This is a genomic window from Methyloversatilis thermotolerans, from assembly GCF_000372885.1.
Taxonomy (GTDB): Bacteria; Pseudomonadota; Gammaproteobacteria; order Burkholderiales; family Rhodocyclaceae; genus Methyloversatilis; species Methyloversatilis thermotolerans.
The window spans coordinates 3,793,424-3,849,783 of the sequence record NZ_KB889967.1 but is presented as its reverse complement, the minus strand read 5'-3'; the positions used below and the strand labels follow the sequence as shown (position 1 = coordinate 3,849,783).

Below are 56,360 nucleotides of genomic sequence, written 5' to 3'. Positions count from 1 at the left end.
TGGAGAACATGGCCGTCGGGCTGGAACAGGTCGCCGCCCTGCCTGATCCGGTTGGCGAAATGACCGATTTCAAGCGTCGCCCCACCGGCATCACCGTGGGCAAGATGCGGGTACCTCTGGGTGTGATCGGCATCATCTACGAGGCGCGTCCCAACGTGACCGCGGACGCCGCCGCGCTGTGCCTGAAGAGCGGAAATGCCGCCATCCTGCGCGGCGGCTCGGAAGCCGCACGCTGCAACCAGGCGGTCGCCGCCTGCGTGCGGGAGGGCCTGATCGCGGCCGGCCTGCCGGAAACCGCCGTGCAGGTGGTCGAGAGCACCGACCGCGCCGCAGTGGGCGCCCTGATCACCATGCCCCAGTTTGTGGACGTGATCGTGCCACGCGGCGGCAAGGGCCTGATCGAGCGTATTTCGCGTGAAGCGAAAGTGCCGGTGATCAAGCACCTCGACGGCAACTGCCATGTCTATATCGACGAATCCGCCGACGACGACAAGGCGGTGCGCATTGCCGACAACGCCAAGACTCATCGCTATGGCACCTGCAACACGATGGAAACCCTGCTGGTGCACATTGCCGCCGCACCGCGCGTGCTGGGCCGGCTGGCCGACATCTACCTCGGCAAGGGGGTGGAACTGCGCGGTTGCGAACGCGCACGCGCGCTGGTGCCGGCCATGAAGCCGGCGACCGACGAGGACTGGGCGACCGAATACCTCGCGCCCATCCTGGCGGTGCGCATCGTCGATTCACTGGATGCGGCGATCGACCACATCAACACCTGGAGTTCGCAGCACACCGACGCCATCGTGACCGAGAACCATACGCGGGCGATGCGCTTCATCCGCGAAGTCGATTCGGCCTCGGTCATGATCAATGCGTCAACCCGCTTCGCCGACGGCTTCGAATACGGACTGGGGGCGGAGATCGGCATCTCCACGGACAAGATTCACGCACGCGGACCGGTTGGCCTTGAAGGTCTGACCAGCCAGAAATGGGTGGTGCTGGGCGACGGTCAGGTGCGCAACTGAACCCGGCGACGGGATGGCACGCCGTCCCGTCGGCCTCCTACCCCTGGCCCCCAAGAAAGTGTCCGACAGCTTCCTGTCCGCCAGCCTGCTGCTGCTCCTGCTGTTCGACCCCTTCGGCAACGCGCCGGTCATGACCGTGCTGCTCAAGGACGTACCCGGGGAGCGGCGCCCGCGGGTCATCGCGCGCGAATGCCTCGTGGCGTGGCTGGCGCTGCTGTCCTTCATGTGGGTGGGCGACGAGGTGATGCGCGTGCTTCAACTGTCACAGACATCGCTGGGCATCGCGGGCGGCGTACTGCTGTTCCTGATTTCGCTGCGCATGATCTTTCCTCAGCCGGCCGGCGTATTCGGCGAGTGGTCCGGCGGGGAACCCTTCATCGTGCCGCTGGCCATTCCACTGATCGCCGGGCCCTCGGCGGTGGCCATGGTGATGCTGCTGGTTTCGCGCGAACCGGAGCGCTTCTGGACCTGGGCCGGCGCGATGAGCGCAGCCATGCTGGTCACGACCGCTGTGCTGATGGCGGCGGGCCCGCTGCTGCGCCGGCTAGGCGAGCGCGGCACCGCCGCCGTGGAGCGTCTGACCGGTCTGCTGCTGTGCGCGGTCGCGATACAGATGCTGCTCGACGGCATCCGCAGCTTCGCCGCATCGTTGTAGACCGTCCGCCCGTCGGCGGCACGCGCCGCTCAGTTCGATACGGCAGGGGTCAGGCTGGTCTGCGAAAACACCGCGGCGCCGCTGATCGTGCCCTTGGCGGTATCGCTGTCGAAGCGATAGACCATGCCGGCGCGTTCCGCCGAACTGCCCGCGAAGATGCCGCCGAAGGAGCCTGACGCGGAACTGCCGCAGTTGCTGCTGCAGGTCAGCGAGCCGCTGAACGAGGACTGCGAAATGCTGCCGGTCCCTGATACGCCGAAGGTCGTGTCGCTCACTCCAACGTTCAGTGACACATTCATCGACATGACAGAGAAGTCGGCAACCAGCGTGCCACTGACCGAGCCGCCGCTGAAACCCTGCGACGATGTGGGCGTGGTACTGCCACTGAGCGTGTAAGTGCCCACCACATTGCCGAGGGCGCCGATATCGGCGGTCGGCCGACCCACGATGTAATGCACGTCGGTGACCTGCGAACCGGAACAGGACACGTCGCCGGAACAGGTGGCCGAAGTCCAGCGTCCCCAGCCTATGAAACCATCCTGCCTGGACTCGACCACGGTGGCGGCCGTGACCGACGCCCCGTCGTTGCCGATGCGCACCAGTGCGCCGTTCTCTATCGTCGCGGGCGCGTTCTGCACGCTGACGATGCCGCCGTAACCGCCATAGCCGCCGTAACCGTCGTCGTAGACGCCGTACATGTAATAGCCGTCACCGGATACGAGTTCCGCGCCGGTGTAGCCATCCAGCACGGCGAGCCCGCCGCCTTCGCTGCGGTCTTCGGATGTCGAATAGCTGTCGTTACCCTGCGGAGGGTTGAGGCCGACGTTGTTCGACGGCGGAGGTGCCGGCAGATCGGTCTTGATTTCGGTGATGACCGGTGGCGTATTCTGGCCGGCGACATAGGCGCTCTGTCCGTCGCTCACGGTCAGACAGCCCGCTCCGTTGCAGACGTCGATCGCGCCATCGCCGGTCGTGACATTGATGCTGTTGCCATAGACGACAGAGTACTCGGTGCCGCGTATGCCTATCGTGGCGACCGAAGTCGTGAGCTTGTAGTTGCTGCGATTGCCCTTGCCGACCAGGCCGGTGATGGTGCGCAGCCCACCCTTGAGCAGGCTGAAGAAACCCTTGTCCTCGCTCGGCTTGCCGGCGAAGGCGTAGTCATCGACCCGGAACTGGGTCTGCGGCTGCAGGGACACCAGTGCACCATCCGTGAAACGCATCTGCGCCCGACCGGAACCGGTATCCACAAGGTCGCCGCTGTTGATCGGCGCACCCTTGGCCAGCGGCCGCGTCGTACCATCAGCCCCCACGGCACGCACCTCGCCGGCGGTGAATTCCACGCGGGCGGCCGGTGCCGCAAACAGAGGCAGCGGAAAGGCGGCGGCAATCGCCAGCGCGAGTGGCAGGGGACGGAAAGCTTGGGCCATGACTCGCTCCTAGAATGTGCGCCGCACCGCGAACTGCGCAATGCCGCGACGGTACTCGTTCAGACTGATGCTTGAATCGTTGCGCGAGAACGACAGCGATGGCGTCGCCAGCCAGTTCTTCGCGAATTCATAACTTGCGCCCAGCGACAGCGATGTCAGCGTGTCGTCCCTGACGACGCCGAACACCGGGTCGGTGGCGTGATAATCACGCGCCTCGTGCGACAGCGCACCGAACAACTGCCAGCGCTCATCCAGGCTGTGCTGTGCGCCGAAGCGGAAGCCGATCACATCATTGGCCGCGATATTGATGCCCGACGACAGATCGTTGCGGCCTGTTTCCGCGCCCAGATAGACGCTCCCGAACAGCAGCGTCTGTCCGTCGGGCAGCAGCATTGCATGCCCGACGCCATAGATGTTGCGGTTTACGTCACGCACATCATTGCTGCCTTCGTAGCGCAGCCGCGTCTGCTGCGCATAGACCGTCGTCTGGTTGCGCGCATCGTGAGTGTATTGCCACTGCAGCAGACCGCCTGTGTAATCGCGCAACTTTTCCTGATCAACCTCGAACATGCCGGCCTGCAGCAGGGCGGTTACCCGATGCTGCCCCCGCGACCAGACAACGCCGCCATTCCCGTCCAGCGCGGTCGTGTCGAAACGCGATTCGCCGCCATTGAATCTGCCGGCACCGGACGCGCCGGCGATCAACGCCCATTCGGGATTGACAGGCACGCGCACGTTGACGCCGCCGGACAGCGCACTGAACCAGGCGCTGCGACTGCGGCTGGATGTATCGAGCACGAATGCGCCCAGACTGGGCACGGTGACCGAGGTCAGCGAAGTCGCGCTGTTTACATTGGTATCGCGCCCCACGGCCGCCTCTACGTAACCGCTGAATGCGGTCCTCCCCTGCAGGGCCGCACGATCGATGGCGGCGAGCAGACGATCGATGGCGCGTACCACCTCGGGCGGGACGTCCTGGCCCCGCACCGCCTGCAATTCACGTTTTGCACCTTCCGACTCGCCCAGCGCCATATAGGCGCGGCCGATCTCGGCGCGCGCGCGCGCGTTGTCGGGCTGCACCGCGAGCACGCGCTCGAGCGCGAATACCGCGAGCGTATGCCGACCGGTTTCGAGCGCCGCGATGCCTAGCAAGAGATCGAACTGAGGATCTCCGGCTCTTTCCGACTCTTCGGCTGACAACATGCGGTAGGCATCGGCGTAACGCCCTGCTTCGATGTGAGCCGCGGCATCCTGTACCAGCGACTGGGCTTGACAGGGGACAGACAGGCCCAGAAAAAGGCTGAACATCAAGGAAATGTTTCTGCGCGCGCGCATGCGCCCTCCTGAAGGTCGGTCAAACCGATTGATTGCGACGCGTAATGATTACACCATATCCCCAGAAAAACAATCGCTTGCGATTAATTCATGAAGACGTTTCAAGCTAAAGTGGTCGATGTATACATGCGGAAACACGGGACACGGTGCATCGCGAGGATAATGTCGCCTCCACACGCCACCCATGGAGCATGAATATGAACTGGCGCGCCCTGCTGATCTGCCTGTCCCTGCTGCAACCGCTCTCCAGTCATGCGCTCGAGATCGAAGGCACCCGTTTCGACGCATCGGTGAAGGCCGGAGACGCGACTCTGCAGCTCAATGGTGCCGGCGTGCGCAGCAAGTTCATCATCAAGGTCTATACGATAGGCCTCTACCTGTCGACGCCATCGGACAGCGACACAGCGGCGCTGACCGCCGCCGGCCCGAAGCGGATAGACATCGTGCCGCTGATGGACTTTTCGGCCGATCAGTTCACCGAACCCCTGGTCAAGGGCATGAAGAAGAACCTGCCCGCGGCAGAATTCGAGTCCATGCGACCCCGCATCGATGCTTTCGTAGCCGATCTGCAGGCACTGAAAGAGGTGCGCAAGGGCGCCCGCATCGTACTGGAATGGCGGCCCGGACGCGGCACGCTGGCGCTGGTCGACGGCAAGGAGGTTTCAAAGCCGGTGGACGGAGAGGATTTTTTCCGTGGGCTCATGGCGATCTGGATAGGTCAGAAGCCGACGCAGGACGATCTGAAGCAGCGGCTTCTGTCCGGCCGCGCCCACGGCACCTGACGATGCGGGCCGAAGACGACTGCGCGGCCGTGGTGGCTGCGCCAGGCTTCGCCCTCGGCCTGGTGATCGCCGGCAACATGCTCGGCCGCATCGATTTCCTGCCCGCAGGCGCCGCCCGCCGCGGCGAGCACCCGGTTGCGCAGAGGGCTTTCGATCAACTGCAAGCGTATCTGGCCGACGCGACATGCGGCTTCGAACTGCCGCTGGCGCTCGCGGGCAGCCCCCATCAGCTCGCCGTGTGGCAGGCGATGCGCGACATTCCGTGCGGCGAAACGACGAGCTACGGCGAAATCGCCCGCCGCGTCGGTTCATCGGCGCGCGCTGTCGGCGCAGCATGCGGAGCGAACCCGCTGCCGGTGCTGATTCCCTGTCACCGCGTCATCGCCGCCGGCGGACGGCTCGGCGGCTTCGCTCACGCGCGCGACGGATTCCTGATCGACATCAAACGCTGGCTGCTGGCGCATGAAGCACGCGCCAAAGGCTTCATGGGCGACGCCCGCGCTCTATCGTGACGCCGACCTGCCGCACGTCCTTCATGATGCCGGTCTTGGCAATCGATATCTTGACCCATGATGCGTGAAAATCATCCAGCATCATGTTGATCACGAACTCGCCCAGCGTTTCCAGCAGATTGAAGTGGCGCTGCGCGAGCTCGGCGCGAATGCGATTCACCACCTCGGCGTAATCTATCGTGTCGTTGATGTCGTCGTTCTGGGCCGCCGCGTCGGGCACACCGAAGGTCATGCTGATTTCGAGCTGCTGCGTGTGCGCGCGCTCGCGCGCGTAGATGCCGACCGACGCGGTCACCTTCATGCCTTCGATGAAAATACAGTCCATATCTGCCCTGCTGCGTGTGACGAACTAGAATTGCCGGATTCTACGTCCGTACAGTCCTTCATCGTGAATCCAGCTTCCAGCATCGCCCTCGCCATCGTTCTTGGATACGCGCTCGGCTGCATCCCGTTTGCCGTGCTCAGCAGTCGTCTGTTCGGTCTGGCCGATCCCCGCACCTACGGTTCCGGCAACCCGGGAGCGACCAACGTGCTGCGTTCGGGCAGCCGGAAAGCAGCGTTGCTGACGCTGATCGGCGACGCCCTGAAGGGCTGCGTCGCCGTATGGCTGGTGAAGGCGCTCGGCATGGGCAGCACCGCAGCGCTGATCGCGGGCGTCGCCGCCTTCGTCGGTCATGTATTTCCCGCCACGCTGGGATTCCGCGGCGGCAAGGGTGTCGCGACCGCCGCCGGCGTCATGCTCGCCGCTGTCCCCATGGCGGGCGTGATCGCACTGGGCCTGTGGATCGCGGTGGCCCTGCTGACACGCTATTCGTCGCTTGCTGCGCTGGTCGCAGCAAGCAGCGCGCCGATCAGCGGGCTGCTTCTCACCGGATCGGCGGCGGTATGCGGCGCGCTTGCGGCGATGGCCGGGCTGCTCATCTGGCGGCATGCCGACAATATCCGCCGCTTGATGAATGGCACGGAAAGCCGTATCGGCTCGAAGAAGACGACCGCGGGCTGAAGGCCGTCCGTCGCGCTCACAACGTGTCGAGCGGCCAGCGCGGACGCACTGCGATTTCGTGACCGGCGCGCGCAGCGACGCGCCCTGCAGCCAGGCGCTGGGCGCCGGCGAAGGCAATCATGGCGCCGTTGTCGGTACACAAGGCCAGCTCGGGGTAGAACACGCGGCCCTTGCGCTGGGCCAGTTCCACATCGAGCCGCTCGCGCAGACGGCGGTTTGCGCCGACCCCACCCGCCACCACGAGCCGCTGCAGCCGGGTCTGCCGCAGTGCGGTCAGCGACTTGGCGGTCAGCACATCGACCACCGCCTCCTGGAATTCGGCGGCCAGATCGGCCCTGCCAGTATCGTCCAGGCCCTTGTTGACCGCATGGAGCACCGCCGTCTTGAGACCCGAAAAACTGAAATCGAGGTCACCGCTGTTCAGCATGGGCCGCGGCAGGCGCAAGCGCCCCGCGCGGCCCTGCCCGGCCAGCGCCGCGAGCGCGGGTCCGCCCGGATAGGGCAAACCGAGCAGCTTGGCCGTCTTGTCGAAGGCTTCGCCAGCCGCATCGTCCAGCGTCTCGCCGAGAATCTCGTACTCGCCGACCGCAGACACCCGCATGAGTTGCGTATGCCCGCCGGACACCAGCAGCGCGACGAAGGGGTAGTCGGGCGGATCGGCGGACAGCAGGGGTGACAGCAGATGTCCTTCGAGGTGATGGACGGGAATGGCCGGTCTGCCGAGCGAAAACGCGAGGGATTCCGCGAATGCGGCGCCCACCAGCAGGGCCCCGGCCAGCCCCGGTCCGGCGGTATAGGCCACCGCGTCGATGTCGCCTGCGACTATGCCCGCCTCGATCAGTACCTGCCGGTACAAGGGCACGATGCGCCGCACATGGTCACGCGAGGCCAGTTCGGGCACCACGCCGCCATAGGCCTGATGCAGATCGATCTGCGAGTGCACGGCGTGCGCGACCAGCCCGCGCCGGTCGTGATACAACGCCAGCCCGGTCTCGTCACACGACGATTCGATGCCAAGTATCCACATGCCAGCCATTGTACCGGCCCGGCCCGGATTTCGCGCTTGGCATCCGGAAGCGACACGGATATACTCGCGGGCTTTCCGTTACGCGTCCGCCTGAACAAGCGGCGGGCGCTCATTGAGGGCTGTTGTATGCCGGGTATTCGCGTCAAGGAAAACGAGCCGTTTGAAGTTGCGATCCGCCGCTTCAAGCGCACCATCGAAAAGGCTGGCACGCTGACCGAACTGCGTTCGCGTGAGTTCTACGAGAAGCCGACGGCCGAGCGCAAGCGCAAGCTTGCTGCCGCCGTGAAGCGTCATCACAAGCGGCTGCGCAGCCAGACCCTGCCGCCCAAGCTGTACTGATCGCCCGGCCCCGCACTGTAGCGGGGTTGAGCACGAAAAGCCGGATGCGCCCGCTGCGCTGCCGGCTTTTTGTGTTTGTCGCTCCAGCGATTTCCCTCTTTCTTTTTTCCCGGGTGTCAGCATGAGTCTCAAGGAACGCGTCAGCGAGGACATGAAGGCCGCCATGCGCGCGAAGGACAGCGCGCGGCTGGGCACAATCCGGCTGCTGATGGCTGCGATCAAGCAGAAGGAGGTCGACGACCGGATCACGCTGGACGACGATCAGGTGATCGCCGTCATCGACAAGATGATCAAGCAACGTCGCGATTCGATCGGCCAGTACGAAAGCGCCGGTCGCCAGGATCTCGCCGATGCCGAGAAGTTCGAACTCGAAATACTGACCGCCTACATGCCGCAGCAGATGAGCGCTGATGAAGTGCGCGCAGCCATCGCCGCCGTGATCGCGGAAACCGGGGCCAGCGGCCCGGCCGACATGGGCAGGGTGATGGGTCCGCTGAAGGCCCGCCTGGCCGGACGCACCGACATGGCCCAGGCTTCGGCGCTGGTGAAGGCCGCGTTGAGCGGCAAGGCCTGAGCGAGGACGCGGGATGATCCCGCAGTCCTTCATCCAGGAACTGCTTGCCCGCGTCGACATCGTCGACGTGGTCGAGCGCTACGTCCCGCTGAAGAAGGCCGGCGCCAACTACCAGGCGTGCTGCCCCTTTCACAGCGAGAAAACCCCTTCATTCACGGTCAGTCCGAGCAAGCAGTTCTATCACTGCTTCGGCTGCGGCGCGCACGGCAGCGCGATCGGCTTCCTGATGGAATACTCCGGCCTGAGCTACCCGGACGCCATCGAGGAGCTCGCGCGCCACGCCGGCATGGCGGTACCGCGCGAGGAGTTCTCGCCTGAAATGGCGCAGCAGCGCAAACTGGCCGCCTCGCTCACCGAGGTGATGGCGCGCGCGGCGCAGTTCTACAAGCAGTCGCTGAAGAAAACGCCGCGCGCCATCGACTACCTCAAGGGACGCGGTCTCACCGGCGAGATCGCCGCGCGCTTCGGCATCGGCTATGCACCGGACGACTGGCAGAGCCTGCGCGAAACCTTCGACGACTACGAGGCACCGGCGCTGTCCGAATGCGGACTGGTGATCGATGCCGAACCTTCGGAAGGTCAGCAGAAAGGACGCCGCTACGACCGTTTCCGCGACCGCATCATGTTTCCCATCCTCGACGGACGAAATCATGTGATCGGCTTCGGCGGCCGCGTGCTCGACCGAGGCGAACCCAAGTACCTCAATTCCCCGGAAACGCCGCTCTTCTCGAAAGGCCGCGAGCTGTACGGCCTGACCCAGGCGCGCAACGCGATCCGCGATGACGGCTTCGTGCTGGTGGTGGAGGGCTATATGGACGTGGTGGCGCTGGCGCAGTTCGGCGTCGGCAACGCAGTCGCCACGCTGGGCACGGCCACCACACCCGAACACATCCACAAGCTGTTCCGGCAGACCGACCGCATCGTGTTCTGCTTCGACGGCGACCGCGCCGGACGCAAGGCCGCCTGGCGCGCACTCGAATCCGCACTGCCCGAACTGAACGACGGCCGCGTCGCATCCTTCCTCTTCCTGCCGACCGAGCATGACCCGGACAGCTTCGTACGCGAACAGGGCGCCGACCGCTTCCGGCAGCTCGCGCTGTCCGCCCAGCCGCTGAGCGAATACCTGCTGCACGAACTGCAGTCGCGCTGTGACACGCGCAGCGCCGAAGGGCGCGCCCGGTTCGTGTCGGAAGCGCGTCCGCTGGTGACGAAAATGCCGGCCGGCGCGCTGCGCACCCAGCTCATGCACCTGCTCGCGCCGGCCGTCGGCCTGTCAGCACAGGAACTGGCGGAGGCGCTCGGTCTGCGCCTGCCGCGCCGCAGCGGGCGGTTCAATGCACCGCCGCCGCCAGCGGCACCACGCGTCCCCCCGAGCACCCCGGCGCGCAAGCTGCTGTGCATGCTGATGCAGCGCCCCGCCCTCGGGGGCCGTATCGGTCACCTTGAGAACATCGAGGACGATCCATGGTTGCAGGCGGTCCAGGCTGTCGCGGACAGCATCGAACACGGCGACATCGACACGCGGCATTCCGCCGGCTTCGCCGAGCACTTTCGCGATGGCCCTCATGGGCCGCTGATCGACGAGGCCATCGCGGCGGCGATCGAAGATCCAGCCGACGAAGGTGCGCTGCCGCACATGTTCGAAGACACATTGCAACACTTGCGAAGGACCGAAATTTCCCGGGCAATCAACCATCTGACCGCGCTCAGCCGCCAGTCCCCGCTGTCCGCGGAACAACAGGCCGAACTGGGGCGTCTGTTGCGGGAGAAGGCCCGGACTTGAAAGAGTGCGAGGTACGCCCTAAAACAGGTATAATGTCCGGTTCCCTGATCGCGTCCTTTCCGGATGAGGGCGCGACCTCCACTTTCCGTTCCCGCAACGGGACGCGGCGCCAGGACAGCATGCAGTGCGGCCGCTGATGCGGCAATCCGGAAACCGCCCGCCGTGCGCCGACACGGCTGGTTTTACGCAGATCTGAGGATATACATGGTCGCCAAGGACAAGTCGAAGGATACCCGCAAGCTGGCTGAAATCGCCGACAACGCAGACAAGCCTGCCACCACAGCAAAACCCGCCACCGCCCGCGGTGCGAAAGCCGCGAAGGACGCCCGGACCAAGGATTCCAAAGCTGCCAAGACCGGCTCGGCCGAGGGCAATGCCCTGCCGATGGATGCCGATCAGCGCCGCCTGCGCCTGAAAACCCTGATTGCGCTCGGCAAGGAACGGGGCTACCTGACCTACGCGGAAATCAACGATCACCTGCCGGACGACATCGTCGACGCCGAGCAGATCGAATCCATCATTTCGACCTTCAACGACATGGGCATCCGTGTCTTCGACGAGGCTCCGGCTTCGGAAGACCTGCTCATGGGCGAAAACGCGCCGGCCGTCGTCGATGCCTCGGAAGTCGAGGAAGAAGCCGAACAGGCGCTGTCGACGGTGGAATCCGAATTCGGCCGCACGACTGACCCGGTGCGCATGTACATGCGCGAAATGGGTACGGTGGAGCTGCTCACGCGCGAGGGCGAGATCGAGATCGCCAAGCGCATCGAGGACGGCCTGCGCCACATGATCCAGGCCATTTCCGCGTGCCCGACCACCATTGCCGAAATTCTCGACATGGCGGACAAGGTGGCACGCGATGAAATGCGCATCGACGAACTGGTCGACGGTCTGATCGACCCGAACGCCGTCGAGGAAGAGGAGGAAGTCAGCGCAAGCGCCGACGCCGAAGACGACGAGGACGGCGAGGACGAGGACGAGGACGAGGACGGCGAGGGCGGCGCGATGAGCGCATCGCTCATCCAGCTCAAGGCGGATGCGCTGGAACGCTTCGAGAGCATCCGGGCGCTCTACACCAAGATGCAGTCGACGCTGGACAAGAAGGGCTCGCAGGACAAGACCTATCTCAAGCTGCAGAAGCAGTTGTCCGACGAACTGATGAACTTCCGCTTCACCGCGCGCATGATCGAGAAGCTGTGCGACTCGGTCCGCAACATGGTGGAATCGGCGCGCAAGCACGAGCGCAAGATCCTCGAACTGTGCGTGGACAAGGGCAATATGCCGCGCGCCCACTTCATCAAGGTTTTCCCGGGCAACGAAACCAATATCGACTGGCTCAAGGGTGAAATTACCGCAGCCAAGGCGAATGGCGCGCAACTGCTGCGCGCGGCTCCGGCCATCATCGAGGAACAGGGCAAGCTGATCGACATCCAGGAACGCATCGGTCTGCCGCTGAAGGAACTCAAGGACATCAACAAACAGATGTCCACCGGCGAAGCGAAGATGCGCCGCGCCAAGCGTGAAATGACCGAAGCAAACCTGCGCCTGGTGATTTCGATCGCGAAGAAGTACACCAATCGCGGCCTGCAGTTCCTCGACCTCATCCAGGAAGGCAATATCGGCCTGATGAAGGCGGTGGACAAGTTCGAATACCGCCGTGGCTACAAGTTCTCGACCTATGCGACCTGGTGGATACGCCAGGCCATCACGCGTTCGATCGCGGACCAGGCACGCACCATCCGCATCCCGGTTCACATGATCGAAACGATCAACAAGATGAACCGCATCTCGCGCCAGATCCTGCAGGAAACCGGGGCCGAGCCGGATCCGGCCACGCTGGCTGCGCGCATGGAAATGCCGGAAGAGAAGATCCGCAAGATCCTCAAGATCAGCAAGGAGCCGATCTCGATGGAAACGCCGATCGGCGACGACGACGATTCCCATCTCGGCGACTTCATCGAGGACACGGCGACGCTGGCGCCGACCGATGCGGCGCTGTTCGCCAGCCTGCGCGACATCACGAAGGAAGTGCTGGACAGCCTGACGCCGAGGGAAGCCAAGGTGCTGCGCATGCGCTTCGGCATCGAAATGAATACCGACCATACGCTGGAAGAAGTCGGCAAGCAGTTCGACGTGACCCGGGAACGCATCCGCCAGATCGAGGCCAAGGCGCTGCGCAAGCTGCGTCATCCGTCCCGCAGCGAAAAGCTGCGCAGCTTCCTCGACACGGAAACCTGAGTTCATGTGAAACTTGAGCGGCCCATCTCACGGACAACATACGGGAGGAGTTACCGTGAAGACGATTGCTCAGGTAATAGAAGCGAAGAAGGGGCCGGTCGCCACTGTGGAGGCCGGAGATTCGGTTCTGAACGCGTTGCGCGTGATGGCCGAACGCGGCATCGGTGCCGTGCTGGTGACCGAATCAGGGTCGCTGGCCGGCATCTTCTCGGAGCGCGACTACGCGCGCAAGGTCGTGTTGCAGGGCAAGGACTCGACGTCCACGCCGGTGCGCGACATCATGACCAGCAAGCTCATCCACGTAACGCCCGAAATGACGGTCGATCAGGCGATGCAACTGATGAGTGAAAAGCGCATCCGGCACCTTCCGGTGCTGGATCCGGCCGGCCGGCTGATCGGCGTCGTGTCGATCGGCGACATGGTCAAGGAAACCATCGAGTACCAGCAGTTCCTGATCCGGCAGCTCGAAAGCTACATCGCGAGCTGAATGGCGCGGCGAGGACGCCCGGGCAACGCCCTCGCCAGCCTTCCATCCCGCCATGCGGCCGGTTCATCGATTTCCGGCACACAGCTCGATCAAGGGCACCCGCATTTCTGCGGCGCTGCTGCCGCCATGCACGCCGATGAGCCGGAACGGACGTTCGCCCGGAAGGGTGTCGCGCAAGGTCCAGTCATCCTTCATTTCAAGCAGCCAGTCACCGAGGCGCGAACGCAGCCGCGGATGAACAGGTCCGTCGCCGAATCGCCGCGCCGCCAGCAGATCGTCGATCGGCCACGGCGTGCACGCGTGCGACAGATCGCCCAGCGCACGCTCGAAGTCGCGCCGCCGCCCGGATTTCACATGGCAGAACACCGCGCGTCGCTCACCCGACAGCGGGCCGTCCAGGCAATCGATCAGCGCCGGGAAGTTCTCAAGTTCGAGCAGTCTTTCCGCCGCCGCATCGATGAAACCGTGATCGGCCGTCACGACGAGCTGTATCGGTGGTCCCTGCCAGCGTTCGCACCAGGCTTCAAGCGCAGCGTCGGCTTCGGCCAGCAGCGCTGCAGCCTGGTCGGAGCGACAACCTTGATGATGGGCGCAGTGATCGAAATCCGGCCAGTAGGCATACACATAACCGGGCGCCGGCACGGCATCGAGCACGCCGGAAAGCCCCTGCAACAAGCCGATCATGCCGCCACGATATGCAGTCCGCTGCGCTCCGCGGCTGTGCCGCCTGTTGAAAGAGGAATCCGCGATATCGGCCGGGCTGATCACCGACGACGCGAGCCGCAGCCCCGAAAAGACGTCATCGACGGGATGCAGCCTTTCCAGTGCCTGGTCCTCGGTCATGCCCAGTGCAATGTCTCCGCGCGGCCGCACCGGCAGCACGGCGATCACCTGGTCGCCCACCTCCTCGCAGCGCACATGCCAGCCGGTCACGCCGTGGCGCGCAGGCGTACAACCGGTCATGAAGGTGGTGATGGCGGTGGCCGTGGTCGACGGAAACACGGAGGTGAGCGTGCGGGTACAGTGCCGGCGCAGGAAGGCGGTGTGCGGCAACAGATCGAGCTGGGCCATGCCTACCCCGTCGAGCACCAGCAGCACCAGCGTCGGCGCATCGGCCCAACGCCTGATATCCACCCCGTCCGGCAGAGGTCCGAGCGGCCGGCCACCGCGCGCGGCAATCACGCCCTGCATCAGGTTGAAGATCGAGCCACCCGCGAAATCAGGCCACATCGCACACTCCGGAAAACGCGCAACGGAACCCGACTGCGCAAGGCTTTGCTATAGTACCGCTCCCTCACGGGCCTCTAGCTCATGCTTGGTTAGAGCAGCGGACTCATAATCCGTTGGTGCTGGGTTCGACTCCCAGGGGGCCCACCAATAGATTCAATGGGTTGCGGATGAAACCGCCCCCGGATTTGCGTGCATCGCCGGCCGTGTAGCCACCTTGTAGCCTTTTGACGACTACCCCCTGTCGAAGCCTCGCAGGCTTCGTCGGCACGCGTGGTTTGCAAGCACCTCCCTTGAGGCTTGGCTTATCAAGAATTCGGTACGCTCAATGGCGTTGAACACCTCCTCGACAGCCCCGCTCCCCCTCCCCGCCCTGCTAAGCCGTCAAGCTTGTAGGCCTCCCATGTCGCCACCGCTGTGATTGAGGTGGCATGCAAATGGAAACTTGCATCTAAACCAAAACCGTAAAGCACTCTTAACCCCAAGGCGTTTAGATTGCTGAACTTATGGCAATGACAACTTCTGAGCGCATCGAAAAAATGATGCGTGAATTGGGAAACCTCGACCAGCCGTCATTCGGTCAACTTGCAGGTGCGTCGAAGAGCGTCGTCAACCAATGGCTTTCAGGGAACATTAAGACGGTCGGAGCGGAGTTTGCCTTCCGACTTCAAAAAAGCACCGGATTTAGCGCAGAGTGGATTCAATTAGGCACTGGGCCTGAGCGGATCGCGGCGACCGCGCACGGTGAACCGCCCCGGGTTTCGCGGAGGCCCGTTGGGTTAAGTCAGGCTGGCACGAGGTCGGCCCGACGGGTGAGTTGCCGATAGTAGTTCGCCTCTGCCTCGGCAGGCGGAATGTAGCCGATGGAACTGAGCAGGCGATGGTGGTTGAACCAGGACACCCATTCGAGGGTGGCCAGTTCCACCGCCTCCCGTGTCTTCCACGGCGCACGGCGATGGATCAGCTCAGTCTTGTACAACCCGTTGATGGTCTCGGCCAGCGCGTTGTCGTAGCTGTCGCCCTTGCTGCCCACCGAAGGCTCGATGCCTGCTTCTGCCAGTCGTTCGCTGTAGCGGATCGACACGTATTGCGAGCCGCGGTCCGAGTGATGAATCAGGCTGCTGTCGCGCTCGGGCTGACGCGCGTACAGCGCCTGTTCCAGCGCATCGAGCACGAAGTCGGTACTCATCGAAGTGCTTACGCGCCAGCCCACGATGCGTCGGGCAAACACATCCACCACGAAAGCCACATACAACCAGCCCTGCCAGGTTGAGACGTAGGTGAAATCCGAGACCCACAGCTGGTTCGGCCGCTCGGCACTGAACTGCCGATTGACCTTGTCCAGCGGGCACGCCACTTTGGGGTCTGCGACCGTGGTACGCACCTTCCTGCCACGTACGACACCTCGCAGGCCGAGCCTGCGCATCAGACGTTCGACCGTGCAGCGCGCAACCTCTACGTCCTCGCGGTTCATCTGCTTCCAGACCTTGTCCGCGCCATAGACCTGCAGATTCGCATCCCACACCTGTTTGATCGCAGGCTGCAACGCAGCATCCCGTTTCGCTCTGGCACTGAGCAGAGAAGCATCTCTGCAGCGCGCCGCATGGCGCCGATAGGCCGACGGGGCGATCTGCAGAACCTTGCACATCGGCTCGACCCCGTGGCGGTCGCGGTGCTCATCGACCAGCCCGTACATCACTTCAAACGGCGGTCGAGCTCCGCCTGGGCGAAAAACGCGCTGGCAAGTTTCAGGATCTCGTTGGCGCGGCGAAGCTCCTTGACCTCGCGTTCCAGATCCTTGATGCGCTGCGCATCCGCCGTCGTCACGCCCGGACGCGCGCCCGCGTCGACTTCCGCCTGCTTGACCCAATCCAGCAGCGTCTGCGGCACGCAACCAATCTTCGGTGCGATCGATTCGACCGCCGCCCACAACGACGGGTACTCCCCGCGGTGCTCATGCACCAGCCGGACAGCACGCTCGCGAACCTCAGGTGAGAACTTCGATGATTTCTTCATGGCTCCATCTTCTCAAGACTTGGAGCCTCCGCAAAATCCGGGGCGGTTCAGTCGGCCGCCCTGCCGGGTCTTGACGATGAGGCCGGCATCCTCCAACTCGATGCACGCGGAATTGATGCTTGTGCGACTGGTCCAGCCCCGCGTTCGCAGTACCTTCGGGGCCAGTGACACATCGCCGTTGTTCCGGCCGGTCGGCCCAAGCTGAGCCAAGATGTCGATGAGCAACTTGGTTGCCAGTGGCGACAACTCCGCGCAGGCTCGCGAACGCATGAACTCTATCGGCACGGGGACGTAGTACCCCAGGCACCCCGCGCCCTCCCTCTGCTTTTTGCGCTTCATTCATGGTCGCCTCCCAGAGGCGGCACCACTCGCGCAATGCGCTCGCGGTCAGCGGCAGTCAGGCTGTAGCGGCCCCAGCGGATCGCCAATCCGTCCCTGTCGATACCTTTGATGGATTCGCAGGGTAGGGCGAAGCCCTTGGCACGCAGCCGGGAAATCACGTCCGGCGAGTTGCTGGAGCCGATTGCACGGTCAAGCGCCTCGCGGTCGCACGGCCCGGACAGCAGGCGCTGCAGGAGACGACGCATCCGCGGGCCATTGACCGGGATGGCCGGCGAAGCGGAAACTACGGTCGATGAGCTTCGGAATTGGGCCGCGCCGTGCGCCAACACGGTTGCGGCCTTGTTGGTTTCAGGCGTCATGCTCGTCTCCCTTCTTCACCTGCACATCGGGAAACGACAGTCGGCCGTTGGCCAAGCGCTCCGGCTTGACACCGAAGTAGTGCCCGAAGCGGCAGACGCGGGAACGCACGGACGGTGCTTTGACGTGGTTGCGCGCGGCGAACTCGGCGCAACTCAGCTTGCGATCAGTGGTGCCAGTCGAGTGCATACGTTGCTCCCCGACGCTGACTCCGGCGGAATTACCGGGCGATCAACGTCGATGGACGCATGCTCGTTTTTCCAGCCTCATCAATTTAGCCCTAGTTTTCGTGGGCAAAACTGGGGCTATATCTTGTCGGCGGCTTACCCGCCCCTTTTCAGGCGGTATCGAAGCTTTGCGCCCCGACGAACGAGCGACCCGGCAACCGAAGGCGAGAAGTCATTCAGGGCGCGCTGTATAAGGGCTTCGATAGCTCCTTCGGCTTCTTCTCTGGTCTCAGCGGCCACCCCGTCCCTTCGTGAAGCTACAATCCGCTGCTCGATCCACTCCTCTTTCTTCAGCCGCAATTGCCTCTCTGCATCAACGAACTGCTTCCTAATTCGGTCGAGCTGCTTGGCTTCCCTGAAGAACCTATTCACAGCCGACCAGGAGTAAGGCGCCCCCCTCGGATTCCTGACGTTCCGCTGCGTGAGCGCGTCTTTCGCCCTTGTCACAGCAGATAGCGGGTTCTGACTCTTCCCCTCCTCATCAAGGGTTCCGCCCGACAGATACTCTGCAAGCACAGTGTTGGGGATGAGTACCCGCTCCGTCACCCAGCGATTGCGCTCTGCCTCCAAGGTGTTCAAAGCGCTCAATTCGGGCTCCGTGAAGGCAGCGTGTCGATTCAATCTATCCAGCGCATCCTGCAACGCCGCGCGGTGCTTCGCCCGGACTGTAGAACGCTCGATTGCGTCGAAGACGCTTTGCAGAAAGGCTTGCTTTTCGGAGCACGCCTGGATGACATCAACGCTCTCAAGTCGCGCAAGGGCCAATTCTTCCCCGGGATGCGCGGCGTGGCCCAGGACAATCACGATTTGCGTCCTGCCGGCGACTTGCGACTCCCGGAAGTGCGTCACCGCGTTGCGTGCGCCTTGATTCGGCAGCCCCCAATCGATCAGCGTCAGAAGAGCCATCTCTTCCAGCACGACCCGAGGCGCGTCCGCCCAGTCCTCGACCTGACGCCACCGCCCGAACCCGAGCGCGTCGAACCAGTCATCACGGTTCTCTCCGAGCCAAGTGAAGGCGCCAACAACGACAAGGGCTTGGCCGGCGCGCAGCGTGGGCGGGGGCTTCGTCATGGTTCCCGAATGTCGCTGGAGTGAGCGGGGCTGCGAAGGATGGCCGCCTTGAAACTCTGGAACGCGGCGTCCCCACGTGCAGCCGCGACCATCGCACGCGCCGTGAAATGACCGCAATACGACTCGATGACGAATCGAATACGCCCGTCAGGCTCTCGCCAAACGTACCCGCGAATTCCGCCGACTCCGATGGCGCGACGCATGGTCTTGAAGGTCCAGTCTGTCCCGACGCGAAATGCATCGAGCTCGCGGAATTGCTCCTCCGACCCGAGCCACGCGAGCGCTTCGTCTCCGTGCCGGTCAGTCTCGACCCGCACTTCAATGCCCAAATCAACGGCCCGGCGAGTGAAAACGCGCACCTCCGCAGGAAACGAATCCAAGGTTGCGTCATCGAGGTGGCGCACCCGCGTTGGTCCCACATACCTCATGCCCATGGCCCAGCCCCCCAACTGCTGGCGTCGTCACATTGCGTTCTCATCGCTCAGTCCCCCACAGGCTGTCGTTTGCCGCCTCCTGGTCGAGACGGAAGGATGACCACTGCCGAATGTGCAGCAGCGCCTGTGCCCACTGCTCCGGCGACACGACACGCCACGAGCGCTCCGGCTGCGGCCACAAGCGTCTGACCCGGAATCTCGCGATGTCCGGAAACCGATTGTCCGCTGGGTTCGGGTCGTTCGCCGCCTCATAGAGCACGGCGAAGGCAGGGAGCCGCGCACGTCGCGCGAGGGCCGCAGTGATGGTTGCGGTCTTATGCTGCTGACCCACGTCCCGGGCTGTCTCGATCAGCGCGAGGGGCTCGCGCGTGTCCGTGTCGTACTCGACGTACAGGACGCAATCGACATCAATCATCCCCAGATTCTGGGCCCGGTCGATGCCGACGTACCGGCCGGCGGATCGAGGTCGGTGCCACGCGCTGTACGCAAGGTCGCGCGCTCCGTAGCGTTCAGCTTTCATGATCGCCACCTCCGTCGGTAGCCGGTGACTCGGCCGGTGCGCTGCTTTCTGCCGACTTCGCGGTCTGGCGACCCGCGCGCTTCAACTGATAGACCGCCCGCGCCGCGTCGAGCCGTTCATTTACCGTGGCAAGTCCTCGATCCGCGATCGAGAGCAGTCGCAGCATGGCGACGTACTCCTCCTTCTCTTGCCACGCGCCATCCGCCTCGAAGATGCTTCGCGCACCGCGAACGAGCGATGCTGCGTCGAAAACCTGTTCCCCGACTTCTGCTGCGAACCGCTGAAACTCCGGATGGACTGCCGCGGCTGCCGCCCCGGTAGACTGCTGAGTAGCCATGATGTGAAGCTCCATTTCACGTTGTGGTCAGGGGCTGCGCAGTGTTCCCGCACTGTGCGGCCCCGCTTCTGCCGGCGACCGGCCGGCGCGGGTACAGATAGGACGACAGCTGCTGAATTCGAACAACAGCGTGCCACGCGCTCAGGCGAGCATTGCCTTCAGCTCTTCGGTTTGGCTTGCATCGCAATCAATGGCGCAGTTTGCGACGTCGACGAGAGTCTTGATGCGGTTATAGATGCAGCGCAGCGTGTCGGCGATTTCCACGGCCTCCACGTCGTCTTGTTGCGCGATGACTGGGACGTTGCGGGCAAGAGATTCGATTTCCCAAACCGCCTTGAGCGCGACCAATCGGCGCTCTGCAGACATGAAGGTTCCGGCGTCCGACTTTTGGAGGTCTGGCGTGCTGCTATCCTTGATGCTGTCCATGATGTGAAGTCCCTTTCACGTTGTGGTCGGCAGTCTGGGCGCCCACCGCCTGGACTGCCTTCACCTGAGACCGTCAGGCGGCGGTGCTACTTCATTCAGCTCCGCACAGGCCGAGGACGCCGCTTGGTCACTGACCCGAATTGCGCGACGCCGGCCTGTTCCAGCATCCAAGCTTCAATCTTCGTGTGCCACATGCGCAGCAGGTCCAGCGGCCGGCGGCGGTAGTGCTTCTCCGCGATCGCGGACGGCTTGTGCCCCATGATCTGCGCAACGATGCCGGTCGGCACTTCCACCCACTCGGAGAGCGTGCCGAACGACCGGCGCAGACCGTGCAGGGTGAGCGGCGGCAGACCGGCGGCGGCCAATGCCTTGTTGTGCGCAATGCGCGGCTCCTGCAGCCGACCGGATGCAGCTGCAGGACTGCCGAACACCCAGGGCAGCGCACGTTCTGCACGCTCCCGCGCGACAGCCTGATCCGGCCCGCGCAGCTTGAGCACCTTTCGGGCATCAGCATCGTTTCGCTGCTTCAGGTCGCGCAGAAGGTCGGCCACGTAGGGAGTGAGCGGGATGGTTCGCTCACCCTCGACCTTGTCGCGGATGGTGAGGCTGTTCCACTGGAAATCGACGTCGTCCCAGCGGAGGCCGGCGAGTTCTTCACGGCGCGCACCAGTCAGCAGCAGCGCCTGGAGGTAAGCGGACTGAACGGGATTCGCAAGCGCGCGCACCTGCTTGAACCAGAGGGGGAGCTGCTCGCGCTGCAGGCAGTCATCCTTGGCGACCTTCTTGGGCAGCTCGTCGCGTGCCGCCCGAGTCTTGCAGGCATCTGCATGAACCAGCCCGGCGAACTCCTTCGTGCTGGCGCACCAGTTCAGGAAGGCTCGCAACATGCGGAAAGCAAGGGCGGCATGCGTCGGCCGCCGCTCCGCCTCCGGCTTCAGCCAATCGCGCACGGCGTCGGCGTCAATGCGCTCAAGAGGTAGCGACAGCAGCCCCCGCAGGATGCCCGGCTGCGTCGTGTCGCCCTGGCCTTTTCGGCGCCCGCGAGTCTTGGGCTTACCGCCCTCTCCGACCATTGCCTGGTGGTCCGCGAGTGTTCGCGCGCCCCACTTCGACCGACGGGCTTCGATGTACTCCGCCCAGGCCTCCAGCGCCGGCGACTCGGTGCGCCGTGCCTTCTCTCTCTTCGCCGCGATGATCGCAAGCTTCTCCGCGCGTTCCTGCCGCGGGTCGATGCCCTGATCGACGAGCGTCTGAAGCCGCCGGGCTTCGGCGCGCGCACTCTCGATGCTCCACGCCCGCACATCGCCGATGGTTTGGCGAACCGTCTGCCGATGAAGCTTCGCTTCGAAGATGAACGACTTGGCGCCAGCGGCCGTTATGCGAACAGCAAGACGCGGCGCATCTGTGTCCCAGATGAACGCCTGGCCCTTGCCCTCGGGGCAAGTTGCAGCGGAAATCCTCGGGTTGGTGAGACGCTCGCGCTTCATCTCTGGCTACATACTAGGGCCTTGATGTAGCCCTCATGTAGCCAGACTATAGCAACGCATGTAAACGCGAATCAACCTATTTATTAGGCTAAACGGGGACTTACCGTGAAAAAGGTCCAGACCATCAACCTCGAACAATGCCGATAAATCAGAGCTTTTGCGGACTCATAATCCGTTGGTGCTGGGTTCGACTCCCAGGGGGCCCACCACATCCCCTCCTCGCCGTGCGCCACTGTTGATCGATGTCAACGACACCGTCAGTTGTGGAAACCGCCCCTCGCCTTTACTGCAGACTGACCGGCTTTTGTCCTGGCACGTATGCGGTGCGAGGTGCGCGATGGCGGTGGAACTGTTCAACAACGGCAGGCATGTCTGCCTTGCCTTCTATGATCTGGTCGACGAGGACGCCGACCACGCGGTTCAGTGCAACCAGTTTCTGGTCGTCGACAGCGGTCATGGCGCGCTGATCGATCCCGGCGGCAACATGACCTATACCGCGCTGATGATGGCCATGCAGCGCCATTTCCCGTCGCGCGATCTCGATCTCATCCTGGCTTCGCACGCCGATCCGGACATCATCGCCTCGCTCAACAAATGGATGGTGAGCACCGGCTGCACGGTGATGATTTCCAGACTGTGGGCGCGCTTCGTACCCCATTTCACCAGCGGCCGCGATTACACCGCGCGCATCCTGCCCATCCCCGACGAAGGTGCGCACATTCCGCTTGGAACGAGCGATCTGCTTGCCCTGCCGGCGCACTTCATGCACTCGGAAGGAAACTTCCATTTCTATGATCCGATCGCGAAGATACTGTTCTCCGGCGATCTTGGCGCATCGATGATGGATCACGGCGATGCACCGGTGCCGGTGAAGGATTTCGACGCGCACATACCGCACATGCTGGGCTTTCACAGCCGCTACATGGTGTCGAACCGCATCGGCCGCCTCTGGGCCACCATGGCGAGGCAGCTCGACATCGACATGATCGTGCCACAGCACGGCGCACGTTTTGTCGGCAAGGCCATGGTGAAACGTTTCATCGACTGGGTGGAAGCCACGCCCTGCGGTGTGGATCTCATGACCGCGAATCACTATCGCGTGCCGGCACGCTAGCCAGGAAACGGCTGCGGCCGCCGGGTCAGCGCCCGCCAGCGGCCATCCCGGCGACGACTTCCAGACCGTTGTCCACCTCGCGCACGCCCGGGATGGCCACGATGGTCTGCAGCACGCGGGCGAGCTGAGTCGCGTCCCGCACAACGCCTGCAAGCGATACCCGCCCGTCGTGCGCCGCAACGGCAACATAGCACCCGTCGAGCGACGCTTCCGCGTGGAGCGCGCCCTTGACCCTTTCCTGCAGACGACGGTCGCGTTCGTCAGCGTGTCCGTCGGCAATCTGCACGATCGATTCGGCCACCAGTTCCGCCGCCTGAGCGGGGGTGCAGATGGAATAGGCCATGGCCGTGGTCGAGATGAAACCGAGAATGATGTGACGATTCATGGACAGGCTCCTCCGGTGATGACAGAGCAGCCTCAGCACACTTCGTGCCGCCCCGCGGATACGGCGACGGATGGAGCACCTGCGTCACACAGGTTGAGTCCGCGCCCGCGGCGACCGTCGGCATCCGTCGGGCCATGGCGACAGTCCTCCGGCATCTTGCCGGCGAACAACGCCGGCACGGGCATCACGCGTGTCGGCGCTCGGCGACAGTGGGCGGATCGGCGCGGAACTGGCCGGGACTGAGCCGATAGCGTTGCAGCAGCCGATAGAACTCGGTCCGGTTGCGACCGGCGATGCGTGCCGCATCGCTGACATTGCCCGCAGTCAGCTTGAGCAACTGCACGAGGTAGGTACGCTCGAAGCGCTGTTTGGCTTCGGCGTAGCACAACACATCCATGCTCCGCACGCTCAGGGCGCGCTCGACCAGGGCGCGTGGAATGAGCGGTGTGGTGGTCAACGCGCACGCCTGTTCGACCACGTTCTGCAACTGCCTCACGTTGCCGGCCCAGTTCGCAACGGCCAGCGCCTCCAGCGCCTCCGGCGCGAACCCGCGGACCGATCGTCCGTACTTGCTCGCCAGGCCTCGCAGGAAATGGTCGGCGAGCAGCGGGATGTCCTCGCGGCGCTCCGCGAGCGAAGGCAGCTTCAGCGTCACCACATTGATGCGGTAGTAAAGATCCTCGCGGAACTGCCCACGCGCCAGCAGTTCGTCCAGATCGCAGTGGGTGGCCGATACGATGCGCACATCGATGGGCTCGGCCCGGGTCGCGCCAACCGGCCTGACCGCGCGCTCCTGCAGCACGCGCAGCAGCTTCACCTGCAGGCTCAGCGGCATGTCGCCAATCTCGTCGAGGAAGAGCGTGCCACCGTGAGCGGCGCGGAACAGCCCGGTATGGCGACTGACGGCGCCGCTGAAGGCGCCGCGCTCGTGACCGAACAGTTCGGATTCGAGCAGGGCTTCCGGTATGGCGCCGCAGTTGATGGCAACAAACGGTGCGTCGGTCCGCGCACTGGCTCGATGCAATGCGCGCGCCAGCAGTTCCTTGCCGGTTCCGCTCTCGCCCTGGATCAGGACGCTGGCATCGGACGCCGCCACCAGCCGGGTTTCGTCGAGCACGGATTGCATCGCTGCACTGCAGCTGATGATGCCATCCCGCCAGCCGGTGTCCGCAGCACCCGCGCCACCGGAAGGTGCTGCGCAGGACAGCGCACGAGTCACGCGATCCAGCAGCGCGGCACTGTCGAAGGGCTTGGTGAGGTAGCCGGCCACGCCGCGCGAAGTCGCCTCGACCGCGTCCGGTATCGTGCCGTGTGCAGTCAGCAGGATGACCGGCAGCGCAGGATGCCTGAGCCGGATTTGCTCGAACAAGGCGAGGCCGTCGCGGTCCGGCAGGCGCACATCACTGATCACCAGACTGAAGCGCTCGATCTCGAGCCGCGTCAGCGCCGCTTCGGCGCTCTCTGCCGTGGCGATCGAATAGCCGCTGGATTTCAGGCGCAGCGACAACAGCCGGAGCAGATCGGTATCGTCGTCTACCAGCAACAGCCGTGGTGAAGCGCTCATCGCGGCACTCCGCGCACGGCCGGACGGCTGCCGGGCAGGCTGCGTTCGATGTCGGCCAGCGCATCCAGCTTGCGCTGCAGTTCTTCCGCGCGCGCCTGGCTGTCCTTCAACTGCTGTGCACTGCGCTCGAGCTGCTGCGTGAGCCTGCTGTTTGCCGCATCCAGTCGTTGACGTTCCATCACCTGGTCCAGAAGCGCGCGCGCATACGGGTGCAGCGTGCGTGCCGCCTCGTCGTCGAGCGCCAGAAAGGCTTCGAGCTGGCTGCGCGCACGTGCGAGCTGACCGCCTCGAGGCTGAGCCCACTGCATCGCCTGCTGGAGACGGCGTTCGGCATCCCGCTCGCGCGCCGCGTCATCGGACCGGGCCACGTCCGCGGCTGCTTCGCGCGCGGGCATGGCGTCGGCCGCTCCATCGCCTGTCGCGGGCGGGCGGGGCGCACTGGCGCAGGCGGCGAGCAGCAGCGGAAGCATCAGCCTGCACAGAGGGGCGTACTCAAGACGCATGAGGAAGCTCTATCCTGAAGTGGGCGCCGCGCTCGCTCGGGACCACCATGGCCCGTCCGCCATGCGCGGCGACGAATTCCCGGACGATGGCCAGACCCAGTCCATTGCCCTTGTCCGGACGAGGCGCGCGGCGGCTGCCGCGAAAAAAGGGCTCGAAGATGCGTTCACTTTCCTCGGGCGCCACCCCCGGACCTTCGTCCGTGCAGTCGATGCGGGTCACGCCGTCCTCACTGCTGAGCAGCAGCTTCACCGTGCCCCCGTGCGGACTGAAGCTGATGCCATTGTTGAGCAGATTGGTCAGCGCGATGCGCAGCTTGGCGGCATCGCCACGCACCGGCGGCGCATAACCCGATACCTCGAGCCTCACGTCCTTGGCCTGCGCCTGCAGCTTCAGGTCGGCGGCCACCTCGCGCACCAGCGCTCGCAGCGCAGTGGGGCGCAGATCGAGATGACGGGCATCGAACTGGGTGGCGTTATAGCCGATCAACTGCTCGATGCGCTCCTGCAGCGCACGCGCGTTCGCATCCAGGATCGCGGTCACTTCACTCTGTTCCGGCGTAAGTCGTCCGGTCACCCCGTCGCGCAGCAAAGCCACCCCCTCGCGCAGCGAGGCAAGCGGCGTCTTCAGTTCGTGCGATACGTGGCTGAGCACGCGGTTGCGGTGAGCTTCCAGATCGGCCAGTCGTTGTCTGAGCCATTCCAGACGTTCGCCCAGTTGCTGCAGATCGGCCGGACCGCCGATCTGCACCGGCCCATCCAGCCGTCCTTCTCCCATGCGGGCGATGGCACGCTCGACCTCGCGCAGCGGCCGCAGTATCCACCAGCCGGCCGCCATCGCCAGCAGCAACGCCAGCACAACCGCCGCCGCCACCTGCAGGCGCAGGACATCACGGCTGCTCTCCAGGGCTGCGGTCAGTTCACCGTTGCGGATCTCCAGGTAATGCCGTACCGCTGCCGCTATCACGTCATTGAGGCGCAGCAGCTCGGATTCGGCGGCGCTCACATCGTCCGCATTGACTGCAAACGCCGCCGCGAGTGCCCCGGCCGCTGCATGCCAGCGCGACGGCACGGCGGTATCGGAAAGCGCGCCCTGCAGATCGCTCAAGGCCTCATCCGCCTGCGCGCGTGCCTCGTCATGACGCAGCCTCAGCGCATCGTCCTTGAGCACCGCGAACTGGCGGGCGCTGCGCACCATGTCGAGCGAACGCTCATCGAGCCGTTGCATCGCGCTGCTCATGCCCAGCGCGTCGGCACCGGCATCGCGACTGGCGCGCGCGAAGTCCTGCAGCATGATCCAGCCGCTCGCGGCTGCGGCTCCGAGGGCGGCGGCGATCAACAGCACCGTGAGCAGCAGCGAGGTTCGGAACGAAACGTGAGGCATGGAAACAACGGTGACAGAACTGGGCCATCAGTCTAGACAGCACGCTGGCATTGCGCCGTAAGCGAATGCAACAGGATCGCAGATCCCCGATGTGCAACGCCGGGCCGCGCCGCATTGTCGCCCCGGCACGACAGCGCAGGACGCGCTCAGGGCGCGGTCCTGTGACAAAGACGCCGGCAGCCTGTCGGGATACGGCGACACCGAGCGCTCTACGGCCAGGGCGAATCAGCACTTCTTCCATGCAACGCAAAAAGATGGCCTTGATTCCTCAAGTGTTTCCGGAAACGGCACAACCCTTGCGAAGCCTGTCTGGCGCCGCACTTTCCGCGGCTCCGGACTTCAAGGAGACAGCATGTTCAACAAGCCCGCACTCTTCCCCAAGACCCCCGACAATTCGCTGCCACGCACGCTGCGGCCGGGCGCGACGGTCACCGCGCCGCAGACCGGCCTGCTCGCGAACGGCAGCGCTGCCGCGCACACGCAGTCGCCACAACGCGACACCGCGACCACGCAGCCGGCAAAGGAGGACAAACGGGATGCCGTGGCCCCGCCGTCGGACTCGGGCAGCCGGCTCATCGTGGGCCCGGATGTGAAACTGCGCGGCGCCGAGATTCTCGATTGCGATACGCTGGTGGTCGAAGGGCGGGTCGAAGCCACGATGGACAGCCGCGTCATCCGCATCGCGGAGAATGGCGCTTATTCGGGCACCGTGAGTATCGATATCGCGGAAATCCACGGCCGCTTTGATGGCGAACTGACCGCGCGCGAACAATTGATCGTGCACGCGACCGGCCAGGTCAGCGGCAAGATCCGCTACGGCAAGATCCATATCGAGGAAGGCGGCGAGATATCGGGCGACGTGAAATCGATCGCCACTGCCGGCAAGGAACATCTCAAGCCGATGGAACGCAAGGCAGACGAGACGCGCCCACTGAGCGCGCTCGCGGGCTGAGCGCTCTGTCAGCGCGTGGACGGTGTTTCCGCACCGTCCCGCACGCCGGCCACATCCTGTAACCACCCGCCTCCCAGGGCGGCATACAGGTTCACGGCTTCGGCCAGTTGCGACTGGCGCGCGCGCACCAGCGACAGCGATGCTTCGTTGGCGGTGCGCTGCGCATCCAGCACCTCCAGATAGCGCGAGTAACCGGCGTCGTAACGCTTCTGCGCGAGCTGCAGAGTGCGTGCAGCAGCATCGGCCTGCTGCTGCAGCGCCGCCACGCTGCGGCCGTAGTATTCGCCAGCCACCAGCGCATCGCGCACGTCGGTAAAGGCGCTGCGCACGGCGGACACATAGGCGGCCAGTGCCTGCTTCTGCTGCGCGCTCGCCTGATCCACCCGCGCACTGCGCCGTCCGGCATCGAACAGAGGAAGATCCAGGGCCAGGCCCAGTGACCAGATGTTGGCGGGACCGCTGAACAGATCCGACAGCTCGCGACTTTGCGAACCATAGTTGCCGGTCAGCGATATCGACGGATAAAGCGCCGCCCTGGCCACACCGATGCGCGCATTGGCCGCGGCGAGCTCGGTTTCCGCCTGGCGCACATCGGGACGCGCCTCCAGCAGCGCAGAGGGCAAGCCAGCCGGCGGCACCGGAGGCAGAGGCAGGTCGCGCAGGTCTCCCGCCGGGATGCGCAAGCCAAGCTGGCCGGTGAGCAGTCCGATCTGGTTCTCGGCGAGTCCGCGACTGCGTTCCAGGTCGGCGATCTGTGCGTCGATCTGCGCCAGCGCGCCGAGCGCCTGTTGCAGCTCCAGCTCATCGGTCAGGCCACGCGCCACGCGCGTGCGCAGAATGTCGGCGTTCTCGCGCCGCGTGGCGAGCGTGTCACGCGAAAGCCGGAGCTGCGCGTCGAGCGCGCGCAAGTTCAGATAACTGCCGATGACCTGGCTTACCAGCGTGAGCTCGACCGTATCCTTCGCATAGCGGGTGCCCAGCGCCTGTGCGCGAGCCGCCTCGCTCGCGCGACGCAAGCGGCCCCAGAAGTCCAGTTCGAACGACGTCGCCAGAGCGGTCTGGAAGTTGTTCCGGTACAGCGGCGCACCGCTCGGAATGGGAGCCCCCACGGCACTGATGCGCGAGCGCGATGCGCCCGCCTGCAACGACACATCGGGGAAAAGCGCCGCTCCGGCCTCTCGCAGCAGGGCGTCCGCTTCCTCGATGCGCGCCGCCGCACGCTGAATGTCGCTGTTCTCGACCAGCGCTTGCTCGACCAGTCCATTGAGCGTGCGGTCGTTGAACTGCATCCACCAGCCGCGCTGAATGGCGGCCGCGTCGTCGGCCGTGCGGTCCGCATACTGCACCGGCAGGCTGATGTCGGGCCGGACATAGTCGGGACCGACCATGCAGCCGCCCAGCAGGATCGCGCAGGCGAGCGCGAGCGGTGTTTTCACTGCCGTAAGCATCGTCATGCCCTCACTTCTTCGTCCGGTGCGTCATCGCCACGCGCCGCGCGGCGCCCCGCCATCCAGCTGTAGAACATCGGTATGAACAGCGTCGCGATGAAGGTCGCCGCCAGCATGCCGCCGAACACACCGGTACCCATCGAGCGACGCGCTGCCGCGCCGGCACCGGTCGCGATCACCAGCGGCACCACACCGAGGATGAAGGCGAGCGCGGTCATGCAGATCGGACGGAAGCGCAGGCGTGCCGCCTCGAGCGACGCCTTCAGCGCGTCCATGCCTTCCTGCTGCTTCTGCAGCGCGAATTCGACGATGAGAATGGCGTTCTTCGCGGCCAGGCCGACCAGCACGACCAGCCCGATCTGGAAGTAGATGTCATTCGGCATGCCGCGCACCCACACCGCGAGCAGCGCACCGAGCACGGCGAACGGGATGGCCATGATGACCGCCAGCGGCAACGACCAGCGCTCGTACTGCGCAGCGAGAATGAGGAACACCATGATGATGCCGAAAGCCAGCGCAAGTACAGACGTGATGCCGGTACGCTTCTCCTGGTAGGCCTGCCCCACCCACTCCAGCGTATAGCCGGCCGGCAGCACCTGCGCGGCCACTTCTTCCACGGCCTTGATGCCTTCGCCGGAGCTGCGTCCCGGCGCCGTATTGCCGAACAGCTTGGCCGCCACGAATCCGTTGAAGCGTTCGACCATTTCGGGGCCGACGATGGTGCGCACGCTGATCACCGCCGACAGCGGGATCATCGCGCCCGAATCCGAACGCACATAGGGCTTGCCGAGATCCTCCGGTTTCATGCGATAGGGCGCATCGGCGCTCAGCTGCACCTTGTAGGTCTTGCCGGAGCGGTTGAAGTCATTCACGTACAGCGTGCCCATGGTGGCCTGCAGCGTCGAATACAGGGCATCCAGCGGAATGCCGAGCGAGATCGCCTTCGGCTCGTCCACATCGACCGCGAGTTGCGGAGACGAGACGCGGAAGAACGTTTTCACATCGACCAGTTCCGGTCTCTTGTTCAGCTCGGCGATGAACTGGCCGGTGATGCCGGCGAGCTTGGCGGCGTCGGCATCCTCGCGCGCCTGCACATAGGCTTCGAAGCCCCCCGCGGTCCCCAGCCCCTGGATGGGCGGCGGATTGAAGATGAGGCCCATGCCGTCGGTGAGCTTCATGCCCTCGGCGGAAATCTTCTTCAACAGATCGTCGGCCGTGGTGGTGCGGTCCTTCCATGGCTTGAGCACCACGAAGGTCATGGCCACACTCGGCCGGTTGTTGCCGGTGATGAAGTCCATGCCGCGCACCATGAACACGTTCTCGACCGCGGGGTCCTCGTTGATGATGCGACGCAGCTTCTCGAACGACTGTTCGGTGCGACCGGCCGAAGCACCGTCGGGCAATGTGACGAAACCGAACAGATACCCCTGATCCTCCGCAGGCACGAAGGCACCCGGCACGATCCGGAACATGAAGCCGGCACCGACGAACAGGGCCAGCACGATAAGTGCGGCGAGTATGCGGTGATGCAGCGTCGCCCCGACGGTCCCGGTATAGAGCCGCGTCAGCCACTCGAAGCCGCGGTTGAATGGCCTGAACATCGGCGATTCGCCCTCGTGCTCCTTCAGCATGAGCGCGCACAGCGCGGGGGTGAGCGTGAGCGCCACCACGCCGGAGATGGACACCGAAATCGCCACTGTAGCGGCGAACTGCTGGTAGAGCTGGCCGGCAATGCCACCGAGGAAAGCGACCGGCACGAACACGGCACACAGCACCAGCACCATGGCCACCAGCGCGCCCGATACCTCGCGCATCGCCTCGATCGCCGCCTTTTTCGGCGGATGACCGAATTCGCGCATCTGGCGTTCGACGTTCTCGAGCACCACGATGGCGTCATCCACGACGATGCCGATGGACAGCACCATCGCAAACAGCGTAAGCGTATTGATCGAGAAGCCCAGCGCCCACAGGCCGGCGAAGGTGCCGACCAGCGATACCGGTACCGCGATCAGCGGAATCAGCGTAGCGCGCCAGTTCTGCAGGAACACCCACACCACCAGCACCACCAGGATGGTGGCTTCGCCCAGCGTATGGATCACCTCCTTGATCGATTCGCTGATGAAGCGCGTGGTGTCGTTGGGAATGATGAATTCGGTGCCGGCCGGAAGGCGCTTGCTCATTTCGTCGAGCTTGGCACGTACCGCCTTTGCGGTATCCAGCGCGTTCGCGCCGGATTGCAGATAGATGCCCATGCCGGCCACCGGCGTGCCATTCACCTTGGTGGTCCGGTCATAGCTTTCGGCACCCAGCTCGATGCGCGCAACATCCTTCAGCCGCACGACCCCGCCCGGCCCCTCGGCGCGCAGCAGGATGTTCTCGAATTCCTGGATGCTCAGCAGGCGGCCCTTGGCGGTCACGGTGTAGGTGAGCTGCTGGCCATTGAGCGAAGGCTCCTGGCCGATGCGACCGACCGCGTTCTGTGCGTTCTGCACCCGGATCGCGGCGGCCACGTCGCTGGTGGTGATGCCCAGTCGGGCCATCACGTCCGGCTTGAGCCACACGCGCATCGAGTATGGCGCGTCAAAGGCGATCGCATCACCGACGCCGGGCAGACGACGCAATTCCTCGAGCACGTTCACCTGCACGTAATTGGTCAGGAACAGCGTGTCGCGCTGGCCGTCCGCCGACTTGAGGGCGGCAATCATGAGCAGGTTGTTCGAGCGCTTGCGCACCACCAGGCCGGAACGCCGCACGTCCTCGGGCAGTCTTGATTCGGCCACCGATATGCGGTTGTTCACCGCGATGAGCGCGGTATCCGGGTTGGTGCCCACCTCGAAGGTGAGCGTGATGGTGACCGTGCCATTCGAAGTCGAGGTCGAATTGAAATAGAGCAGGCCCTCGATGCCGGACAACTGTTCCTCGATCGGTGCAGCCACCGTGCGCGCCAGCGTTTCCGAATTCGCGCCGGGATAGGTGGCGGTGACGATGACCGTAGGCGGCGAAATTTCGGGATATTGCGCGATCGGCAGCGACAGCGAAGCCACCAGGCCGGCGATCATGATGATGATCGATATGACGCCCGCAAAGATCGGGCGACTGATGAAGAAGCGTGCCATGTCTGCGCGCTCCCTCAGGACCTGGCCGGCGCGGCGGGAGCAGGCTGATCCGGCGTCGCGGGCGCAACCGGCGCGCCGGGACGAAGCTTGATGAGGTTGTTCACGATCACGCGGTCACCGGGCTGCAGGCCGCCGGTCACCACCCAGTCCTTGCCCTGCCATTGCGCCAGCTTGACCGGACGGGGTTCGACCTTGTTCTCCGCATTGGCCAGCATGACGACCGGGCCGGATTCGGTCTGCACAACCGCGGACTGCGGCACCAGAAACACATTGTCGCGCTCGCCGGCGATCACGCGCGCACGTACGAACTGACCCGGCAGCACGGTGGCGTCCGGATTGGCGAACTCGGCGCGCATTTCCAGCGTGCCCAGCGTCGGGTCGATGCGGCTGGCGGAAAAATTGATGCGGCCGCGCTGCGGCAGGATGGAGCCATCCGGCAACTGCAGTTCGACCTCGCGGAAACTGCGCACTGCTGCGCGGCCCCCGGGCACCGAAACAAGGTCGTTGTCGGACAGACTGAAGCGCACCCAGACCGGATCGATCTGAACGATGGTGGTGAGCAGGCTGTCGCTGCCGGTATTGATCAAAGTACCTTCAGAACGCAGCGCACGGCCGGTGACGCCGCTCACCGGCGCGGTGACCTGGGTATAGCTCAGGTTCAGTTCCGCTTCGCGCACCGCCGCTTCCGCCGACTTCACGCTGGCCGCCGACACTGCACTGGTGGAGCGCGCGTCGTCAAACTCCTTCTGGCTGATCGCCTTGTCGGCGACCAGGCCCTGCAGTCGCTGCAGCTCTCGACTGGCCTGCTCCGCCACCGCCTGCGCTTCGGCAAGTCGCGCACGCGCTTGCGCCAGCGCGATTTCGTACGGCGCCCGCTCGATCTGGAAAAGCAACTGTCCGGCCTTGACGCGCTCGCCCTCCTGGAAGCGCCACTTCTCGAGGATGCCGCCGACCCGCGCCCTCACCTCCACTTCACGAGCACCTTCGGCCTGGGCCACTGCCTCCACGATGAGCGGCGCGCGTGTCGCCTGGACCGGCAGCACCGCGACCGGCAGCGCAGAAGGCGTCGGCGCAGCGGAGGCCCCCTGCTGCTGGTCGCCGCAAGCGGACAGCAGCAGCGACGACAGGGCGGCAAGCAGAACGAGGGAGGAAAAACGGAAAGACGACGGCGATGCGGGCAGGCAGCCCGCCTGGCGGAAGGACATGGGGACACTCCAGAGCTTTCCGTACAAGTATATACAAGCACGAATGTTTGTAACAGCAGACGCGCGTAAGCGAGCGGGCACGAGAACGGACGCTGCCCAACCGGACGGCGAAGCATCAGACGTTTTCCGTCGCAACCGCATCGCTTTGTTGCCGAGCAGCCTCGGCAGTTCCATTCGTGGGCGTCGCCATGCCCTGCAGCCGGCCCCTGACCATATGTATGTGCGCCCGCAACTGATAGTGATAATCGGAGTGCGCGAGCGGCACATGGATGCGCGATACCGCGGCTTCGATACGGTCGAGGTCGCGCAGCCACTCGTTCAGGCCGCGGTCGCTCTCTCCCGACAGCGCCTGACGCTCGACGTCCTTGAGTTCTCCATACCACCGGTAAAGCTTGCTGCGCACACGCCATACATAGAGCTGCGGCAATATGCGGAACAGCGGCACGGCCAGGGCCAGCAGCGGCACCAGCAGCACAATCATGCGATCGAGCAGATTGGCGACCGAAAACGGCAGGTAGCGCTGCAGGAAGGGCGGACCCGATTCGTGAAAGCGGCGGGCACGCGGATGCAGTTCAAAGTCACCGCCATCGGCTTTCGGGAATTCGCCCGGTCGCTGGAACACATTGGCTTCGGCATGAGTGGATTTCATCGCGCCCAGCATGAGGTCTATCAGTGCCGGATGCGTATCCTCGCGCGCGACGACATATGCTTGGGTGCCCACCAGCGAAACGTCGGCCGGAGGAATGTCCCGCACGAAATCGACCGCCCCGCGCGGCAAGGTCAGGGGGTAGAGATGCGGGAAGCGCCGGGCATAGGCCTGCGCCTGGGCGAAGTTCATCAGAGAAACGCCTTCGGCGTAGAGCAGCGACCACACGCTGGCCGAATGCACCGGGCCCACCACGATGAGTGCGTCGATGCGGCGCGCGCGCAGCGCCGATGCGCCTTCCAGACCGCCGAGCGGAAGGAGCCGGCGTTCGTTCGCCATGCCATGAGCCGCGAGCAACTGCAATGCCAGATGGCGGCTGCCGCTGCCTTCCGCACCGATGCCTATGCGCAAGCCCTTGAGCTGGTCCAGGCGGTCGAGGCCGGGCCGCCCGCGGTAGAACACCCACAAGGGCTCGTAGTATGCGGCACCGAGCGACAACAGGCCGGACACGTGCTCGCCAGCGGTTCCCCCCTGTACCAATGCGAAATCCACCGACTGCCCCTTGCTGCGCAGTCTGTTCAGGTTCTCCACCGATCCTGCGCTCGGCAACGGGCGCATTTCCACGCCAAAGGGCTGGATGTACGACCGGTAGGCGGCGCACGACGATTCGTAGGCCGAACCCGAAGCGCCGCAACTGATGTCCATGTGACCCGGCGGCGCAGGCTTGATGTACTTCGCCGCCACCCAGAAGCCGGCGGCCACCACGAGCAGCGCCGGAATGCCCAGCGCAAACATGTCGCGGAAGGACAAGCCGCGCAGCCAGTTGCGCAGCGCCGATGAACGCAGTCTGTACGGTGCGTCCGGTTCGCGATCGTGATCCTTCATCCCGAAAACCTCAGTTGATCGGCGCGTGGTGAGCCCGGGAGGCGGGGGCGGCGGTACCCTTCGCAAAGCGTCGTCACGACCGGACCTCTCCCTGCCTGCTCACCCGGGGTGCGGGAAAACGTTTTGACGCGCGGTATCTTCCCGCAGCGACATGCCGTGCAGCGAAACATCCGGCCTGCCGCGCGCGCCACGTCGAAACCACCCGACCGGGACGGGGAGCATGCAAACGGCGGATTTCATTCATCGGCGACGCTGCGAACGCCATGGCACCGGGTCGAACGGATTTTCAGACGCGCCAGGCCCGCGAAACTAAAGGCCCGGGACACCTCGCCGATAAGTACCACTGAGGAGGAGCGGACGGTCACACCAGGTATTCCGGTCTCGGCCCCGAAACTGAACAACGCCAGGGAGTAGCTCGGATGGATGTCGTGGTTGTCGATGATGCGCAAGTCAACCTCACCTTGATGTCCGCCCTGCTGGGCAAGCTGCCGGACGCCCGGCCCACGTGCTTCCTTTCGCCTTTCGATGCGCTGGCGCACTGCCGGCACCATGATCCCGATCTCATCATCATCGACTACATGATGCCGGACATGGATGGCATCGAACTCATACATCGTCTGCGCAGCACGCCCACCCTGCAACAGACCCCCATCCTGATGGTGACCGCCGACCACGAGCGCGAAGTACGCTACCGCGCGCTCGAATCGGGCGCGAACGACTTCCTGACCAAGCCGGTCGACCGCATCGAATTCACCTCACGCGTCAAGAACATGCTGTCCTTGCGCCGCGGTCAGGTAGCGCTCGCCCAGCACGCCAGCATGCTGCAGGAGGAAGTCCGGCGCGCCACCGCCGAAATCTATGAACGCGAGCGCGAAACGCTCAACAAGCTTGCGCGTGCCGCCGAGTTCCGCGACCCGGAAACCGGCGCGCACATTCTACGCATGGCCCATGTCGCCGCGCTGATCGCGCAGGAACTCGAGCTCGACGCCGATCTGCAGGAAGGGCTTCTGATTGCCGCCCCGATGCACGACGTAGGCAAACTGGGCACGCCGGATCATATCCTGCTTAAACCGGGTCGACTGACCCCGGAGGAATTCGAGATCATGAAGCGGCATGCCAGCATAGGTCACGAAATCCTGAAGGATTCCGCTTCGCCCTACATGCAACTGGCAGCCACCATCGCCCTCACTCATCACGAGAAGTACGACGGCAGCGGATATCCGCGCGGGCTCAGCGGCGAGCGCATTCCCCTGGTCGGTCGCATTGTCGCACTGGCTGACGTGTTCGACGCCCTGACCTCGGAGCGGCCCTACAAGAAAGCCTGGGACATCGATCGCGCGCACGCCTTCCTCATCGCCGGACGCGGCAGCCATTTCGACCCTGCCTGCGTCGACGCCATGATGGCGCGCTGGGACGACGTGCTCGACATCCGTGCGCGCTATCAGGACTGACACCGTGCGCAGTCGCGGCCCTACCGCCATTGATCGCATGCATGCGGCCATCCCCAGGGGTGCCCGCGCTGGCGGATGTTTCGCCCCGTGAGCGTCGTCCGCAGCTTCTCCCCCCGCCTGATCGGGCGCATCACGGTGCTGTTCGCTCTGGTGTGCGGCAGCGGTGCCGTGGGCAATGCCCTCTATACCGCACAGGAACAATCGGCACAGATTCTGCGCCTGCTGGAGCGCAACGCCCTGAGCGAAGCTCGCGGCATCGCGCAGCACATCCTGTCGGAAGTGGACCGCGATTCGGATGCGCTGATCACCCTGTCTCCCCATCTGCCCGATACCCCCGACCTGCTGGCCGCTGCGCTTGTCGCCCCCGATGGACGCGTCATTTCGGCGTTCGAGCACACGCACACGACGTGGCGGGCCGCGCACAGGATTCCCGACGACACGCCCCCCCAGGGGTTGATCGCACGCACGCGCCAGCAATCCTTCAGCCCGACCGGTCACCTTGCCATCATCACCTGGGTGCCTCTGACCGGCAATGGCCAGACTGTCTGGCTGCGTACCGAAACCGACACCCCCGAGGCGCGCTCGACCCATGCGAGCATCCTGCAGGACTCGCTGCTGCAGGCGCTGCTGTCGGTGCTGATCGGTGTCGTCATCTTCCACATCGCGCTGAAGCGGCCACTCGGCGCCTTGCAACAATGCACCGAGTTCGCCGAAAAACTCGAGCAGCCCACCGGGGAAACCCTGCCGGTACGCACCGGTTCGCTGGACACCGACCGCCTGGCGCAGGCCCTGAACTGGGCCTCGCTCAGTCTGTACAACCAGCGCACCGCGCTGGCAGAGAGCGAAGCGCGCACCGTCGCCATCCTTGGAGCGGCCATCGACGCGGTGATCACCTTCGACAGCTTCGGCAACGTGATCGAATTCAACCCCGCCGCGGAACGCATGCTGGGGTGGAGTGCCACAGAGGCGATGCAGCATCCGGTGATCGACCTGCTGGTCGGCGTGGAAGACCGCGCGCCCAACCAGAGCGATCTCCTGCAATGGCTGGGTCAGCGCTTCAGTTCGGTCATCGGCCAACGCATGGAAATGGACATCCGCCACCGCAGCGGCCGCCGCTTCCCGGCACAGGTGACCATGGCCTCGACACACATGAAGGGGCGCACGCTGTTTACCGCCTTCATTTCCGACATCAGCGAACGACGCGCGGCGCAGGCGGAAATGATGCGCACGCGCGATGCGGCGGAAGCCGCCAACCGTGCGAAGAGCGATTTTCTGGCCAATATGAGCCACGAGATACGCACGCCGATGAACGCGATCATAGGCATGACCGAACTGGCTCTCGACACCGAGCTCGATGCGGAACAGCGCGAATACCTCACGCTGGTGAAGCAGTCGTCGGACACCCTGCTCACGCTGATCGACGACATCCTCGACTTCTCGAAGATCGAGGCGGGCCATCTGGACTTCGAACACATTCCATTCAGCCTGCGCGAAGTGGTCGGAGGCATGGTGCGATCCATGATGCCGAAGCCGGAGCGTCCGGTATCGCTGAGCTGCTACATCGACCCGTCGGTGACCGATGGCGTGGTGGGCGATCCCGTCAGGCTGCGCCAGGTGCTGAGCAATCTGCTGGGCAACGCACTGAAGTTCACCGATCGGGGCAGCGTGGAACTGAGCGTGACGCAGGAGGGGCCGGCATCGCCGGCCGCGCAGACGATCAGATTCGCGGTCAGCGATACCGGCATAGGCATTCCTCGGGACAAGCAGGGGCTCATCTTCGAGGCCTTCTCGCAAGCCGATTCTTCCACGACCCGACGCTTCGGCGGCACCGGCCTCGGACTGGCCATATGCCGTCGTCTGGTCAGCCGCATGGGTGGCGAGCTGGGCGTGGTGAGCCAGCCCGGCGAGGGCTCCACCTTCCACTTCGCGATATCGTTGGCCGCCGCATCGCTGCACGATCTCGAGTCGCTCACGTCGACACGCGCCGACGCGGTGCGAGTGTGGTTGATAGACGAAGATTCACCGCGACGGGACACCCTTGTCGAGCTGCTGCGCTCGATGCGCGTGCAGTGCCACGTCTTCTCCGATGCGCTCGCCTGCCTGCACGCGCTTGATTCGGGCACGCTCGAACCGGCCGGAGTGCTGCTCATGCCCCATGACATGGCCTGCCGCAACGACTGGGGGCTACTGCAGGCCTTGCGGATGCGGGAGCGGCTTCCGCCCGCGGTGGTACTCATCGTCGACGGCAAGCACGAGCGTGACACGCTGCCCCCCCCGGTCAGCGCGACCTTGAGCGCTCCGTTCACCGCGACCGCCGTGATGGAAGCGCTGCTGCGCCAGCCGGGCAGCGGCGCTTCCCCGCGCGGCGGCGCTGCCGGGGGCGTGACGTCGATGCCCGGACTGGCGGTGCTGCTTGCCGAGGACAACGAGGTCAACAAGGCACTCGCCGTGAAGCTCCTGCAGCGGCTGGGTCACCGGGTGGATGTCGCATCCACCGGCCTCGAAGCCGTGACGCTGGCATTGAAGAACCGCTATGACCTGATCCTGATGGATGTGCAGATGCCGCAGATGGGGGGACTGGATGCCACCACCCACATCAGGGCACGCGAGCGGGCGCGCCGCACACCCATCGTCGCAATGACCGCACACGCGATGGCCGGCGACCGTGAGCGTTGCCTGAACGCAGGCATGGATGGTTATGTGTCCAAGCCGATACGCGTGCCCGCACTGGTCCAGGCCATCGCCGAGGCGGTCGGGCAGGCCGCGCTGCAGCCTCCCGCCGCGATGCGCCCGGAACCGGATGCCACGCACGAAAACAGCCGCCAGTTCGACCGCCGCTTCACGCTGGACAATCTTGGCGGGGACGAGGCCTTGCTGCACACCATCATCGGTGTATTCCTGCAGGACTACCCGAACATGCTGCGCGATCTGCGCGAGGCGCCAGCCGCGCGGATACCGGAACAGGCCCACGCCATCAAGGGTGCGATCCGCAATTTCGGCGCGGCGCCGGCTGCGAGCATCGCCGCGCAGCTCGAGCGGGCGAGCGAGGCTTCGCTGGATGCCGGGCGGATTGCCGCGCTGGTCGAGCGTCTGGCCGACGCGGTCGAGACACTCGCCGGCGAACTGCGCCAGGAACTGCCCGCCTGACGACGGAACTGATCAGGTCCCTGCCCTAGGTCGCACGCTGGATGAACTCGATCTTGTAGCCGTCCGGATCCTCGACGAAGGCGATCACCGTCGTACCGTGCTTCATCGGTCCGGCCTCGCGCACGACCTTGCCTCCGCGCGCCTTCACCTGCTCACAGGTGGCATAGGCGTCACCGACCTCGAGCGCGATGTGACCATAGGCCGTGCCGAGCTCGTACTGTCCGGTGTCCCAGTTGTGCGTGAGTTCGATCACCGCGCCCTCGGACTCCTCCTGGTAGCCGATGAAGGCCAGCGTGAAACGACCTTCCGGATAATCCTGCCTGCGCAGCACCCGCATGCCGAGCACCTGGGTGTAGAAATCGATGGACCGGTCGAGATTGCCGACGCGCAGCATGGTGTGAAGGATGCGCATGATGAAACCTCCTGTTCAGGGTGCGACGATGCGTCCCGGATGATGGGAGCGCAGTTCCCGCCGGGCCGCTTCGAATCCCGGCAGGATGGCGGCCACGGTATCCCAGAACGCGCGCGAGTGATTCAGTTCCTTCAGATGCGCCAGTTCGTGCGCGATCACGTAGTCGATCAGCGCATGCGAAAAGTGGATGAGCCGCCAGTTCAGCCGTATCACGCCTTCGGCCGTGCACGAGCCCCACAAGGTGTTGGCCGAACTGAGCACGACGCGGCTCGGTGCCACGTCGATGCGCGCACCCAGTTCGGTCGCGCGGCGCTCGAACAGCGACAGCGCCTCCTGCTGCAGGAAGCCGCACACCGCATCGCGTACCCGATCGTGATCGGCATCGGCGGGCAGCGGCAGCCGCAGCAGGCCATCGTCGACCAGCGGCCGCGCGCAGGTATCGCCCAGTCGTATCGTGACCTGTTCGCCGAGGAAGGGAATCCGGGCACCGTCGCGCCAGTCGGTACGCACCGGGGCGCGGCGCGCGCGCACTTCACCCAGCTTGGTGAATATCCAGCGCTGCTTCTCGCGCAGCGCCTCTTCGATCTGCGGCAGGGTCACCCAGTGCGGCGCGGTCACGCGCAGCCCGGATTCGCCGATGGAAAAACCGATCGAATTGCGGCGCGAACGGCGCAACGCATACTCGATGATCTGCTGGCCGAGCACGATGTGCCGGCCGCGCGGCGGGGGCGGCGCGTTGTCGGGCAAGTCGAGCGCCAATTCAAGCTGTTGCGGACAAGGAGTGCGCTTCATAATGATGCGGGAACAGTCGTCGCATTTCGCCTTCGATCCAGACCTGAGCCTGCCCGTTGATCTGTTCCGCCGTCAAGCCCCGCGTGTCGATGGCCGGTCCGATGCTGACGGTGATGACCCCCGGATGCTTGAGGAAGGCATTGCGCTTCCAGAAGTCGCCGGCATTGTGCGCGATCGGCACCACCGGCACGCCGGTCACTTCGGCGAGCCGGGCGCCGCCAACCTTGTAGCGTCGCGTCTGCCCGGGCGGCATGCGCGTGCCTTCGGGGAACACGGTCACCCAGAATCCGAGATCGAGCAGCCGACGCCCCTGCTCCTCGACCTGGGCGAGCGCATCCTTGCCCGCGCCGCGATCGATCGCGATCATCGGCATGCAGCCCAGCCCCCAGCCGAAGAAAGGGATGCGCAACAGTTCGCGCTTGAACACGAAGGCAACCGGCGGCAGGAACACCTGCAGCGCCAGCGTTTCCCACGCCGACTGGTGCTTGCACAGCACGATGGCCTTGCCGCGCGGAAGGTTCTCCGTGCCGATCACGCGATGACGCAGGCCGACGATGTACTGCAGCGACCACATCACCAGATGGGTCCATATGCCGATCACGCGATAACGCATCCGCGGCGGCAGCACCATGCGCGCGACGATGGCAACCAGGGAAAATGGCGGCGTGATGATGAACAGGACGAGAAAGAACAGCAGCGAACGCAGGAAGGTCATCAATCGGCGGTCACGGTCAGTGCGCGTACAAAGGCCGCAAGGTTATCAAATGTACGCGTGCCGGGCGGCAGATCCGGATCCGATTCGGTCTTCACGCCCTTGCCGGTGCGCACCAGCACCGGCTGCGCACCGGCGCTGACGGCAGCCTGCAGGTCGCGCAGGCTGTCGCCCACCACCGGCACATCGGCGAGATCGACGCTGAAGCGCTCGGCGATCTCGAGCAGCATGCCCGGCTTGGGCTTGCGGCAGGCACAGCGCGAATCGGCCGCGTGCGGACAGAAGAAGATGGCGTCGATGCGTCCGCCCGCCTGCGCCACCGTGCGGTGCATCTTGTCGTGGATGGCGGCCAGCGTATCCATGTCGAACAGGCCGCGTCCGACACCGGACTGATTGCTCGCGACCACCACGCGCCAGCCCCATTGGTTGAGCAGCGCGATCGCCTCCATCGACCCTTCTATCGGTCGCCATTCCTGCGGCGACTTGATGAACTGGTCGGAGTCATAGTTGATGACGCCGTCGCGGTCGAGGATGATGAGTTTCACGCCTGTCCTTCGCTGTCAGTCCTTCAGTTCCAGCCGCGAAATGTCGGCCACCGCATTCATCGCGGCGGCGAGCGACGCCAGCAGCGCAAGCCGGTTTGCCCGCACGGCGGCATCATCGGCATTCACCATCACCTTGTCGAAGAAGTGGTCTACCGGCGCACGCAAGCCGGCCAGCGCAGACAGAGCTCCGGCATAGCGACCCGCGGCCAGATCCGCATCGAGAGCCGGCCGGATGGCGAGCAGCGCCGCATGCAGCTCGCGCTCGGCCGCTTCGGCAAACAGCGCGGCCTCCACCTGGCTACCCACCGCGTCGGCCTTCTTCAGGATATTCACGATGCGCTTGTTCGCGGCCGCCAGCGACTGTGCCTCGGGCAGCGACGAGAACGCGACCACGGCGGCAAGCTTGGCGGGCACCAGGTCGACGCGGGTCGGTCTGTGCGCCAGTACCGCATCGATCGCGCGCGCATCGTGCTGCGCGTCGCGCAGCAGGTTGCGCAGCCGCTCGAACATGAAGTCCAGCAACTGCATCTCGAAACCAGCGGCGTCTCCCTCACCGACCTGGCCGGCACGGAAGCCGCCACGCGCCGCGGCGATCAGTTCCGCGACATCGAGCGGCAGCGGCGTCTCCATCAGGATGCGCAGCACACCCAGCGCGGCGCGGCGCAGTGCGAATGGATCCTTGTCACCGGTCGGGATCTGGCCGATGCCGAAGAAACCGGCCAGCGCGTCGATCTTGTCGGCCAGCGACACAGCGCAGGCGACCGGACCTTGCGGCAGCGCGTCACCGGCGAAACGCGGGCGGTAGTGCTGGTCTATCGCCTGCGCCACCCCCTCCGCCTCACCATCGTGCATCGCGTAATAGCGGCCCATCTGTCCCTGCAGTTCCGGGAACTCGCCCACCATATCGGTCATCAGGTCGGCCTTGGCCAGCATGCCGGCGCGCGCAGCCTGCATCACGTCGGCATCGAGGCGCGCGGCGATATCGGTGGCCAGACGCTGGATGCGCATGACACGATCGAACTGGCTGCCCAGGCGGTTGTGATAGACCACAGATTCCATCTTCGGAACGCGCGCGGCGAGCGGCGTCTTCTTGTCCTGCTCGAAGAAGAAGCGCGCATCGGACAGGCGCGCACGCACCACGCGCTCATTGCCCGCCACGATGTTGTGCGGGTCCTCCACCTGCATGTTGGACACGACAAGGAAGCGGTTCAGCAGGCGGCCGTCCGCATCGAGCAGAGGGAAGTACTTCTGGTTGGCCTTCATCGTCAGGATGAGGCACTCCTGCGGCACGGCAAGGAATTCCGGCTCGAACTGCGCGACATACACATTCGGGTTCTCGACCAGCGCGGTCACCTCGTCGATCAGCGCGGCGTCATCGACATGGCGCACGCCTTCGCCCAGCGCGCGGCAGGCCTGATCGAGTCGCTGCACGATGAGGGCGCGCCGCGCGTCGAAGGACGCCATCACGGCGCCGCGCTCGTACAGCACGCGCGCGTAGTCGTCCGCGCTCGCCAGCGTCACATCGCCCTCGCCCATGAAACGGTGGCCGCGCGTGCTGCGGCCGGACGCGTGGCCGAAAGCCTGGCCCGGCACGATGCGCTCGCCATGCAGCATGACCAGGCCATGCACCGGGCGCACGAACTGGAAATCGCAGTCGGCCCAGCGCATGAGCTTCGGGATCGGCAGCTTCTTCAGCGCGTCGAGCACGATGCCGGCCAGCACATCGTCCAGCGCGGCACCCGGCACCGTCATCGCGTAGAACAGCGTTTCGCTCTTGCCATCCATGCGGCGGGTGAACTGCGGCAGCGCTTCGACCGGAATGCCCTTGGCCTGCAGCTTCTTCAACAGCGCCGGCGTCGGCCGGCCTTCGGCGTCGAGCGCCACTGCAACCGGCATCAGCTTTTCATCGGCCATCGCATCCGGCGCGCGGTCGACCACGTCCTGCACGGTGAGCGCGAGACGGCGCGGACTGGCATAGCGATCCGTGCGCGCATCGGCGGCCACCAGCTTGCGCTCGACCAGCGATTTGAACACCGCGTCGGCAAACACCTCGCCCAGGCGCGACAAGGCCTTGGGTGGCAACTCTTCGGTCAGCAGTTCGACCAGCAATGTGGCTTGCATAGCTTTTCCAGACCGGCCGCTTGCGCGACCGAAAGACATTCGGGCAAAAAATGGATCAGGCTGCGCGCAGCGCTTCGATCCGCAGGCATTCCTCTTCGCCGAGCAGCGCACGCAGGCGCGGATCGCCGAGGTCCGCCATCGGAAAGCCGCGCGCCTCGCGCGAAGCGTGGTAGGCCTGAGCCACCAGGCGTGCCAGCGCGCGGACGCGACCGATGTAGGCGGCGCGCTCGGTAACCGAAATGGCGCCACGCGCATCCAGCAGGTTGAAGCTGTGCGACGCCTTCATCACCATTTCATAGCCCGGCAGAGGCAGCCCGGCCGCTATCAGGCGCTTCGCTTCCGATTCGTAATCGCCGAACTGGCGGAACAGCCAGTCGACATTGGAATGTTCGAAGTTGTAGGTCGACTGCTCGACCTCGTTCTGGTGATACACGTCGCCATAGCTGATGCCGGGCGCCCACACCAGGTCATACACGTTCTCGACGCCCTGCAGATACATCGCCAGCCGCTCCGCACCGTAGGTGATTTCGCCGAGCACCGGCTTGCACGGGATGGAACCCACTTCCTGGAAGTAGGTGAACTGCGTCACTTCCATGCCATCCAGCCACACTTCCCAGCCCAGGCCCCAGGCACCCAGCGTGGGCGATTCCCAGTCGTCCTCGACGAAACGGATGTCGTGCCGGGTCGGGTCAAGACCGAGTGCACGGAGACTATCTATGTACAGCTCCTGGATATTGGGCGGCGACGGCTTGAGCGCGACCTGGAACTGGTAATAGTGCTGCAGCCGGTTCGGGTTCTCGCCATAGCGGCCATCCTTCGGACGGCGCGAAGGCTGGACATAGGCGGCACGCCAGGGCTCGGGTCCGATGGCGCGCAGGAAGGTGGCGGTATGGAAGGTACCGGCGCCGACCTCGATGTCGTACGGTTGCAGCAGCGCGCAGTTCTGTTCGCCCCAGAATCGGGACAGACGCAGCAGCACTTCCTGGAATGTGGGTGCAGCGGACATGGAGCCTGACCGTGAAGGAAAGGCGCGATTTTACCGGCTCAGTTCCTTTTGCGCTGCACCGCGGCAGCGATGACAACGAGCAGCGCGAGCAGCAGCACCGGCGCATTGCCCCAGCGCATGAAGGGTGTGCGGCCGGTATGGCCCTGCACGCTCACGCGCAGCGCCGCCCGCATGAACGGTGGCAGCACTGCGCTCACGCGGCCGTCCGGCTGGATTGCCGCCGTCATGCCGGTATTGGTGGCGCGCAGCATCGGACGCCCCAGTTCCAGCGCGCGCATCTGCGCGATCTGAAGGTGTTGCGGCTGGGCCCAGGATTCACCGAACCACGCGGTATTGGACACGTTCACGAGCAATGTGGCATCGCGTGCGGCGGCGATCAGTTCCTCACCGAACACGTCCTCGTAACAGATGTTCACCGCCACCCGTTCGCCCGCCAGTTCGAGCGGTGGCTGCACCGCGGCACCGCGCCCGAAGTCGGACATCGGAATGGACAGTATCTGCAGCGTCCATGCGAACAGCGGTGGCGTGAATTCGCCGAAGGGCACCAGATGCGCCTTGCTGTAGCGCTTGCCATCGTCGCCGACGGCCAGCGCGCTGTTGAAGTAGCGCGGCCGGCCATCCACCTCACCCACCGTCACCGCGCCCATCAGCACATCGCGACCGGTCGCGCGCAGGGCCGCGAGCCAGCCGGCGTCGATCTCATGATAGGGCAGCGGAATCGCGGTTTCCGGCAGCACCACGAGATCGGCAGGCCAGGCCCGTGCCAGCTCGAGATAGGCACTCATGGAATCCGGCAGACGCTCCGGCGCCCATTTCATGCTCTGTTCGATATTCCCCTGCAGCAGGCTCACCGTAAGCGCGCGTCCGCTCGCCTCGGTCCAGCCCACTCGGGACAGCAGCACTCCCGTCAGCAGCAGCGCGCCAGCCCACAGCATGGCAGAGCGCGCGGCGATGCGTCTTTGCAGCGCGACCACGAGCAATCCCGCCATCGCGGCGGCGGCGAAACCCGCCCCATGCACACCGAATACCGGCACATATCCGGCGAGCGGGCTGGGAGGCGTGTGCGCATAGCCACTCGCCAGCCATGGAAAACCGGTGAACACGGTGCCGCGCAACCATTCGCCGCCCACCCACAGCGCCGCGAACAGCCAGGGCGACAGCAGGGCCGACGGACGCAGCATCCGCTGCGCCGCGCACACCGCGGCCGGAAACAGGGCCAGGTAGGCGCAGAACAGCACGGTGGCAAGCAGCGACAGCGGCAGCGGCATGCCGCCGAACTGACTGAGGCTCACATTGACCCAGGACACGCCGGCGAGGAAACCGCCCAGCCCGAAGGCGAAACCGATGAGCGCGGCGGACCGGGGCGTCTGCGCCTCAAGCAGCCACAGCAGCGCCGCCAGCGCCAGCAGAGGCAGCACGAACAAGCCGAAGGGCGCAAATCCGCCGACAGCCAGCGCGCCGGCAACAAGTGCCAGCACTGCACGGACGGACCGCCTCATTCGTGAGAGGCGGAAATGGCGGGCGTCGGAAGACGGTCGACCATCAGCGTGTGAACACGCCGGCTGTCTGCGCGCAACACGGTGAAGCGCAATGCATCGATCTGCACCACCTCTCCACGCTTGGGCAGGCGGCCGAGCTGATGGATCACCAGACCGCCCACCGTGTCGAAGGCGTCATCGTCAAACCCGGTACCGAACACCTCGTTGAAGGCCTCGATTTCGGTTCCCGCCTTGACTCGATAGCGACCGGCCTGATCCACACGTATGTTGTCGGCCGATTCGTCGAAGTCGTACTCGTCCTCGATGTCACCGACGATCTGCTCAAGCACGTCTTCGATGGTGACCAGTCCGGCCACACCACCGTATTCATCGACCACGATCGCCATGTGGTTGCGGCTGGCGCGGAATTCACGCAACAGCACGTTCAGGCGCTTCGATTCGGGAATGAAGATGGCCGGGCGCAGCATGTCGCGCAGGCTGTCGTCGCCGCCCGACATGAGCCGCAGCAGATCCTTGGCCAGCAGTACGCCGATCACGTCGTCACGGTTCTCGCCGATGACCGGGAAGCGCGAATGCGCGGTACGCAACGCGATGTCGACAATCCTGTCCAGCGGATCGTCGATGTCGATCACGTCCATCTGTGCGCGCGGAATCATGACTTCGCGCACCGGCATGTCGGATACCTGCAATGCGCCCTCAATGATGGAGAGGGCATCGGCATCCAGCAGATTGCGTTCGAATGCGGAGTGCAGCAGCACCAGCAATTGCTCTCGATCTTCCGGCTCGCGCATCAGCAGATGCGACAGCCGCTCGAGAAAGCCCGGGCGCTGCGAAGTTGAGGAACTACTGTCCATGCGGGACAACGGTAACGAACACCGGCCCAGTGTAACCCGGCCAGCGTGTCGTTTTCGAGTCGGTCATCCGTAATTTCCCTGATGACCCGTCGCCACGGCCCTCTGCATTCACCCGCCGGCGGGACTGCACGAGCGATCCGCAGCATAGGGATCGGCAATGCCGAGACCACCGAGGATATGCCTTTCCTCGTCCTCCATCGCATCGGCGTCCTGGTCGGACGTTTCGTGATCCCAGCCCTGCAGGTGCAAGGTACCGTGCACGATGAGATGGGCGGCGTGATCGGCAAGAGCCTTTCCCTGCTCAGCGGCCTCGCGCTCGAGCACCGGCTGGCACACCACGAGGTCGCCCGCGAGGTGCTCCCCCTGTTGGTACGGGAAGGACAGCACATTGGTCGCGTAGTCGCGGCCACGGTACTCAAGATTGAGCGCGCGCCCTTCCTCCGCATCGACGAAGCGCACCGTAACGTCGGCACGCCCGATCACATCCGGATCGAGTGCCGCGCGCACCCAGCGTTTCACATCCTCGCGCGGCGGACAGGCGTCGCGGGCGGTTGCGTACTGCACCGACAGATTGAGCCGCATGTCAGCCGCGCGGCCCCTTGCGCATGGCCTCCTCCGCCTCGCGCTGCGCTTCGAAACGCTCGTATGCGGACACGATGCGTGCCACCAGAGGATGGCGCACCACGTCCTCGGCCAGGAACTCGGTCACTGCAATGCCGCGCACATCGGCCAGCACCTTGCGCGCCTCCGCCAGACCGCTCTTGTGACCACGCGGCAGATCGATCTGCGTGAGATCACCGGTAATGACGGCTTTCGAACCGATGCCCATGCGGGTCAGGAACATCTTCATCTGTTCCGGCGTGGTGTTCTGCGCTTCGTCCAGGATGATGAAGGCGTTGTTCAGCGTACGGCCACGCATATAGGCCAGCGGCGCGATCTCGATCACCTGCCGCTCGAAGGCGCGTGCCACGCGTTCGAATCCCATGAGGTCGTACAGCGCGTCATACAGAGGCCGCAGATAAGGATCGACCTTCTGTGCCAGATCGCCCGGCAGGAAACCGAGCCGCTCACCCGCCTCGACCGCCGGTCGGGTGAGCACGATGCGCGCCACCGTTTCCCGCTCCAGCGCGTCGACCGCGCTGGCCACCGCCAGATAGGTCTTGCCGGTACCGGCCGGACCGATGCCGAAAGTGATGTCGTGCTCCTGGATCTGTTTCAGGTACTGGGTTTGCCGCGGCGTACGGCCATGCAGATTGGCACGACGCGTGTGCAGTACCGGCGCCGCAGCGTCCTCCGACGCCTGGCGGTTCGACAGTTCCACCAGACCGAGCTGTATCGCATCGACGCTCAGGTGTTCATCCGCCACGCTGTAGAAGTGGCGCAGCGCCAGCGCCGCGCGCTGCGACTGACCCGGTTCGCCACTCACCCGGAAATGTTCGCCGCGACGGGCAATCGCCACGTCGTACGCGGTCTCCAGCTGGCGCAGGTTCTCGTCGAGCACGCCGCACAGATTCGCCAGCCGGGTATTGTCCAGCGGCTCCAGCACCAGTTCGAGCGGCCGCGTCTTCAAGCGCTGACCGCCTCGCGCGTGACCACCTCGCCGCGCAGGCTGTGCGGCAGCGCGCCGGTGATGCGGACGTTGATGAATTGACCGATCAGACGGGCCGGGCCGGGGAAATTGACCACGCGATTGTTGTCGGTTCGGCCCGCCAGTTCGCTGGCGTCCTTGCGCGCAGCGCCTTCCACGAGAATGCGCTGCACACTGCCCACCATCGAACGGCTCACTGCCTGCGCCTGTTCGTCGATGCGCTTCTGCAGACGCGCCAGGCGCGCCAGCTTCACGTCCTGCGGTGTGTCATCGACCATGTCGGCTGCCGGCGTCCCGGGTCGCGCACTATAGACGAAGCTGAAACTGCCGTCGAAGCCCACATCGTCGATCAGCTTCATGGTCTTGTCGAAATCCTCCTCGGTCTCGCCCGGAAAGCCGACGATGAAATCCGACGTGAGCGACAGCTCGGGCCGCGCCGCGCGCAGCTTGCGCACCACCGCCTTGTATTCGAGCGCGGTGTAACCGCGCTTCATCGCCGCCAGCACGCGATCCGATCCGGACTGCACCGGCAGGTGCAACTGCGACACCAGCTTGGGCAGCCGGGCGTAGGCATCGAACAGGCGCTGCGTCATTTCGCGCGGATGGGAGGTGGTGTAGCGGATGCGCTCGATGCCGGGCAGATCGTGCACGCACTCGAGCAGGAAGGCGAAATCGCCGACCGCATCGGAATCGCGCGAGATCGGCGCACGCCAGGCATTCACGTTCTGGCCCAGCAGCGTGACCTCCTTGACGCCCTGGCCAGTGAGCATGGCAATCTCGGTCAGGATGTCCTCGAGCGGACGCGATACCTCCTCACCGCGGGTGTAGGGCACGACGCAGAAGGTGCAGTACTTGGAGCAGCCTTCCATGATGGATACGAAGGCGGTCGCCCCCTCGACCCGCGCCGGCGGCAGATGATCGAATTTCTCGATTTCCGGAAAACTGATATCGACCTGGGGGCGACCGCTCTCGCGCCGCCGGGATATCAGGTCGGGCAGCCGGTGCAGCGTCTGCGGACCGAACACCAGGTCGACATAGGGCGCACGCTCGACGATGGCCGCACCCTCCTGACTGGCGACGCAGCCGCCGACACCGATGATGAGGTTCGGGTTTTCGCGTTTCAGGTGCTTCACCCGTCCGAGATCGTGGAACACCTTCTCCTGCGCCTTTTCGCGCACAGAACAGGTGTTGAACAGGATGACGTCGGCCTCTTCCGGCCGGTCCGTCTTCTGCAGGCCCTCCGTGGCCCCCAGCACGTCGGCCATCTTGTCCGAATCGTACTCGTTCATCTGGCAGCCGAAGGTCTTGATGTAAATCTTGCGTGTCATGGGAAAACGGGCTTCATTGTTTGGGCGCCGCCTGCTCGGCTTCTTCCTCGGTCAGGACCCACACGCGGAACAGATCGCCATGGGCGTCCAGCTTGTAGCGCACGACCTGTTCGCTGACCATCATCATGGGCAGCACGATGCGGTTGTCGGTGGATCGTATCTGCAAACCGGGTGCCAGCTTGAACGTGTATTTGCCCACTTCGGCGTAACCGTCGGCCGGTGGCTTCATGGTCGCCTTGATCGCGTCCCCGGGAATGGTCCGCAACTGGGCGCTGGCCAGCGCCGGCAGGCACATCAGCAACATGGACAGGCGGCAGATCGGGCGCATCGGCTCGTTTCGTGGGGGCTTGCCCGATTTTACCGTGCGCAAGAGCCGGAACCCAAACCCCGTGGACAGGTTGGCATTACAACTTGCAACGCAATGAACCCACAGGACCATTAGCACTCAAACCCGCAGAGTGCTAATCTTGCCCCTCAAGGGAGGAATGAATCATGACCCATGCTCTGATGGTTCCCAATCTGCCGGCGCCGGGTGCGCTGGGCAATATCGACAGCTACATCCAGGCCGCCAACCGCGTTCCGCTGCTCAGCGAAGAGCAGGAACAGTCGCTGGCACGCCGTTTCCGCGATGAACAGGACCTCGAAGCCGCGCGTTCTCTGGTGATGTCCCACCTGCGCCTGGTGATTGCGATCGCGCGTGGCTACCTGGGTTACGGCCTGCCGCACGCGGATCTGATCCAGGAAGGCAATATCGGCCTGATGAAGGCGGTGAAGCGCTTCGATCCGGACCGGGGCGTGCGCCTGGTGTCCTTTGCCATCCACTGGATCAAGGCGGAAATCCACGAATACATCCTGCGCAACTGGCGTCTGGTCAAGGTGGCCACCACCAAGGCACAGCGCAAGCTGTTCTTCAATCTGCGCAGCCTCAAGCAGAGCAGCGGCACGCTGAATCCGGCCGAGGTGCAGGAAGTTGCACGCACCCTGGGCGTGAAGCCGGAAGAAGTGGTCGAGATGGAAACCCGTCTGACCGGTCAGGACGTCGCACTGGAAGGCAGCAACGAGGACGAGGAGCGCGACAGCGCACGTCTCGCCCCCATTCACTGGCTGGCGGACACGGCCGCCGAACCGCTCGAGGTGATGGAGGCGAAGCAGACCAGCCGTCTGCAGGAAGAAGGTCTGCACGATGCGCTGGCCCAGCTCGATGATCGCAGTCGCGCCATCGTGCAGCGTCGCTGGCTGGTGCAGGACGGCGAAGCCGCCACCCTGCATGAACTGGCGGCCGAATATGGCGTGTCGGCCGAGCGCATACGCCAGATCGAAGCCAAGGCGATGCAGAAGATGAAGGCATCGATGCAGAAGATGCTGGGCATGGCGGCCTGAGCTGACGCCGGACAACAAAAAAGCGACCTCCGGGTCGCTTTTTTGTTGCCGCTCCCACCTGATCCGGCCCCTGGATCACCCCTGCGCCAGCAGCGCCTTCAGGTCGTCGGCGATGTGCTGAGGCGTTTCGCCGTGGCGTATGAACAGCCGCAGGCGGCCCTGCGCATCATGCACAAAGGTACCCGCCGAGTGGTCCAGCGTATAGCTGTCCGGAGTCGTGCCCTCGACCTTCTGGAAGAACACCTTGTAGTCCTTGGCCACCGCCGCAGTGGTCGCGGCATCGCCGCGCAGGCCGACGAAGGACGGATCGAAGCGCGGAACATAGTCGGCAAGCAGCGTCGTCGTGTCGCGCGCCGGATCGAGCGTGACGAACAGCACCTGCACGCGTTCAGCATCCGGGCCCAGCAGGGTCATCGCCTGATGCATGGTGGCGAGACTGGTCGGACAGACATCCGGGCAATGCGTGAAGCCGAAGAACAGGGTGACCACCTTGCCGCGGTAATCGGCCAGCGTGCGCGGCGCGCCGGTGTGATCGGTCAGCGCGAAGCCCTTTCCGTAGTCGGCGCCGGTGACATCGACGCCATGGAAGGTCGGACCGCCCTGGCTGCAGCCGGACAGGAGGACGAGGGCAGCACCGGCAGACAGGGCGGCAAGGATGGAACGTCGCTTCATGAAGGCAGGTAGTGATCGATCAGCAGGGCCGCAAACAGCAGCGAAAGATGCCACAGCGAGAAGCGGAAGGTACGGCGTGCGAGCGCATCCGAATAATGATGCATGAGCCGCCAGCCGTAAGTGACGAAGGTACCCGACAGCAGCACGGCGGACAGCAGATAGAACGGGCCGCTCATGCGTGACGCGAACGGCAGCAGGGTGACCGCGAACAGGATGAGCGTGTACAGGAATACCTGCAGCCGCGTGTACTCGGAGCCGTGCGTGACCGGCAGCATGGGCAGGCCGGCGCGGGCGTATTCCTGGGTGCGGTACAGGGCCAGCGCCCAGAAGTGCGGCGGCGTCCATGCGAAGATGATGAGGAAAAGCAGCAGCGCATCCGACGACACCTCGCCGGTCACTGCCGCCCAGCCGAGTACCGGCGGCATCGCGCCGGATGCGCCGCCGATCACGATGTTCTGTGGTGTCGCGGGCTTCAGGAACACGGTGTAGATGACGGCATAGCCGATGAAGGTCGCCAGGGTGAGCCACATGGTCAGCGGATTCACCCAGTGGTAGAGCAGCGACAGGCCGGCCCCGCCGACCACGCCCGACAGGAGCAGCGTCTCCAGCGAATTCACTTCGCCACGCGGCAGCGGACGCGCGCGGGTGCGCGCCATCAGCGCATCGATCTTCTGTTCCACCAGACAGTTCACCGCGGCGGCAGCGCCCGCCACCAGCGCGATGCCGAGAGTGGCCGCGCACACGACCGCCATGTCCGGCAGGCCGGAAGGAATCGCGAGGAACATGCCGATGACCGCACAGAACACGATCAAGGACACGACCCGCGGCTTGGTCAGCTGCAGGTAATTCGAGAACTTGAGCGAAAGTGGATGAACGTCAAGCCGCAGTGCTTTCATGGAACACTCCTGCCAGTCGTGGCTGCGCTGATGTGCGTGCCTTGTAGTTGATCAATACCATCATGACGACGAGGGCAGCGGCGCCCCCATTGTGAGCCGCCGCCAGCGGCAACGGCAGGCTCAGCAATACATTGGCGGCACCCAGCGCGATCTGCGTGCCCAGCAACAGGAGCAGCATGCCGCCGGCGCCCGCCTGACCGGCACGGATCAGCGCGACCGCGAAGGATCCGAGCACGAGGAGCGTGATCACGGCGCCGACGCGATGCATCCAGTGGATGGCAGTCAGCGCCGTCATGTCCAGCGTGTCGCCTTCCGGGCTCATGCCCAGTTCGCGCACGACATGAAAACCGTTGCGGACATCCATGTCCGGCACCCATTCGCCGTGACAGGTCGGCAGATCGGTACAGGCGAGTGCCGCGTAATTGGTACTGACCCAGCCGCCCAGGGTCACCTGCATGCCCAGCACCAGGAAAGCGGCCGCGGCCGCCAGCTTCAGACCCGGGCTGACCGCCTGTCGCCACGGACGCTGAGTCCGCGCGTAGAGCCATACGAGCAGGGACAGCACGGTCAGACCGCCGAGCAGGTGACCGGTCACGATGGCCGGCTTCAGCAGCATGGTGACCGTCCATTTGCCGAACAGGGCCTGCACGACGAGCACTCCGACCAACAGCGTGGCGAGCAGCGGCGAGCTTCCGCGCTCCTGCCGGTGGCGCCACGCCAGCACCGCGATACCGACGATGCACAGGCCGACGACGCCGGCGAAATAGCGGTGGATCATTTCCTTCCACGCCTTGGCAAAGGTGACCGGACCGTGAGGGTTGGCTTCCTGCGCCGCCGATATGTGTTCGGACGCGTGGATGACCGAAACCTGGCCGTAGCATCCCGGCCAGTCCGGACAGCCCAGTCCGGCATCCGACAATCTCACGTAGGCACCCAGTACGATGAGGCAGAAGGTCATCGCAATGGTGGCGAGCAGCAGGCGTCGATAGGCAATCATCAGCCCAACCTCGAATATTTCATCAGGCGCTGGAAGTCCTTGATCATCTTCTTGGGATCCGGCTGCTCCGGATAGCGCATCATGACCTGGCCCAGCGGGTCAACGAGATGAATGGCCGAATGGTCATCTCGCTGCGCGTCGAACAAGGCGACGGTGGCCGATCCCGCGGCGCGGACGACGTAAGTGCCATCGATCGCGCCCAGCAGTTCGCGCCTCGGGGTGGCCGCGTCGGTCAGCAGCCACACCCGTTCGATACGCGCCTGATGCTCGCCCTGCGCCTTGCGTACCTGACGGATGAAATACAGCGCCTGTTCGCATTCCGCGTCGCACGATGCGCCTTCGGCCAGCACCAGCACCCACCGCCCCTTGACGCTCGAGAAATCGAAGGGCTGACCGTCCACCGTCGTCAACCGCTCTGCCGGGAGGGGGCGCGGATCGAGCAACTGACCATAGTTGGTCGTGCTGTCAGGCCGCCACAGGAAGTACAGCACATACGATGCAACGACGGGGAGCACGCACACCAGCGCGATGCCCCACAGCACCTTCCTTCCCTTCACGCGGAACCTCCCTTCTTCCTCATCGCGGCATACAGCCCGAACACCAGCGTGACGATGGCGAACCCATACCACTGCACGGCATACATCCAGTGCTTGTCGATGCCGAAATCGGGCTCGGCGGTATCGCGCAGCAGACCGTCGTCCGACGGGTCGCTGCGCACCACGATGAAGGGTGACAGCACCAGCCCCGACACGGCGGCCACGCGATCGACCGTCACGTTCTGCCACACGCGGCCCTGCATCGATTCTGGCGACAGTTCGACGAACCTGGGTCGGCCGTTGCCTACCCGCCCTTCGACGGTCACTTCATCGGTCGGTGTCTTCACCGGCGGCAACTCGTCGCGCCTTGTCCGCTGCGGAAGCCAGCCGCGCGAAACGAGCACGCAGCCGCTCGCTGCACACAGCGGCATGAAGATGGCGAAGCCCGGTCGCCCGGATCTGACCTGGTTGTCGGCATAGATGAGCCAGTCGCTGCGCCAGTGACCCGTGAGACTGACCCTCGAAAACTCATCCGGCATGTCGGGGGTACCGGGTGAAAGCACGCGGACCGGCGCATTCTGATTCGCCTGATAGGCATCCGACAGGGACTGCTTGTAATGGGCACGAGCGGTCTGCCAGCGCGCCGCCGACAGGGTGAGCGCGATGACGACGAGACAGGCGAGCGCGGGTAACGGTCGGATCTCGAATGAACGGCTGGCACACTCGAACTTCAACATCACATTCAGATCCGTGGGGATACACTGTCGTTGTCGAAGACAGGTCGACAGTACATGGATCTGCGCAATAACACCTGTCGCAGCGCACAACCGGACCGGTGGCGAAGCACGGTCGCGCAGAGGCGCGCCGGGTCGCACGACAAGGTCTGCAAGGAGAGGAGGAAACGATGCGTTTCGTCGTCATCGCGATGTTGCTGCTGGTCATCGGCAGCCTGGGATCGGCGCTGTTCTTCCTGTTCCGCGACACAGGAAACTCAAGCCGCATGTTGCGCTCGCTGGCGATACGCGTCGGCCTGTCGATGACGCTGTTCATGCTGCTGATGGCCGGATACCGCTTCGGCTTCATCACCGGCAAGCTCTGACCGTCGACACCGGACACCGCAGCGAACGGTGCTGCCGGACCCCGCGCAATGGCGATTGCGCATTGCGCGCAAGCGACCTGTGCGGTCCTGATGGACAGATAAAAAAAAGCGCCACACGATGTGTGGCGCTGAGCGTTTATTTTATAAGGGCTCTTATCTTCCTCGGCCCACTCTCCTCCTCGCAGATCCCGTTTTGACCCTCGATCAAATCCAGTATACGACAACGAACAGCAGCAGCCAGACCACGTCGACGAAGTGCCAGTACCACGCGACGGCCTCAAAAGCGAAGTGGTTGTCGGGCGTGAAATGCCCCGCAAAGACGCGGCACAGTATCACGATCAGCATGGTTGCACCAATAGTGACATGAAAACCGTGGAAACCGGTCAACATATAGAACACTGAACCGAAAATCCCGGTGGTGAGCTTGACATTCAGCTCCGAGTAGGCATGCATGTATTCGTACACCTGCAGAGCCAGGAACACGACACCGAG

55 protein-coding genes, 2 tRNA genes and 1 other annotated feature (2 of these 58 running past the window's edge) are annotated in these 56,360 nt (G+C 64.6%); of the genes, 18 read left to right on the top strand and 39 right to left on the bottom strand.

Annotated elements, in window-relative coordinates; all coding sequences use genetic code 11:
* Both A3Q7_RS0117555 and A3Q7_RS0117550 read left to right on the top strand, forming a co-directional pair.
* Positions 1–1,025 carry the 3' portion of a glutamate-5-semialdehyde dehydrogenase gene (locus A3Q7_RS0117555; protein WP_018413222.1) on the top strand. Its footprint begins 232 nt before the window's first position, so 1,025 of the gene's 1,257 nt are visible here — the last part of the coding sequence; its start codon lies beyond the left edge, outside the window; its stop codon occupies positions 1,023–1,025.
* A gap of 13 nt (positions 1,026–1,038) precedes the next feature.
* Positions 1,039–1,680, top strand: a complete 642-nt coding sequence (locus A3Q7_RS0117550; RefSeq protein WP_051079144.1) for a MarC family protein — start codon at positions 1,039–1,041, stop codon at positions 1,678–1,680.
* Positions 1,681–1,709: 29 nt separating this feature from the next.
* Here A3Q7_RS0117550 and A3Q7_RS0117545 read toward each other — a convergent pair whose 3' ends face one another.
* Complete coding sequence (locus A3Q7_RS0117545) at positions 1,710–3,110, bottom strand: FecR family protein (protein ID WP_018413220.1); 1,401 nt, start codon at positions 3,108–3,110, stop codon at positions 1,710–1,712.
* A 9-nt stretch (positions 3,111–3,119) separates the two neighbouring features.
* Positions 3,120–4,445: a tetratricopeptide repeat protein gene (locus A3Q7_RS0117540; RefSeq protein ID WP_018413219.1), complete on the bottom strand. Its 1,326-nt coding sequence runs from the start codon at positions 4,443–4,445 to the stop codon at positions 3,120–3,122.
* 197 nt (positions 4,446–4,642) lie between these two features.
* Between A3Q7_RS0117540 and A3Q7_RS0117535 the strand changes: the two genes are divergently transcribed.
* A complete protein-coding gene (locus tag A3Q7_RS0117535) occupies positions 4,643–5,227 on the top strand; it encodes a chalcone isomerase family protein (RefSeq protein WP_018413218.1) in 585 nt (194 codons plus the stop codon).
* A gap of 2 nt (positions 5,228–5,229) precedes the next feature.
* Positions 5,230–5,739: a methylated-DNA--[protein]-cysteine S-methyltransferase gene (locus A3Q7_RS0117530; protein WP_018413217.1), complete on the top strand. Its 510-nt coding sequence runs from the start codon at positions 5,230–5,232 to the stop codon at positions 5,737–5,739.
* Here A3Q7_RS0117530 and folB read toward each other — a convergent pair.
* Entirely contained in the window at positions 5,711–6,064 is a 354-nt protein-coding gene (gene folB / locus A3Q7_RS0117525; protein ID WP_018413216.1) for a dihydroneopterin aldolase, read from the bottom strand. The genes A3Q7_RS0117530 and folB overlap by 29 nt on opposite strands.
* Positions 6,065–6,127: 63 nt before the next feature.
* Between folB and plsY the strand changes: the two genes are divergently transcribed.
* A complete protein-coding gene (gene plsY / locus A3Q7_RS0117520; protein ID WP_018413215.1) occupies positions 6,128–6,742 on the top strand; it encodes a glycerol-3-phosphate 1-O-acyltransferase PlsY in 615 nt (204 codons plus the stop codon).
* 16 nt (positions 6,743–6,758) lie between these two features.
* Here the strand turns inward: plsY and tsaD are convergent, their stop codons facing one another.
* Positions 6,759–7,769 carry a tRNA (adenosine(37)-N6)-threonylcarbamoyltransferase complex transferase subunit TsaD gene (gene tsaD / locus A3Q7_RS0117515; protein ID WP_018413214.1) on the bottom strand — a complete coding sequence of 337 codons (1,011 nt, stop codon included), beginning with the start codon at positions 7,767–7,769 and terminating at the stop codon, positions 6,759–6,761.
* A gap of 126 nt (positions 7,770–7,895) precedes the next feature.
* Here tsaD and rpsU point away from each other — a divergent pair, with 126 nt between their 5' ends.
* The 5 genes from rpsU (at position 7,896) to A3Q7_RS0117490 (ending at position 13,190) form a co-directional block, all read left to right on the top strand.
* Positions 7,896–8,108 (top strand): 30S ribosomal protein S21, encoded by a 213-nt coding sequence (gene rpsU, locus A3Q7_RS0117510; protein ID WP_008061479.1) that lies wholly within the window; start codon positions 7,896–7,898, stop codon positions 8,106–8,108.
* A gap of 121 nt (positions 8,109–8,229) precedes the next feature.
* Complete coding sequence (locus tag A3Q7_RS0117505; protein ID WP_018413213.1) at positions 8,230–8,682, top strand: GatB/YqeY domain-containing protein; 453 nt, start codon at positions 8,230–8,232, stop codon at positions 8,680–8,682.
* Positions 8,683–8,695: 13 nt separating this feature from the next.
* On the top strand, positions 8,696–10,465 hold the full coding sequence (gene dnaG, locus A3Q7_RS0117500) for a DNA primase (protein ID WP_018413212.1): 1,770 nt from the start codon (positions 8,696–8,698) through the stop codon (positions 10,463–10,465).
* A 204-nt stretch (positions 10,466–10,669) separates the two neighbouring features.
* Positions 10,670–12,703, top strand: a complete 2,034-nt coding sequence (gene rpoD / locus A3Q7_RS0117495; protein WP_018413211.1) for an RNA polymerase sigma factor RpoD — start codon at positions 10,670–10,672, stop codon at positions 12,701–12,703.
* A gap of 55 nt (positions 12,704–12,758) precedes the next feature.
* Positions 12,759–13,190, top strand: coding sequence for a CBS domain-containing protein (locus tag A3Q7_RS0117490; protein ID WP_026224980.1), 432 nt, complete (start codon positions 12,759–12,761; stop codon positions 13,188–13,190).
* 63 nt (positions 13,191–13,253) lie between these two features.
* On the opposite strand, the gene A3Q7_RS0117485 is transcribed toward A3Q7_RS0117490, so the two are convergent.
* Positions 13,254–14,420 carry an alkaline phosphatase family protein gene (locus A3Q7_RS0117485; RefSeq protein WP_018413209.1) on the bottom strand — a complete coding sequence of 389 codons (1,167 nt, stop codon included), beginning with the start codon at positions 14,418–14,420 and terminating at the stop codon, positions 13,254–13,256.
* 68 nt (positions 14,421–14,488) lie between these two features.
* Between A3Q7_RS0117485 and A3Q7_RS0117480 the strand changes: the two genes are divergently transcribed.
* Positions 14,489–14,567: transfer RNA gene (locus tag A3Q7_RS0117480), tRNA-Ile, on the top strand.
* Positions 14,568–15,201: 634 nt separating this feature from the next.
* On the opposite strand, the gene A3Q7_RS0117475 is transcribed toward A3Q7_RS0117480, so the two are convergent.
* From A3Q7_RS0117475 to A3Q7_RS0117425, 8 genes are all read right to left on the bottom strand, one after another.
* Positions 15,202–16,433 (bottom strand): IS3 family transposase gene (locus tag A3Q7_RS0117475; protein WP_088178478.1). Its coding sequence is split into 2 segments (ribosomal slippage): positions 15,202–16,145 and positions 16,145–16,433, totalling 1,233 coding nucleotides; the frame shifts between segments, so codons are not numbered across the junction.
* Positions 16,039–16,155, bottom strand: a sequence feature (AL1L pseudoknot). It overlaps the preceding gene by 117 nt.
* A gap of 335 nt (positions 16,434–16,768) precedes the next feature.
* The gene (locus A3Q7_RS20085; RefSeq protein WP_157278229.1) at positions 16,769–17,134 is read right to left on the bottom strand and encodes a hypothetical protein; all 366 of its coding nucleotides are present in this window, start codon (positions 17,132–17,134) and stop codon (positions 16,769–16,771) included.
* A gap of 321 nt (positions 17,135–17,455) precedes the next feature.
* On the bottom strand, positions 17,456–18,430 hold the full coding sequence (locus A3Q7_RS0117450) for a hypothetical protein (protein ID WP_018413205.1): 975 nt from the start codon (positions 18,428–18,430) through the stop codon (positions 17,456–17,458).
* A complete protein-coding gene (locus A3Q7_RS0117445; protein WP_157278227.1) occupies positions 18,427–18,810 on the bottom strand; it encodes a hypothetical protein in 384 nt (127 codons plus the stop codon). Before A3Q7_RS0117445 ends, A3Q7_RS0117450 begins: the two co-directional genes overlap by 4 nt.
* Positions 18,811–18,904: 94 nt before the next feature.
* Positions 18,905–19,384 carry a hypothetical protein gene (locus A3Q7_RS0117440; RefSeq protein WP_026224978.1) on the bottom strand — a complete coding sequence of 160 codons (480 nt, stop codon included), beginning with the start codon at positions 19,382–19,384 and terminating at the stop codon, positions 18,905–18,907.
* Complete coding sequence (locus A3Q7_RS0117435) at positions 19,374–19,721, bottom strand: hypothetical protein (RefSeq protein ID WP_157278225.1); 348 nt, start codon at positions 19,719–19,721, stop codon at positions 19,374–19,376. Before A3Q7_RS0117435 ends, A3Q7_RS0117440 begins: the two co-directional genes overlap by 11 nt.
* A 141-nt stretch (positions 19,722–19,862) precedes the next feature.
* Positions 19,863–20,147, bottom strand: coding sequence for a hypothetical protein (locus A3Q7_RS0117430; protein ID WP_018413201.1), 285 nt, complete (start codon positions 20,145–20,147; stop codon positions 19,863–19,865).
* A gap of 95 nt (positions 20,148–20,242) precedes the next feature.
* A complete protein-coding gene (locus A3Q7_RS0117425; protein ID WP_020565938.1) occupies positions 20,243–21,634 on the bottom strand; it encodes a tyrosine-type recombinase/integrase in 1,392 nt (463 codons plus the stop codon).
* Between the two features lie 86 nt (positions 21,635–21,720).
* Between A3Q7_RS0117425 and A3Q7_RS20845 the strand changes: the two genes are divergently transcribed.
* Both A3Q7_RS20845 and A3Q7_RS0117420 read left to right on the top strand, forming a co-directional pair.
* A tRNA-Ser gene (locus tag A3Q7_RS20845) sits at positions 21,721–21,843 on the top strand.
* Between the two features lie 128 nt (positions 21,844–21,971).
* The gene (locus A3Q7_RS0117420) at positions 21,972–22,748 is read left to right on the top strand and encodes an oxygen-binding di-iron domain-containing protein (RefSeq protein WP_018413198.1); all 777 of its coding nucleotides are present in this window, start codon (positions 21,972–21,974) and stop codon (positions 22,746–22,748) included.
* Between the two features lie 25 nt (positions 22,749–22,773).
* Here the strand turns inward: A3Q7_RS0117420 and A3Q7_RS0117415 are convergent, their stop codons facing one another.
* The 4 genes from A3Q7_RS0117415 to A3Q7_RS0117400 all read right to left on the bottom strand — a co-directional run bounded on the left by A3Q7_RS0117415 (position 22,774) and on the right by A3Q7_RS0117400 (position 26,581).
* Complete coding sequence (locus A3Q7_RS0117415; RefSeq protein ID WP_018413197.1) at positions 22,774–23,133, bottom strand: BON domain-containing protein; 360 nt, start codon at positions 23,131–23,133, stop codon at positions 22,774–22,776.
* A 184-nt stretch (positions 23,134–23,317) separates the two neighbouring features.
* A complete protein-coding gene (locus A3Q7_RS0117410; protein WP_026224977.1) occupies positions 23,318–24,697 on the bottom strand; it encodes a sigma 54-interacting transcriptional regulator in 1,380 nt (459 codons plus the stop codon).
* The gene (locus tag A3Q7_RS20345; RefSeq protein ID WP_018413195.1) at positions 24,694–25,167 is read right to left on the bottom strand and encodes a hypothetical protein; all 474 of its coding nucleotides are present in this window, start codon (positions 25,165–25,167) and stop codon (positions 24,694–24,696) included. The genes A3Q7_RS0117410 and A3Q7_RS20345 overlap by 4 nt, the downstream gene beginning before the upstream one ends.
* Before the next feature lie 22 nt (positions 25,168–25,189).
* A complete protein-coding gene (locus tag A3Q7_RS0117400) occupies positions 25,190–26,581 on the bottom strand; it encodes a HAMP domain-containing sensor histidine kinase (protein ID WP_018413194.1) in 1,392 nt (463 codons plus the stop codon).
* Between the two features lie 352 nt (positions 26,582–26,933).
* Here A3Q7_RS0117400 and A3Q7_RS0117395 point away from each other — a divergent pair, with 352 nt between their 5' ends.
* Positions 26,934–27,533 (top strand): bactofilin family protein, encoded by a 600-nt coding sequence (locus A3Q7_RS0117395; RefSeq protein ID WP_018413193.1) that lies wholly within the window; start codon positions 26,934–26,936, stop codon positions 27,531–27,533.
* Between the two features lie 8 nt (positions 27,534–27,541).
* Here A3Q7_RS0117395 and A3Q7_RS0117390 read toward each other — a convergent pair whose 3' ends face one another.
* The 4 genes from A3Q7_RS0117390 to A3Q7_RS0117375 form a co-directional block, all read right to left on the bottom strand.
* Positions 27,542–28,981: an efflux transporter outer membrane subunit gene (locus tag A3Q7_RS0117390; RefSeq protein ID WP_018413192.1), complete on the bottom strand. Its 1,440-nt coding sequence runs from the start codon at positions 28,979–28,981 to the stop codon at positions 27,542–27,544.
* A 2-nt stretch (positions 28,982–28,983) separates the two neighbouring features.
* On the bottom strand, positions 28,984–32,097 hold the full coding sequence (locus A3Q7_RS0117385) for an efflux RND transporter permease subunit (RefSeq protein WP_018413191.1): 3,114 nt from the start codon (positions 32,095–32,097) through the stop codon (positions 28,984–28,986).
* A gap of 14 nt (positions 32,098–32,111) precedes the next feature.
* Positions 32,112–33,302 carry an efflux RND transporter periplasmic adaptor subunit gene (locus tag A3Q7_RS0117380; RefSeq protein WP_018413190.1) on the bottom strand — a complete coding sequence of 397 codons (1,191 nt, stop codon included), beginning with the start codon at positions 33,300–33,302 and terminating at the stop codon, positions 32,112–32,114.
* Positions 33,303–33,417: 115 nt separating this feature from the next.
* Positions 33,418–34,833 (bottom strand): TAXI family TRAP transporter solute-binding subunit, encoded by a 1,416-nt coding sequence (locus tag A3Q7_RS0117375; RefSeq protein ID WP_018413189.1) that lies wholly within the window; start codon positions 34,831–34,833, stop codon positions 33,418–33,420.
* Between the two features lie 419 nt (positions 34,834–35,252).
* On the opposite strand from A3Q7_RS0117375, the gene A3Q7_RS0117370 reads away from it, so the two are divergent.
* Positions 35,253–36,284, top strand: a complete 1,032-nt coding sequence (locus tag A3Q7_RS0117370) for an HD-GYP domain-containing protein (RefSeq protein WP_018413188.1) — start codon at positions 35,253–35,255, stop codon at positions 36,282–36,284.
* A gap of 87 nt (positions 36,285–36,371) precedes the next feature.
* Positions 36,372–39,431: a hybrid sensor histidine kinase/response regulator gene (locus tag A3Q7_RS0117365; RefSeq protein WP_232418020.1), complete on the top strand. Its 3,060-nt coding sequence runs from the start codon at positions 36,372–36,374 to the stop codon at positions 39,429–39,431.
* Between the two features lie 25 nt (positions 39,432–39,456).
* Here the strand turns inward: A3Q7_RS0117365 and gloA are convergent, their stop codons facing one another.
* From gloA to A3Q7_RS0117305, 12 genes are all read right to left on the bottom strand, one after another.
* Positions 39,457–39,843: a lactoylglutathione lyase gene (gene gloA / locus A3Q7_RS0117360; protein ID WP_018413186.1), complete on the bottom strand. Its 387-nt coding sequence runs from the start codon at positions 39,841–39,843 to the stop codon at positions 39,457–39,459.
* Positions 39,844–39,858: 15 nt separating this feature from the next.
* Entirely contained in the window at positions 39,859–40,635 is a 777-nt protein-coding gene (locus A3Q7_RS0117355) for a M48 family metallopeptidase (RefSeq protein ID WP_232418019.1), read from the bottom strand.
* On the bottom strand, positions 40,604–41,350 hold the full coding sequence (locus tag A3Q7_RS0117350) for a lysophospholipid acyltransferase family protein (protein WP_018413184.1): 747 nt from the start codon (positions 41,348–41,350) through the stop codon (positions 40,604–40,606). The genes A3Q7_RS0117355 and A3Q7_RS0117350 overlap by 32 nt, the downstream gene beginning before the upstream one ends.
* Positions 41,350–41,892: a D-glycero-beta-D-manno-heptose 1,7-bisphosphate 7-phosphatase gene (gene gmhB / locus A3Q7_RS0117345; protein WP_018413183.1), complete on the bottom strand. Its 543-nt coding sequence runs from the start codon at positions 41,890–41,892 to the stop codon at positions 41,350–41,352. Before gmhB ends, A3Q7_RS0117350 begins: the two co-directional genes overlap by 1 nt.
* Before the next feature lie 15 nt (positions 41,893–41,907).
* Positions 41,908–44,013 (bottom strand): glycine--tRNA ligase subunit beta, encoded by a 2,106-nt coding sequence (glyS, locus tag A3Q7_RS0117340; RefSeq protein ID WP_018413182.1) that lies wholly within the window; start codon positions 44,011–44,013, stop codon positions 41,908–41,910.
* 55 nt (positions 44,014–44,068) lie between these two features.
* Entirely contained in the window at positions 44,069–45,019 is a 951-nt protein-coding gene (gene glyQ / locus A3Q7_RS0117335) for a glycine--tRNA ligase subunit alpha (RefSeq protein ID WP_018413181.1), read from the bottom strand.
* Positions 45,020–45,057: 38 nt separating this feature from the next.
* The gene (gene lnt, locus A3Q7_RS0117330; RefSeq protein WP_018413180.1) at positions 45,058–46,518 is read right to left on the bottom strand and encodes an apolipoprotein N-acyltransferase; all 1,461 of its coding nucleotides are present in this window, start codon (positions 46,516–46,518) and stop codon (positions 45,058–45,060) included.
* Positions 46,515–47,372, bottom strand: coding sequence for an HlyC/CorC family transporter (locus A3Q7_RS0117325; RefSeq protein WP_026224975.1), 858 nt, complete (start codon positions 47,370–47,372; stop codon positions 46,515–46,517). Before A3Q7_RS0117325 ends, lnt begins: the two co-directional genes overlap by 4 nt.
* Before the next feature lie 108 nt (positions 47,373–47,480).
* Positions 47,481–47,954, bottom strand: coding sequence for an rRNA maturation RNase YbeY (gene ybeY / locus A3Q7_RS0117320; RefSeq protein WP_018413178.1), 474 nt, complete (start codon positions 47,952–47,954; stop codon positions 47,481–47,483).
* Position 47,955: 1 nt separating this feature from the next.
* On the bottom strand, positions 47,956–48,942 hold the full coding sequence (locus A3Q7_RS0117315) for a PhoH family protein (RefSeq protein ID WP_018413177.1): 987 nt from the start codon (positions 48,940–48,942) through the stop codon (positions 47,956–47,958).
* A complete protein-coding gene (gene miaB, locus A3Q7_RS0117310; protein WP_018413176.1) occupies positions 48,939–50,288 on the bottom strand; it encodes a tRNA (N6-isopentenyl adenosine(37)-C2)-methylthiotransferase MiaB in 1,350 nt (449 codons plus the stop codon). Before miaB ends, A3Q7_RS0117315 begins: the two co-directional genes overlap by 4 nt.
* A gap of 13 nt (positions 50,289–50,301) precedes the next feature.
* Positions 50,302–50,616: a hypothetical protein gene (locus A3Q7_RS0117305; protein ID WP_018413175.1), complete on the bottom strand. Its 315-nt coding sequence runs from the start codon at positions 50,614–50,616 to the stop codon at positions 50,302–50,304.
* 164 nt (positions 50,617–50,780) lie between these two features.
* On the opposite strand from A3Q7_RS0117305, the gene rpoH reads away from it, so the two are divergent.
* On the top strand, positions 50,781–51,668 hold the full coding sequence (rpoH, locus tag A3Q7_RS0117300) for an RNA polymerase sigma factor RpoH (RefSeq protein WP_018413174.1): 888 nt from the start codon (positions 50,781–50,783) through the stop codon (positions 51,666–51,668).
* Positions 51,669–51,743: 75 nt separating this feature from the next.
* Here rpoH and A3Q7_RS0117295 read toward each other — a convergent pair whose 3' ends face one another.
* The 5 genes from A3Q7_RS0117295 to A3Q7_RS0117275 are packed head-to-tail and all read right to left on the bottom strand — an operon-like array spanning position 51,744 to position 55,506.
* On the bottom strand, positions 51,744–52,340 hold the full coding sequence (locus A3Q7_RS0117295) for an SCO family protein (RefSeq protein ID WP_018413173.1): 597 nt from the start codon (positions 52,338–52,340) through the stop codon (positions 51,744–51,746).
* Positions 52,337–53,236 carry a heme o synthase gene (gene cyoE / locus A3Q7_RS0117290; protein ID WP_018413172.1) on the bottom strand — a complete coding sequence of 300 codons (900 nt, stop codon included), beginning with the start codon at positions 53,234–53,236 and terminating at the stop codon, positions 52,337–52,339. Before cyoE ends, A3Q7_RS0117295 begins: the two co-directional genes overlap by 4 nt.
* A complete protein-coding gene (locus A3Q7_RS0117285) occupies positions 53,217–54,233 on the bottom strand; it encodes a COX15/CtaA family protein (protein WP_018413171.1) in 1,017 nt (338 codons plus the stop codon). The genes cyoE and A3Q7_RS0117285 overlap by 20 nt, the downstream gene beginning before the upstream one ends.
* The gene (locus A3Q7_RS0117280; protein ID WP_018413170.1) at positions 54,233–54,790 is read right to left on the bottom strand and encodes an SCO family protein; all 558 of its coding nucleotides are present in this window, start codon (positions 54,788–54,790) and stop codon (positions 54,233–54,235) included. Before A3Q7_RS0117280 ends, A3Q7_RS0117285 begins: the two co-directional genes overlap by 1 nt.
* On the bottom strand, positions 54,787–55,506 hold the full coding sequence (locus tag A3Q7_RS0117275; protein WP_018413169.1) for an SURF1 family protein: 720 nt from the start codon (positions 55,504–55,506) through the stop codon (positions 54,787–54,789). Before A3Q7_RS0117275 ends, A3Q7_RS0117280 begins: the two co-directional genes overlap by 4 nt.
* 167 nt (positions 55,507–55,673) lie before the next feature.
* Between A3Q7_RS0117275 and A3Q7_RS0117270 the strand changes: the two genes are divergently transcribed.
* Positions 55,674–55,868, top strand: coding sequence for a twin transmembrane helix small protein (locus A3Q7_RS0117270; protein WP_018413168.1), 195 nt, complete (start codon positions 55,674–55,676; stop codon positions 55,866–55,868).
* A gap of 204 nt (positions 55,869–56,072) precedes the next feature.
* Here the strand turns inward: A3Q7_RS0117270 and A3Q7_RS0117265 are convergent, their stop codons facing one another.
* On the bottom strand, positions 56,073–56,360 hold the 3' portion of the coding sequence (locus A3Q7_RS0117265; protein ID WP_018413167.1) for a cytochrome c oxidase subunit 3. It continues 579 nt past the right edge of the window; the window shows 288 of its 867 coding nt (coding positions 580–867); its start codon lies off the right edge, out of view — the gene reads right to left on this strand; the stop codon is at positions 56,073–56,075.

Coding starts and splice junctions, on each gene's coding strand:
- A3Q7_RS0117535 (WP_018413218.1), top strand. CDS start 4,643: ATGAACTGGCGCGCCCTGCTGATCTGCCTGTCCCTGCTGCAACCGCTC.
- A3Q7_RS0117545 (WP_018413220.1), bottom strand. CDS start 3,110: ATGGCCCAAGCTTTCCGTCCCCTGCCACTCGCGCTGGCGATTGCCGCC.
- rpoH (WP_018413174.1), top strand. CDS start 50,781: ATGACCCATGCTCTGATGGTTCCCAATCTGCCGGCGCCGGGTGCGCTG.
- tsaD (WP_018413214.1), bottom strand. CDS start 7,769: ATGTGGATACTTGGCATCGAATCGTCGTGTGACGAGACCGGGCTGGCG.
- A3Q7_RS0117540 (WP_018413219.1), bottom strand. CDS start 4,445: ATGCGCGCGCGCAGAAACATTTCCTTGATGTTCAGCCTTTTTCTGGGC.
- A3Q7_RS20085 (WP_157278229.1), bottom strand. CDS start 17,134: ATGACGCCTGAAACCAACAAGGCCGCAACCGTGTTGGCGCACGGCGCG.
- A3Q7_RS0117350 (WP_018413184.1), bottom strand. CDS start 41,350: ATGACCTTCCTGCGTTCGCTGCTGTTCTTTCTCGTCCTGTTCATCATC.
- glyQ (WP_018413181.1), bottom strand. CDS start 45,019: ATGTCCGCTGCACCCACATTCCAGGAAGTGCTGCTGCGTCTGTCCCGA.
- A3Q7_RS0117275 (WP_018413169.1), bottom strand. CDS start 55,506: ATGTTGAAGTTCGAGTGTGCCAGCCGTTCATTCGAGATCCGACCGTTA.
- A3Q7_RS0117395 (WP_018413193.1), top strand. CDS start 26,934: ATGTTCAACAAGCCCGCACTCTTCCCCAAGACCCCCGACAATTCGCTG.
- A3Q7_RS0117415 (WP_018413197.1), bottom strand. CDS start 23,133: ATGAATCGTCACATCATTCTCGGTTTCATCTCGACCACGGCCATGGCC.
- cyoE (WP_018413172.1), bottom strand. CDS start 53,236: ATGAAAGCACTGCGGCTTGACGTTCATCCACTTTCGCTCAAGTTCTCG.
- A3Q7_RS0117325 (WP_026224975.1), bottom strand. CDS start 47,372: ATGGACAGTAGTTCCTCAACTTCGCAGCGCCCGGGCTTTCTCGAGCGG.
- A3Q7_RS0117530 (WP_018413217.1), top strand. CDS start 5,230: ATGCGGGCCGAAGACGACTGCGCGGCCGTGGTGGCTGCGCCAGGCTTC.
- ybeY (WP_018413178.1), bottom strand. CDS start 47,954: ATGCGGCTCAATCTGTCGGTGCAGTACGCAACCGCCCGCGACGCCTGT.
- A3Q7_RS0117430 (WP_018413201.1), bottom strand. CDS start 20,147: ATGGACAGCATCAAGGATAGCAGCACGCCAGACCTCCAAAAGTCGGAC.
- A3Q7_RS0117370 (WP_018413188.1), top strand. CDS start 35,253: ATGGATGTCGTGGTTGTCGATGATGCGCAAGTCAACCTCACCTTGATG.
- rpsU (WP_008061479.1), top strand. CDS start 7,896: ATGCCGGGTATTCGCGTCAAGGAAAACGAGCCGTTTGAAGTTGCGATC.
- A3Q7_RS20345 (WP_018413195.1), bottom strand. CDS start 25,167: ATGCTTCCGCTGCTGCTCGCCGCCTGCGCCAGTGCGCCCCGCCCGCCC.
- A3Q7_RS0117390 (WP_018413192.1), bottom strand. CDS start 28,981: ATGCTTACGGCAGTGAAAACACCGCTCGCGCTCGCCTGCGCGATCCTG.
- A3Q7_RS0117385 (WP_018413191.1), bottom strand. CDS start 32,097: ATGGCACGCTTCTTCATCAGTCGCCCGATCTTTGCGGGCGTCATATCG.
- A3Q7_RS0117400 (WP_018413194.1), bottom strand. CDS start 26,581: ATGCCTCACGTTTCGTTCCGAACCTCGCTGCTGCTCACGGTGCTGTTG.
- miaB (WP_018413176.1), bottom strand. CDS start 50,288: ATGACACGCAAGATTTACATCAAGACCTTCGGCTGCCAGATGAACGAG.
- A3Q7_RS0117295 (WP_018413173.1), bottom strand. CDS start 52,340: ATGAAGCGACGTTCCATCCTTGCCGCCCTGTCTGCCGGTGCTGCCCTC.
- A3Q7_RS0117550 (WP_051079144.1), top strand. CDS start 1,039: ATGGCACGCCGTCCCGTCGGCCTCCTACCCCTGGCCCCCAAGAAAGTG.
- gloA (WP_018413186.1), bottom strand. CDS start 39,843: ATGCGCATCCTTCACACCATGCTGCGCGTCGGCAATCTCGACCGGTCC.
- A3Q7_RS0117410 (WP_026224977.1), bottom strand. CDS start 24,697: ATGAGCGCTTCACCACGGCTGTTGCTGGTAGACGACGATACCGATCTG.
- A3Q7_RS0117285 (WP_018413171.1), bottom strand. CDS start 54,233: ATGATTGCCTATCGACGCCTGCTGCTCGCCACCATTGCGATGACCTTC.
- A3Q7_RS0117305 (WP_018413175.1), bottom strand. CDS start 50,616: ATGCGCCCGATCTGCCGCCTGTCCATGTTGCTGATGTGCCTGCCGGCG.
- A3Q7_RS0117380 (WP_018413190.1), bottom strand. CDS start 33,302: ATGTCCTTCCGCCAGGCGGGCTGCCTGCCCGCATCGCCGTCGTCTTTC.
- A3Q7_RS0117505 (WP_018413213.1), top strand. CDS start 8,230: ATGAGTCTCAAGGAACGCGTCAGCGAGGACATGAAGGCCGCCATGCGC.
- A3Q7_RS0117485 (WP_018413209.1), bottom strand. CDS start 14,420: ATGTGGCCTGATTTCGCGGGTGGCTCGATCTTCAACCTGATGCAGGGC.
- dnaG (WP_018413212.1), top strand. CDS start 8,696: ATGATCCCGCAGTCCTTCATCCAGGAACTGCTTGCCCGCGTCGACATC.
- A3Q7_RS0117270 (WP_018413168.1), top strand. CDS start 55,674: ATGCGTTTCGTCGTCATCGCGATGTTGCTGCTGGTCATCGGCAGCCTG.
- A3Q7_RS0117355 (WP_232418019.1), bottom strand. CDS start 40,635: ATGAAGCGCACTCCTTGTCCGCAACAGCTTGAATTGGCGCTCGACTTG.
- A3Q7_RS0117425 (WP_020565938.1), bottom strand. CDS start 21,634: ATGAAGCGCGAGCGTCTCACCAACCCGAGGATTTCCGCTGCAACTTGC.
- rpoD (WP_018413211.1), top strand. CDS start 10,670: ATGGTCGCCAAGGACAAGTCGAAGGATACCCGCAAGCTGGCTGAAATC.
- A3Q7_RS0117440 (WP_026224978.1), bottom strand. CDS start 19,384: ATGAAAGCTGAACGCTACGGAGCGCGCGACCTTGCGTACAGCGCGTGG.
- folB (WP_018413216.1), bottom strand. CDS start 6,064: ATGGACTGTATTTTCATCGAAGGCATGAAGGTGACCGCGTCGGTCGGC.
- A3Q7_RS0117435 (WP_157278225.1), bottom strand. CDS start 19,721: ATGGCTACTCAGCAGTCTACCGGGGCGGCAGCCGCGGCAGTCCATCCG.
- A3Q7_RS0117375 (WP_018413189.1), bottom strand. CDS start 34,833: ATGAAGGATCACGATCGCGAACCGGACGCACCGTACAGACTGCGTTCA.
- A3Q7_RS0117450 (WP_018413205.1), bottom strand. CDS start 18,430: ATGACGAAGCCCCCGCCCACGCTGCGCGCCGGCCAAGCCCTTGTCGTT.
- glyS (WP_018413182.1), bottom strand. CDS start 44,013: ATGCAAGCCACATTGCTGGTCGAACTGCTGACCGAAGAGTTGCCACCC.
- A3Q7_RS0117420 (WP_018413198.1), top strand. CDS start 21,972: ATGGCGGTGGAACTGTTCAACAACGGCAGGCATGTCTGCCTTGCCTTC.
- lnt (WP_018413180.1), bottom strand. CDS start 46,518: ATGAGGCGGTCCGTCCGTGCAGTGCTGGCACTTGTTGCCGGCGCGCTG.